Genomic DNA, 53,262 nt, shown 5'->3' with positions numbered 1-53,262 from the left:
GAGACTTCCACAGCCCGATTGCCGCCGATGGAGGCCACCTCATGACGATCAATGCGCTTGGTGCGGTCGTTCAGCACCCGTGTTGTCTGATCCTTCTGGGCATGGAAGAACTGGTTTTCCTTGCCCGCCTCGTCTTCGAAGCTGATCTCGTTGAAACCCTGGCCCTTGTGGGTGTTGGAGCGCAGAACCATGCGCGTCTTGTTGGCCGGCAAATCATACGGCACGGCGTTTGCGGGGTTCGGCACGACACCGATGACGAGGGGACGGTCTGGATCGCCATCGACGAATGCAACCATCACCTCCATGCCGATGCGCGGGATGATCTGTGCGCCCCAAGTGCCGCCGCCCCAGCTTTGCGCCACCCGCACCCAGCAGGTGTCGGAGCCGTCCTTCTTGGCCTTGCGGTCCCATGGAAACCAAAGCTTGATGCGGCCGTATTGATCCGGGTGGATCTCTTCGCCCTCAGGGCCTGCAACAATCGCCACCTGCGTGCCTTCAATGCGTGGCCGTCTGGTCTCGCGATGCGGGGTGAGTGGAACGCGGGAAGGCAGGGCCTCAAACGTGTTCTGGTATTCTGGGGTATCGGTCGACGTTTCATAGGAGCGATCCACCACCTCATGACGGATGGAGACGATCACATGCTCTTCGTATTGATGATCGGGATGCGCGACCTCGTAAGGCGTAAACCTGCGGCCCGCTTCCAGAATGCGAGAGGTGGAGCCGCCATGGACCCGCTCATGGTCTGCTTCGGTTGCCTGCACCCGAAGTTTTTCGGCGCGTTCTGCTTCTGCAACGGAGGAGATGCGGGCGGGATATTCGTAGAGCTCGCGCTTGATGGCGTCCGGCATCTGGATGAGCGACGGTGTCTCGGCCCGCGGCACCATGGAGGGGGTCTCGAAGTTCCAGTCCCCGCCGGTGCGCTTGCCGGGCACGTAAGCGAAGTGCCGCTGCCATTCGTTGATATGGTTGCGGTCTGACGATCCCTGCGCCAGCCGCACCTTGCCTTCGCCTTGCGCAGACGGGGAGGGGCCCAGCCAGCCGGACGCGCTATCGGCCACATGCAGCTTGTGGCGACCGTCCTCGTGGGAGAACCAGTAGAAGATACCGTCCTCTTCCAACCGCCGTGTCAGATAGGAAAGATCCGTTTCGTTGAACTGCACACTATAGTGCTGTGGTGGCACGGGTGAAATCACGCCGGATGTATCAGGGGCTGGAATGCCATGCTCGGAAAAAAGAGTTTCAAGTACTTCCAGCGAGGTCTTGTCCATCCAGATGCGGCAATCGGATCGGCGTGACAACAGCCACATCTGCGGACGCAGCACCATGGAATAGGCGCGCAGACCACGCGTGATGGGCGGGCCTTCGTTCAGCTCTGTCACCAGCCCATTGAACGGGCGGCGCACGGCAGAGCCTTCTTCGCCATCGCCCTGGGAGATCTCCAGTGACACATCGACCAGCTTGCCAATCAGTTCGTCCGGCTTCACCTGTGGTTTCTTCGAACGAGCGGCCAGCTTGATCTCGAACAGACGGTTGACACCTTCTTCGATCACCACCCGCTCGGGCAGAAGCTGATCCTCACCGAGCGGCGAGACGATCTTCAACACACGGCTTGCCTGGATGAAATCGGCAGATGAAGGCTGGTCGTTCATGGTCAGATCCTGTCTCTCGCCTCAGTTCTGCTGCGACTTGTTTTTCGACTGCGTGATAAGACGCTCCAGATAGGTGTTCAGGAGCTTGGCATTCGCCGCGTTGGACACATCGCGATAGGTCGAAATCAGAGTATCGCGCTTGGCCTGGCCTTCTTCGCTTGCGTAGAATCTTGTCAGGACGGCCAGCTCGTCAGAGGTTAGTGCCTCGAGCGCCAAAGCGAGGCGTTCTCTTTCCTGTGCTTTGGCGGCATGCTTTGGCGTTGGGTTCTCGTTGGTGGTGCGTGCCCGCAAGTTCTGGATTGTTGCGCCGGTTTGCGCTTGCAGATTTTCGATGGGAGCTATTGCAAGCTGCTCTGCAGAGGCGTTGGTCACAACCTCCAATGCGGCATACATAATCTGTTCCGTCACCGCCGTTTCGACAGCAAGCTCAGGGGATGCCATTGTGTTGAGGAGTTCGGAAATCTGGCTCCTGCGCTCAGCGTCTACTGGTTCGAGGGAGGTTTCACCGCCACCGTTCTTAGACGCTTTACGAGCCTCGCTGAGTGCATGGGCAGCCTTTGCAAGCTCGCTTGCATTGACGTTGACCTGGCCAGTTTTGGCCAGATTGGAAGCGATGCGCGATTCCATCTCAGCGCTATTGAATGAGAGCGAAGCGGCCTGTTCCAGAACTGGCTGCAAATCGGAAACACCGCTCACTCCATTCTGATTGGCTGCACGCGCGACAGATGCCGCCAGTTCTGGCGTCAAATCCAAGCGGGGCTTAACCGCCTCCATTTGTAACAACGACCTATCCACCGAGCCCTGGTTGTCAGCAAGGCCGGATGAAAACAGAAAGGCACCCAAAAGAGCCGCCATAACAAGCACAAAGAGCCGGTGGCTAGGCAGATGCGCCAGGGGCTTCTGAAAAAAGGCCGCCATCGTCATCATTCGCTCACATCATCCGCACTTCGGTCAACGCGCGCGGACGCGCATCGGCGGACAGGCGATTGATAACCTGCTCCGCTTTCATGATCTGCGCATGTTGCGTCGGATCAACAAGGAACTTTTCCAGCATATTCTGGTCCGGATAGAACTTGCCGTTGCCGGTCTGCAAGCTCAGGAGATCGATTCGATCCCGAATTCCGCCGCCGATATTCTTGTAACGGATGCGCTGGCCGGGCTGGTAATGCGGGGTCGGACGGCCAACCAAGCGCGGCAACGTTTCTTTCGGGTAATCGCTGGCCGAAGGCATCTGGTTGATTGAACTGGAGCTGTATTCGACCGTTCGTCCGATGGTTTGATCGCTGCCGTTCATTGCCGGCGCATACTGTACCAGCTCATCGGAATCGAGCACCGAAGCCATGTAAAACAATAGCTCCATTTTCTGCGACAAGCGTTGCTCATCCACCTTGCGACCGGAAGGCGGATTGCAGAATGGAATCCTTCTTGTCAGTTCCGCTATTCTGTTCTTGCCAGACTCGTTGATCAGCCTGTCATCGCGAACACCCTGGACAAGATCGTGGACGCAGATGTGGTTCGCATTGATGAAGTCTTCAATGCGGGTCTTGTAGTTGATCGCGGTTGCTGCAGATGCCATCGGAGCGCTGCTGGTGAAGGTCTCGGCGGCCTTCTTGACATGGTTGCCAGCCAGCTTCTTGGCCTCATCCATAACGCTGCCCAAGGCGAACATAAGCGTCTTGTTCGTTGAGGCTGCGTGCAGCATGTCGAAAGTGCGGTTCAAATTGTTATTGCAGACGACGTTCAGCATCGTTCGCCCGGCCAGCACTCTGACCGATGTGGTGGCAAAGGCTGCCATCATCACACTGCCAGTCAGGATGGATGCTCCGAGCACAAAAAGCTCTGCTTTTGTACGATCACGCTCAGCCTGAGCCTTGGCTTCCCGCGTGAAATTCTGCACAGCAAGATCGTAGGCTCGAACGTAAGGGTTGGCCACATAGGATTCCCACTGCGATTTGTATTTCGGCAATTCGAGCAGAACTTCGTTCAATCGATCATTTGCTGAAGACATTTGCCCTCTCCACTCATCAAGGCAGATGGAACCTGGGCCTGCGGCCGAGGCAGGCATGGGGGAATGATGCCGGCGCAAACCGGCATCAAAACATATGGCTCCAGATCAGGCAGCTTTGGTCGTTGCCAGATCGTAGGAGGCAATCATCGGCGATTGCGGCGACTGGTTCTCGTCGAACGGCGTGTACTTCACTTCCATCTTGGTGAAGTTCAGCTTGATGGTTTCGATCGGACGATCGCCATTGGAATCGATGGAGTAGCTTGCCAGCAGCGTGTTGGTCAGCGTGTACTCGATGTAGGTTTCACCCGGATTGCCGGTGGTCACCATGTGAATGGTTGCGCGCTTGCCGGTGCGGCCCGAGCAAGCCTCCTGGAACAGCTTCGTTGAAGACGAATCGCTGACCTTGGTGAGGATCACTTCGGACACTGTCGGCTCGGAAGCTTCACGATTGGCAGCAGAACCTGCAGCTGTGTTCATGTTGCGGGAGACGTTCCAGTGAATGGCTTCGATGTCCATCCACTTGCGATGCTGTTCATGGGTTGCATCACCCTGGATACCGTCGATTTGCAGATAAATCGGCATGCGTCAGCTCTCCTGTTTGAGAATGGTTTGCTGGTTACGGCACGTCGGCACGGCGCCGTGCTCTTCCCCGCACGCGTTTGCGAGCCGGGGCTACTTCATCCGAAGCGCCAGCTTTCCCGGCACCAACGGATTCCTGTTCGGCATTCTGGGCCTGCACGCTGATCGCGAAGCTTTGGCCATCATGCCGGATTTGAATGTTCTGGATTTTAGCGGCGCGGGTCAGCGTTTCGAGCAGCGAAGAGGAGAGCGCGGGCATCAGATCCCGCATGATCATCACCTCGATTGCACGAGCACCCATTTCGCTCCGCTGCGCTCTGGCACACAATGCATCGCGCGCCGTCTTGTCCACCGCCAACTCGGCTGCGTAGGTGTCCTTGATGCGTTTCGCGATGCGCGCAAGATGCATGTCCACGATGCCAAGCAGGCTTTCCTGGCCCAGCGGCATGAAGGGGAGGATGGTCGTTCGACCGAGAAATGCCGGTTTGAAATGTTTTTGAAGCTCAGGAACCAGCAAGGTCTCGAGTGCTTCGCCCTCTGGCATCGTATCCGGATCGGAAGCAAGCGACGCCAGTAGCTCGGAACCCGTATTTGCTGTCATGAAAATCGTTGTGTTGCGAAAATCGATGTCCCGTCCTTCGCCATCACGAAGCGTGCCCTTGTCGAAAACCTGATAAAAGATTTCCTGAAGGCCGGGATGTGCCTTGTCGATTTCATCCAGGAGTAAAACGCCATAGGGTCGACGTCGAACGGCTTCCGTCAGAACACCACCTTCACCGTAACCCACATAGCCGGGCGGTGAGCCGAGGAGCATGGATATCTTATGCTCTTCCTTGAACTCGGACATGTTTATCGTGGTCAGATGCTGGCTTCCTCCGTAGAGAATATCTGCCACGGATAGCGCCGTCTCGGTTTTGCCGGTGCCAGACATGCCAACGAGCAGGAAGACGCCCGGCGGGCGGCTGGGATCGGCGAGACCTGCCTTGGCCGCCCTCATTGCATTGGCGATACGTCCAATCACGTGGTCCTGTCCCAGAACCCTCTGCTTCAAGTTCTGGTCCAGCGTTTGTACGGCAGTAATCTGGTCGGAAAGCAGTTTGCCGACGGGAATGCCTGTCCAGCGGGAGACAATGGCCGCCACAACATCTCGATCGACCACACGCGGCACAAGGCGATTTTCTCCCGAAAGATCGCTGATGGCCTGTTCCAGCTGCTTCAATGCCTGCGATGGGGTTTCGCAATTCCGTGCATGTGAAGGAAGCGGCGTTACGTTGGAGGATACGCCAATCTGTTCGCAGACGAGTGGGATCGGCACAACATCTTCGTCCGCTGCCACCAATTGCTCCAGCCGATCCGCCTCTGAGGAAAGCCGAAGTTCGGCATCAAGCCGGTTCTCAAGCTCCAGGATTTCGTTCTGGATTGCCGCAATTTCAGCGTCAATTTCAGCGAGCCTAGCTGTGGTTTCGTTCGTCTGAGGTTCACGGGCAAGCCATGATCGCTCTTGCTCCAGCAGCATGCTTTCCTGGCGTAGATCAGACAGAGCGCCGGGTGTCGTCTGGCGGGCAAGTGCAACTGCTGCTGCCGCCGTATCAAGCACACTGATCGCCTTATCCGGCAATTGGCGTGCTGGCAGATAGCGCTCAGTCAGCTCAACCGCAGCGCGGATCGCCTCATCGCGAATACGCACGCCGTGATGCTTCTTCAGTCCGGCGGCTATGCCGCGCACCATCTGGATTGCCGTTGCCTGATCGGGTTCGCGGACATGTACCAACTGAAAGCGGCGGGTCAGTGCCGCATCCCTCTCGATATGCCGCTTGTACTCGCTCCAGGTGGTGGCTGCGATGGTGCGCAGCTCGCCACGGGCAAGTGCAGGTTTAAGAATGTTCGCCGCATCACCCTGGCCTGGCTGCCCACCAGCGCCAATGAGACCATGGGCCTCATCGATGAAAAGTATAATCGGCTCGGGAGAGTTCTTGACCGCGTCGACAACGCCATGCAAGCGGCGCTCAAACTCACCCTTTACGCCGGCGCCTGCCTGTAACAGCGTCAGATCAAGGAGCAGTAGGCGGATGCTACGGAGCTTCTCCGGAACGTCTTCATGAACGATCCCGAGCGCCAGAGCCTCAACAATTGCAGTCTTGCCTACACCAGGTTCGCCAACGAGGATTGGATTGTTCTGACGCCTGCGCATCAGGATATCGATGACCTGACGCAGCTCCTGCTGGCGACCGATCACGGCATCAAGCTTTCCGCCTCGCGCTTCTGCGGTCATGTCGCGGGTGTAAAGGCGCAGGAACTCGTTGCCATCGCTCGATGCTGTGGCGGAGGCTGCTTCCTGAACATCTGCTGGGCCTGGCTGCGGCGCGCGAGCCCGCATGGCATCAACGGCGTTCCGATCGAGGCGCAACAGCACAGGCGCCGCACCGCGCAGATAGGCGCGCAAGCTACTGTCATCGACAAGAGCGGCAAGAATATCGCCCAGTGTGATCGAGTTTCGTCCCTGTTCCAGCGAAGAAAGCAGCCATGCCTCCCGGCAGGTCGCGAGAATGTTTTGCGAAAGCACCAGGGATGCTCCATCGCCGCGTCCCAAATCGGCGATTGCGCCATCAAGCTGCTGGCGCAGTGCTTCACAATCGACACCAGCGGCAGACAGGGACGCTGCAATATCTGGCACATCCAGCAATCCGCGCAGCCAATGCGCCAGTTCGACGCTTGAGTGCTGCATGCGCGCGGCGACCGATGCCCCTGTCTCAAGACCGACACGAAGCGGCGCGTCCAGCCTCCTGATAAGACGATCCAAATCGATCTGCGGCATATAGACAAGCTCCGTAAATGCGACGCCTCGGCCCACGCATTGGTTGCGTGAAGATAGCTATGGCGGGTTGTTCCAGATGTCCAGAGGAAAAAGTGATTCATGCTAACTTTTTAGAGCAAAACGAAGCTTGTCATCATTTCGACATCATTTATAGGGGGTTGATTACAAGTCGTTTTTGCACAATATGAGCTATCTCAAACGGCTCAAATCTCCGAAGGCTGGGGATCGGATGTAATGAATTTCGACGAATTGAAGATTTACATTAGTGAAGACCGACCTTGCGGGGAAAACATTCGCATTAATACTGAAGCGCGAGATGTATACTTTAAAATTAAGGATGCCCGCGGCCTTGCCAGGGCATCGGAACGCATGGTTAATCCGGGTGAAAATGTAAGTCTATCTCCGCTTTGGCAAGAGGTTCGCACTCTAGGGTTGCGAATTTTGACTTCCTATAGCAAAGACATCGAGGTTCTTGCCTGGCTCACAGAGGCGGAAGTTCGGCTCAATGGTTATGCCGGATTGCGTGATGTCTATGGTCTGACGGTGTCGCTTTTAGAACAGTATTTCGATGCGCTCCATTCGATCGGCGATGAGGATGATGAGGAACGTTTTGCGCCATTTGCAGGTCTGAACGGGATTGGCAGCGAGGGCACTCTGATCCAGGCTATCCGTTTGACACCGCTCATTCCGGGCGCGAAATTCGGGCAATTCACCCTATGGGATTTTCAGGTCTCACAGCGTCCGGGTCAGGAACGGGTCCGAGAGGATCTTGAGAATGCATTCGCTAATCTGAATGTCGCTCAGATATCAGGGCAGTTCGCGGCGATCAGCGACTGCATCGCCTTGTTCGATCGCATCACGGAAATACTTGAACAGAAGTGCGGAGCGCTTGCTCCAGCGAGTTCTAATACACGTAATGTGTTAGCTGAGGCCGCCGCCGCCTTGAGATTCCTGGGACATATCTCGGAGGAAGGCGAGGAGGGTGCTGCGGGTTCGCTTGTGTCCGAAACAGAACAGCCTCTGTCTGTGGATGGCGCCGCCGCTCAGCATCTTGTGCGTAAGCCCTCGGCAGACGCCATTTCGTCGCGCGAGGAAGCCTTCGAAATCCTGCTTGCCGTGGCGCGTTACTTCAAGAAAACCGAACCGCATTCTCCCATTTCGCTGTCTCTCGAAACATTGGTGCGGCGTGGGCGCATGGGGTTTTCAGACCTTCTGGCGGAATTGCTGCCGGATGCCCATCAGCGGCAGGCGGTGCTGACGGCCGCAGGAATCAAGAGCACAGATTCAAGTTGAGCCAGAACAACCTCTGGCCGCGCCGCAGGCGTCGCCTACATCCATTGATCAAAGCTGCCTCGTGGCAGGAAGGAGAGATTTAAAATGGCAAGTGTTCATGAAAAGCTGGAAAGGGTTCGCAAGCCACGCGTTCACATCAAATATGAGGTGGAAACGGAAGGCGCGATGGTTGCAAAGGAATTGCCCTTCGTTGTGGGGGTCCTGGGTGACTTTTCAGGCAATCCCACCCAGCCACTCAAGCCCTTTGGCGAGCGCAAGTTCGTCCAGATCGACCGGGACAATTTCGATGATGTGATGCGCCGTATGACCCCTGGTCTCCAGCTGACGGTTGATAACACGCTGCAGAACGATGGCAGCCAGCTGGAGGTCTCGCTGAAGTTCGAAAAAATGGAGGATTTCGAGCCGGGTGCGATTGTGGAGCAGGTTCCTGCTTTGAAGGCTTTGCTGGATGCGCGCAACGAACTGCGCGACCTGATGAGCAAGGCAGATCGTTCCGAGGAGCTGGAGCGTATGCTGGAGGACATTCTGCAGAACAAAGGCGATCTGACGAAGCTGGTGGCGCAGCTGGCGGAAAAATCGCGGCCGTCCTGAGACCTGAGCGCATGAAGCGGCCGGGCGCAATCGCCCAAAGTTCAGGCCCCAATCACCGAGAGCGCGAGGCAGAAGCCTTGCAGCCACTGGAAGGATGACGAGATGAGTGCTGAAACACAAGTACAAACACGCGAGCAGGCAGCCCTGGCTTCAGATGAGGATCTGCTGAGCAAAGTTGTTGCCGCCACGCGGCAGACCGAACCGGATCGTGCGCAAAATCTGTTGCGCACCCTCACCGATCAGGCCCTCAAGGGTACGGTGAGCTACGATCGCAATCTCACCATCACGCTGAATAATGCGATTGCTGAGATTGATAAGGCAATCTCCGCGCAGCTGGCGGCGATCATGCACACGCCGGAATTCGTGAAGCTGGAAGGCAGCTGGCGCGGCCTGAACTATCTGGTGAAGAACACGGAGACCAGCGTCAACCTGAAGATCAGGGTGCTGAACGCATCGAAGCGGGAGATATCCAAGGATCTGGCCAAAGCGGTTGAGTTCGACCAGTCCCGTCTTTTCAAGTCGATCTACGAAGATGAGTTCGGAACTCCCGGCGGAGAGCCCATGGGTGCTCTGGTTGGCGACTTTGAATTCGACAATTCCTTCGAAGATGTCCAGCTGCTTCAGGGCATCTCCATGATTGCCGCTGCATCCTTCGCCCCCTTCATTTCCGGGGCAAGCCCTCACATGTTCGGCTTTGAGAATTTTACCGAACTGGCAAAGCCGCGTGATCTGGAAAAGATCTTCGAAACCGTCGAATACGCAAAATGGCGCAGCTTCCGCGAAAGTGACGATTCGCGCTTTGTCGCGCTGGCAATGCCGCGCGTCCTGTCGCGTATGCCCTATGGCCCGAAGACAGCACCTATCGATGCCTTCAATTATGATGAGACAGGTGGTTCCACGACCGGTGAACTGCCGCACGATTCCTATTGCTGGATGAACGCAGCCTACGTGCTTGGAACGCGCCTGACGGATGCCTTTGCCCGAAGCGGGTGGTGCACGGCAATTCGTGGCGCAGAGAATGGCGGCAAGGTTGAGAACCTTCCCATGCACATTTTCTCCAGCGATGACGGCGATCTCGATCTCAAGTGCCCAACCGAAGTGGGCATCACCGATCGGCGCGATGCGGAGCTTGGCAAGCTGGGCTTTCTTCCCCTGTGCCACTACAAGAACACCGACTACGCGGTCTTCTTCGGAGCGCAGACGGCACATAAAGCCAAGGTCTACGACCGCCCTGAAGCCACTGCAAATGCGGCTGTGTCCGCCCGGCTTCCCTATATGATGGCGACCTCGCGCTTTGCGCATTACCTGAAGGTCATGGGGCGGGACAAGATCGGCTCCTTCATGGAAGCCAAGGACTGCGAAGCCTGGCTTAATCGCTGGATCTCCAACTACGTCAACGCCAATGACGATGCAGGCGAGGAGTCACGGGCAAAATACCCGCTTCGCGATGCGAAGGTGACGGTACAGGAAATTCCGGGCCGTCCCGGATCCTACAATGCCGTAGCCTGGATGCGTCCCTGGCTTCAGATGGAAGAACTGACCACTTCGCTGAGAATGGTTGCCCGCATTCCATCCAAGAACTGAAGTCTTAGGGCGAATGGATGCCCGTAAAGCGTCCATTCGCTCCGTGAGGATTTGATATGCTCGATGTTGGCAGCGATGCACGACGGCTTGCAGATCAGTTGATCTGCCTGATCGATGAAGCGCTGAATGCTCAGCTGAACGCGATCATGCACCACTGCGCCTTTCAGGCCATGGAGGCCCGCTGGCGCGGGCTTGCCATGCTGGTGCGGCAGGCATCGCGGGGCAACGACGTCAAGATCAAACTGCTCAGCGTCGAATGGAACGAACTTGCACGCTCGCTCGAGCGTGCCGCGGATTTCGATCAGAGTCATCTTTTCGAGCTGGTTTATAGCCGGGAATTCGGCATGGCAGGCGGCGAACCCTTCGGCCTGCTGATCGCAGATTACTACTTCTCACCCTCAGAACCTGAAGGTTCCGATTCCGTCGGTGCGCTTGCACATCTTGGAATGTTGGCGGCAGCGGCTTTCTGCCCGCTCGTGGCGGGAGCAACGCCAAGGTCGGTAGGACTTGAAGATTTTTCCGAACTCAGCCGCATCCAGGATTTCAGCTGGCTTTCGACCGACCCGCGCCGGCTTCGCTGGAACAGCCTGCGGGCCAGCGATGACGCGCGTTTCCTTGGTCTCGTCGCGCCCCGCATTCTCATGCGTCAACCTTTGCGCCCGCATGACAGGCATCGGGCAGATCCCTTCCCCTTCCGGGAGCAGATTTCCGATAACGCAGATACGCTTCTCTGGGCAAATGGCGCTTTTGCCTTCGGCGCGGTGATCATCCGCAATTTCATCGAGTCTGGCTGGTTTGCAGATATTCGCGGTGTGACGCAGGACAGAGTCGATGGAGGGCTTCTATCCTCCCAACAGATTGCTCCACTCGATCCAGCCATTGAAAGCGAGGGCCTGGGTGCGCAGCCGCCGCTAGAAGTCAGACTATCCAGCCATCAGGAGCAGCAGCTGGGAGAACTTGGCATCATCGCCATCGGTTCGACCTACCTGACCGCAAATGCGATCTTCAATTCCAATCCCTCGCTGCACGCGCCGCCGCACTATTCCAGCGATCAGGCCCGGCAGAATGCGCGGCTTGCAGCCATGCTGCAATATGTGTTGTGCGCGTCGCGCTTCAGCCATTACCTGAAGGTCATCATGCGCGATGAAATCGGCAAGTTGACCGAAGCGCGCACCCTGGAGCGGCGTCTGGACGATTGGCTGACGGGTTATACCCTCGGTAACGACGATGCCGATGTTTCCCTGCGCATTCGCTACCCGCTGCGCTCCGCCGGCATTTCCGTTTCGGAAATCCCGGGCAAGCCGGGAAGCTTTGCCTGCACCGTGCGGCTGCAACCCCATTTCCAGCTGGACGATATCTCCACCAGCTTTCACCTCATTGCCGAAGCCAATCCGGATCGGATTGCTCCGGTTGCCGCGAACCGCCGCGAAAGGATTTCCGCATGACCCTGTTTCAGCAGATTTCAGCCCTGTTGTCCGAAGGAGATCTCGATGCTGCGCTTGATGCCGCCAAATCGGCCGTCAAGACAGGACCATCCGATGCGCAGGCGCGCAATCTGTATATCGATCTGCTGATTGTCGCAGGTGATTATGAGCGTGCCGACAATCAATGCGGCCTAGCGGCCACCTTCCAGCCCGATGCAGTCATGGGATTTGCTCTTCTTCGAAACCAGCTCCGCGGAATGGCCGCTCGCGACGCCTGGTTCAATACTGGGGCAGTGCCCGACTTTCCCGATGGGCCGACCGAGCTTGACCGGTTGGCGATGCGGCTTGCCGTGGTGGATCGTGAGGGCGATGCGCAAACGGCAGGGGATCTCCTGCGTGAACTGGATGCCCTGCGCGGTGAAAAGCCCATGCTTTGCAACGGCAAGCCAGTGTCGGATTTCCGTGACCTCGATGATCGCATTCCCCATGCGCTGGAAGTGATCATGAGTGGCGGCGCTTATCTGTGGATTGATTATGCTCGCATTGCCCAGCTGCGGATCGAGCCAGTGCGCCGCCCACGGGACTTTGCCTTCCGTCCGGCAGAATTGACGCTGATGGATGGCGCGGTCGCGCCGGTGCTTCTTCCTGTCATCTATCATTCCAGCAACAGTATGGATGCTGATGCCCGGCTTGGGCGCGTTACCGACTGGAAAGCGCTGCCCACCGGGCTGACGACAGGGCATGGCCAGCGGTGCTTTCTGGTCGCAGACCAAATGATGTCGTTGTCGGAAATCAGCGAACTGGCCAGCCCCATCGGCACGACAGCACAAAGGATCGCCCATGGCTGATCCTCTCGACGTCTTTCGCCCGAAGGAACGGCAGGTCTCGCGTTCGGTGCTGGACAGGTTACTGGACGATGCGCCCTATAGCCCTGTTGATCCGCCGTTGAGCTATGCGGTGCAAATCCGGGAAATGCGGGAGGCTATCCGGCGCGATCTGGAAATGCTGCTCAATACCCGACGCTGCATCCAGACGCCTGCGCCCGGTCTGGCTGAGCTGCAAAATTCGCTGCGTAACTATGGCGTGGATGGCGCGGTTGCGGCCAATCTGATGACGGATGAAGCAAAGCTATCACTTGCGCGCTCCATTGAGCGAAGCATCAGCCGCTTTGAGACGCGACTGTCCAATGTAAGGGTAACCATTCTCAAGACTCGCAGCGTCACCGCTCGCGCCCTGCGCATGCGAATTGAGGCGACCTTCCGGCTTCATGAAGGCATGCCGCCCATCAGCTTTGAGTCCGTCATCGATCCGTCATCGCAGCGCATCCAGGTGGAGGGAAGCGATGGCTGACGGGTTTCTTGCACGCTATAATGAGGAGTTGGCGGCGCTGCGACAGCGCGCCAGCCGCTTTGCGCAGAGCTTCCCGAAAATTGCAGGACGCCTGCGCATGACGGGCGAGGTGATTGACGATCCGCATGTGGAGCGTCTGGTGCAGAGTTTCGCCTATTCGGCGGCGCGCGTGCGACAGAAGCTCGACGATGAATTTCCTGAACTGACCAGCAGCCTTCTCGAGACACTCTATCCGCACTATCTGGCGCCGCTGCCGTCCATGTCCATCATTCAGTTCGAGCCGGCTAAAACGCTGGCGAGCGAGCAGATTGTTCCGAGGCATACCGAGATTCTGGCAGAACCGATTGCCGGCGAGACCTGCCGTTTCAGAACGACGCAGGATGTGGCGGTCGCCCCCATCGATCTCGCTGCCGCGCGTTTGATGAGCCAGCCGCTCGATGCGCCACAGGTCGCGTTCAGTGGGGTCACTGCTTGCCTCAGGTTGTCGCTACGCCCACGCGATATACGTCAGCCCATCGGCAGCATCGGGCTGTCAAAGCTCCGTCTCCATCTGGCGGCTCCCTGGCAGCAGGCCATCCAGATCCATGAGGTGCTGTGCAACCATACTGTCGGGATTGCGCTCGCACGCCATTCGGGTGATTTGCAGCCAATCTCCCTGGGCAGTCGGAACTTGCGTCCACTCGGGTTTGGCGCCGACGAGGCATTGCTGCCTTATCCGGCACCGAGCTTCGAAGGCTATCGTTTGCTGACGGAATTCTTCGCGCTGCCACAAAGATCGCTCTTTATCGAGCTTTCGGGCCTCGAGCTTTGGCGTCAAGACACGCTTGAAATCTTCATATACCTCAACGCGGCCAACCCCAGGCTGGAGAGAACGCTCTCCGCGAGGGATTTTGCATTGCATGCAACGCCAGTCGTGAACCTGTTCAAGCAGGCATGTGAGCCGATTTCCGTCGATGGCACCCGAACCGAATACCGGCTTCTTCCTGACGCCAGACGTCAGAGGACGCGTGAGATCTATTCGGTGGAAAAGGTGACGCTGAGCGATCCAGCCGGTAACCGGCAGACGAGTCAGCCCTTCTTCGGTCGCTCCCATGGCACAGAGCGTGCAAGCACCTACTGGCAGATCACCAGGCGTTTTGACGAGGATGATGGAACGAGCGATACCGACATTGCCTTTGTCGATCGCGACCGGCGCTATGCGAGCCCGGTGGATGCGGTCGCCAGTGTGGATGCGCTTTGCCTGAACCGGAACCTGCCGGAACAGCTTCCATTCGGTGGCGGGCATCCGCATTTGCAGCTTGCATCGGGGCATGAAGCGGTGGCTGGCCTGCAGGCGCTTCTTCCACCCACGCCATCGGTGCGGATGAACGATCAGGAAGGCCGCAATTGGCGCCTGATTTCTCATCTTCTCCTCAATCACCTGTCGCTCACAGATGGCAATGGCGGTGCATTAAAGGACATTCTGTCACTCTACAGCGTCCGCGATAGCCCGGAAACGAGACAGTTCGCGGAGGCTATCGTGGGCCTGGAGACGCATTCATCTCTTGCGCGGATGCCGCATGGGGGCATGGTGCCCGGCACGGATATTGCATTGACCTTCGATCCCAACGCTATCGATCAGGCCTCAGCCTATCTTTTCGGCAGTATTCTGGATCGTTTTTTCGGGCTTTATACCTCTATCAACAGCTACACGCGCCTTGCTGTTTTCATGAAGGGCATCAGCGAACCTGTTGCCCGCTGGCCGGCCCGTGCAGCCGAACGTCCACTCTTGTGAGGATGATATGGACGTAGGCTTGCCCCATCATCAGGATGCACTTGCGGAGCGCTTGTTGCGCGATCCCGGTCGTTTTGAGCCGGTTACAGCACTGCGTGTGGCGCAGCGCGCCAGCCCTGAAGGGCTGGATATTGTCGCGCCGGTTGGGGTCGAACCCTCGCCTCTTGCGGTCTCGGGTTTTACTCGCACCGATAAGCGCAACCGTATTAAGACCCTGTTCGCAAGCCTTAGCGGCCCTGTTGGCTCGCTCCCTGCCTCCTATAACCAACTGGTCATGCGGGAGGAGCGCCAGCGCTCGAAGGCTCTTTCCGCATTTCTCGATGTGTTTAACGGTCGCATCAGCGAGTTGTTCGCGGATGCGACCGAGAAGTATCGCATAGCGCGCTGGCTGCGTTGGCAAGGAGGCCGGGACGGAAGCGGCTTCCTGCGTGCCTTGCTCTCCCTGGGCGGTTTTGGAACGCGCCGAACAATCAGCCGTGCCGAGGTCGCGGAGGATGTCGTTCTGCGTTTTTCGGGTTTCTTTGCCAATAGAACGCGTTCTGCCTCTGCTCTCAGCGCCATGCTGTGTGAATTGACCGGAGCCTCCGTGCGTATCGAGCAGTTCCGTCCACGCTGGATCAAGATTCCGCAAGGCGAGAGAAGCCGCTTGGGGCAACCTCAGGGTCTCATTCTCGGTGGAAATGCGAGCGCGGGGCAAAGTCTCCGCGATCTCACCGGAGCCTTTCGTCTGGTCATTGGACCGCTTGCCTATGCCGACTACATGCGTCTTTCCCCTGATAGCAGATTGCTGCGCGAGATCGTGGCGCTGACACGTCTCTATGTCGGCCCCACTCTGGATTTTGATGTGCAGGTCGTGCTTCGCCGGGAGGATGTGCCGTTCTGCCAGCTCGGACGCGCCGGTGATCCGCCACGGCTGGGCTGGAATACCTGGGCGAGAACGGAACCTGCCGTGAAGGATAACGGAGACGCGATCATCCAGGCTGCTGCAGTGGAAAAATTGAGCCGGGAGTTGCCACATGCATCTTGAGCTTGTGCTTGAAGCCCCCGTTTCCGGAATACCCGATCATGCGCGTGCCGCATGGGTTATGGAGCGAGGCAGAAGGTCGCTGGGCCGCGCCAGCGACTGTGATTTGTCGATGCCGTTTGCAGGCGATTCCGTTTCCCCGATACATTGCGTTATCGAACGACAGGACAATCGATTTGTTCTGCAGAACAGAAGCCCTCAAGGCGCTTCTGTGGACGGACAGTGGCTGCATGAAGGTGAGACAGCCATCATCCGTGACCAAAGTCTGATTGATCTTGGTAATCTCACCTATCGTGCATTCATTCGTAGAGACCAGGCGGGCTACCAGAGCGATCCCCGCTCAAATCTCTCCCTCAGTTCCGAACAGCTGACGATCTCCGCGATCCTATCGGACGTGGTGCCCGCCGGACAAATGGCTTCTGGTCCCCTTGGTCCGCGTGAGGTGGAAGATCCGCTCGCTTTCATCAAAAAGCCTAAGCCCGGGACACCCACGTCCCGCAATGTCGAGATCGGTTGGAGCGGCCCGCCTGATCCCCAAAGCGATGCGAAATTGCTGCCTGATAACTGGTGGGAAGAGGAGGGCGCAGATACGCAGCTCGGCCACAGCCTTGAGCATGGACTCGCAACGCGCGTGTCCGTCGGTATCGGACGCGCCGGATCACAGGGCGAAAGAGCGGAGCGCGCGAAGGCTGTTCGCTTTGATGTGCCGGAGGGCGATGCGCAGCCTGTCGATGGGGTGGCAATGATTGCGCAGCTCGATGGTCTTGTGCGTCAGTTGCAGCAAGCCGTGGAACAGAGCTACGCAGCCATGAAGCTGCCAGAACCAAAGGTTTCCGCTGAACCTTTCGATGGGATTGCAGATGACGGCGTGATCGGCCGTCTGGAAAGCATTCTTGCCAGGCAGTTACGCTTGAACGAAGCCATTGAGGGCCTCTTCAGTGAGAGCGCCCGTTTCTTTGATCCCCGCCTCGTTGAGGTTCGAGCGGAAGCCAGCCTGAAACCCCGCTTCGGCTGGCTCAGGCAGGCGACCTATTGGCGTTATTACAGCAGCCAGTTTGACAGGGGCGGGCAGAAGCTTTCGACCGCAGATGTGCTTCGCCGCGCCTATTTGGAACCGGAATTGGAAGACAGGGCAGGCGCTTCGAACGCCCCCAAGGAAGGAAAGATACCGGATGAGGTATGAAAACCGTGTGGCCTGGAGTGAGGGCATGTTTCTCCGGGTCCAGCATTTTCAACAGTCGGATCGCTGGACTGAGCGACTTGTCAGCACGGCCATGCGGACTCTGTCGCCCTATCCATGGGGGGTGGCGTCCATTGAGATCGACCGCAGTGCGCTCGCCATCGGACGGTTCTCCGTTAGCAATCTTCGCGGTATTTTGCCTGACGGCACAGCCTTCGAGGCGCCGGTCGATTGTGATTTGCCGCCGGCGCTTGAACTGGATGAGACAGTAAAGAACGCCGTCATTTATCTGGCGCTCCCCACCCGCCAGCCGGGAAGAGCCGACATCGCTCTGAATGGCGGTGCAGCGCTGCATCAGGTTCGTCACGTGGCTTCGCCCTACGAAGCACCAGATGCCAATGTCGAAACGGATTTCATGGCTCCCATCGAGGTGGGCCGCTTGAATCTGCGCTACTTGAAGACGGGCGATGAACTGGCTGGCTTCGATCTCATCGGTGTTGCTCGGGTCATTGAAGTTCGCTCCGATCGCGCGGTCATTCTCGATCCGGACTTCCTTGCTCCCTGCCTGAATTGTGCGGCAGAGCCACGCCTTTCGGAACTGATGAAGGAACTGCTGGGTATTGTACGTCATCGCGCAGAAGCAATCGCGGACCGGATCGGTGACCCGACCATTCGCGGAACGGCCGAAGTGGGAGACTATTTTCTCCTGCAAATCCTCAATCGGGCCGATCCGATGCTTCATCACATGGCTGCGAATGCAACGCGCATCCACCCCATGTGCTTTTACGAAACCTGCATTCAGCTGGCTGGAGAACTTGCAACTTTTACCACGGATCGCAAGCGCGCAACGGAGTTCCCGCCCTATCGGCACGATGATCTGAAGGCAAGCTTTGCTGCCGTTTTCGATGATCTGCGCACCTCACTTTCGGCCGTGCTTGAGCAGTCCGCCGTTGCAATCGATTTGGCAGAACGCAGGCATGGCGTGCGCGTCGGCACGATCCATGATCGCACCCTCCTCAGGGATGGGGGCTTCGTGCTTGCCGTGCGCGCCGAGATGCCAGCGGAGGAGATCCGGCGCAAGCTTCCGGCGCAGATCAAGGTGGGCCCCGTGGAGCGTATCGCAGAACTGGTCAATGTGGCGCTTCCCGGCATTCCCGTCAGGCCGCTTCCGGTTCTGCCGCGCCAGCTGCCTTACCGCTCCGGAACGATCTATTTCGAACTCGATACGCAAAATCCGTTGTGGAAACAGCTTGAAACCTCTGGTGCCATTGCTCTGCATCTGTCGGGCGAGTTTCAGGGGCTTGAGATGGAACTGTGGGCCTTGAGAGAATGAGCAAAGAAAACAGCTCCTGGCAGGACCTGCCCACGATTGTCGATCTGGATGAGGATGGCGTAAACAGGCGTCAGCCTTCCGGCAAGATGTCGGATTTTTTGGATGACATCATCAGCCAGCCGCCGCTTGCGGGAGCGGACGCCCGCCGAAACCCGCCCCAGGGGGGATGGTCGGCGGAACGTCTGGTCAAGGATTTCACGCTGGGTGGCGAAGAGGTGCCAACGCTTGTACGTTCGGCAGCCCCTCTTCTCAATCTGGCTCACGCTATCCGGCATCGGCCTGAACCGCCTGATATTGACGAACTGCGGCGTGTCGCGATCGCAGCCATTAATGCCTATGAGCGAGATCTGGCCGCAGCACGCATTGCGCCGGAGCGAGCGCGTGCCGCCCACTATGTCGTCTGCGCAACCGTCGATGATGTTGTGTTGAGCAAACCGTGGGGAGTATCGGCGGGCTGGGCACGGTCCGGTCTCGTTTCGACATTCCATATGGATGTCACCGGCGGGGAGAAGGTCTTCGATCTCCTGGACCATTTCCACCAGTCACCGGGCGCCTCGAAGGATATTCTCTTACTGATCTATTTGTGCCTGTCCCTGGCCTTCGAGGGACGAATGCGGGTGTCACCGCGCGGTCATCTGGAGCTTGGCCGTGTCCGGGACAGTCTCTACAAGACGCTTCTCGGCCAGTACGGAATTTTCGAGCGCGATCTATCGCCGCATTGGAAGGGTGTGTCCGCCCGACACAAGCCGCTGAAGACGACAACGGCGCTTTGGACGCTTCTTTCCATTCTCGCGCTTCTTTTCGGGCTCGGCTACATCTTCTTTACCTTTTCACTGAATTCCGTCTCGGATGGCACTCTTAGCCGCATGGCCGGTCTCGGGCCGAAGGATGCGCCAAGCGTTGCACTGACGGCGCCGCCACCTCCGCCGCAGGACGTGGCAGTCGTGGAAAAGAAGGAGGAGCCTGCCCCGCCGCCTCCACTGTCAAATGCACCGCCCAAGCCAAGCCCGCTTCAGAACTTCATGACCTTCCTCCAGCCGGAGGTTGAGAAGAACCTGGTTTCGCTATCGGATGCCAATGGAAGATTGCGTATTCGCATCAACAATTCCGGGCTTTTCGACGTGGGCAGCGCCGAGGTGAGCGATAATTTCAGGGGGCTGCTTGAGCGGATCGGCGGCGCTCTCTCTGCAGAGCAATTCCGTGCTCTTGTTGTCGGTTACACGGATAACACGCCCATTCGTACCGTCCAGTTTCCATCCAACTGGCACCTCTCGGAGGCAAGGGCGAAGGCGGTAGGCGAGATTCTCTCGGCCTATACCGGGCCGGAGGCCATTCTGACGGAAGGCAGGGCCGACAGCGATCCGATTGCTCCCAATACAACGCCTGAGGGGCGCGAGATGAACCGGAGAACGGAAATTCTGGTGCTGACGGATCCCCGCCAGCGGCTTACCCAGGCAGGAATGACGGCACCTGCTGTGCGTACCGAACAGCAACCCGAAGCAGCCCAACCACCGGGTAGTTCGCAATGAACCCACTAAGCTATTTCTATACGATCCGATCCTATGTCGAGGCCTATGTCGGCTTGCTCGGCAGGCGTTTCATATCCATCATCTGGCTGATCGCGCTGTGCGTGATTGTCTGGTTCTATGGCTACCTTCTGGCTTTCGGTCAGTGGAAGCCTCTGGTCAGCGTCAACGCCCGCATCATTCTGATTGCCGCGCTTGTTCTTGCCTGGATCGGCTATCTGATCGTCTCAATCCTTCGCAGCCGCAAGCGCGATGCGGCTCTGGTCGAAGGCATAGAGAGAAGTGCTGAACAGGAGGTTGAAGCAAGCCAGCGCGCTGAAGTCGTTGAGATTCACCAACGTCTCAAGGATGCGCTGCAATTGCTGCGCCGGGTGACGCGCAAGCGCTTCGGCTACATCTATGAATTGCCCTGGTATGTTATATTTGGTGCTCCCGGTTCCGGTAAAACCACGGCCTTGACCCAATCCGGCCTGAATTTCCCACTGGGCGATGCACTGGGAGGAAATTCCGTTCAAGGCGTTGGTGGCACGAGAAACTGCAACTGGTGGTTTGCCGACGAAGCCATCCTGATTGACACCGCTGGCCGATACACGACCCAGGACGACCTCAACGGCACTGCCAAGGCAGGCTGGGAGGGGTTTCTGGACCTCTTGCGCAAGTACCGGCGGTCGCAGCCGGTGAATGGTGCGCTGATTACCCTGTCCATCGGTGACCTGCTGGAGCGCGACCCGCAAGCGCAGAAAGACGAAATCCGTATCATCCGTCAGCGCCTTGCCGAACTGGACCAGCAGCTACAGGTGCGTGTGCCCGTTTATCTGGTATTGACCAAGGCGGATCTTTTGACAGGCTTTGTCGACTTCTTCGATGGGTTTGGAAAGTCCGATCGAGAGCAAGTGTGGGGGATGACTTTCGCTCTGGAACAGAGCGAAAAGGCGACCGAGCTTCCAGATGCCTTTGCCGCAGAATTCGCGCTGCTTCAGGAAAGGGTAAATTCCCTGCTTCTTGAACGTTTGCAACAGGAGCCGAACTCCGACATCCGAGGCCGGATATTCCGCTTTCCATCCCAGCTTGCCCTGTTGCGGGAGCGTTTGATGGAGGTCATACCCGAGCTTTGCTCCGGCTCGAAATTGATGGAGCCACCGCTTCTGCGCGGCATCTATCTTGCGTCAGGCACACAAACACAGCAAGACGTTGCCGCCACGCTCCAGTCTCGCCCGCGGCGCAGCTATTTTCTGAAGCGTCTGTTTCACGATGTCATCTTTGAGGAGGCCTCGCTTGTTGCGCGTGACAAGCGTCTTGGCAGGCGACAAGTGTTCATTCGTCGCGCAACCTATGCCGTGGCAGGCGTTTTGGTCGCTGTGGTGCTGGCGAGCTGGATTGCAACTTATGTTCAGAACAGCACTGCGCTTGCCAGTGCGGACAGGCGCCTTGAGGCCTATGAACAGCTTTCCAGGGGCATCCCCATCCAGAACGTGAAGGACACGGATTTTCTGCGGATTTTGCCTGCGCTCGATAATCTTGCAGCCATTCCAAATGACTTCGAGCAGGCAAGGGCATGGCCTGTGAGTTTCGGCCTCGACCAGCAGCAGAAGGTAGAGGGGCGCCAGCGCGATGCATATCAGCGGGCACTCAACGCTTTATTGCTCCCGCGTTTGATGGTGCAGTTGCAGCGGGAAATGCAAAATGACAAGGAGCCGCAAAAGGCGTTCAACGCGCTGAAGCTCTACGGGATGCTGGGTGGCCTTGGCACCGTTGACCGTGATTTTGCCGTACAGCAGGCGGACGATCTCTTTACCGCGCTTTATCCCGGCGACGGGCGGGCTGCCACGCGTAAAGCATTGCTGCACCACGCCACCGCACTTGTTCAAGGCGTCATTCCGCCTATCGAGCTGGACAATCGCCTGATCGCAGAAACACGCCAAAAGGTGGGTGACATCACGATTGCCTCACGTGCCTTCGAGATTCTTAAAGGGTACCCGCAGGCCCGCAGACTGAGCGGCTGGACGCCTTCCGGCGCACTTGGCCCCTTGGGTGAACAGGCATTCGAACGTGCGTCAGGCACAAGTCTTCGTCTTGGCCTGTCGGGTCTCTTCACCGCAAAGGGCTTTCAGACTGTCGTTCGTTCACGTCTTGACGATGCGGCGCGAGATGCCATTGCGGAAGAATGGGTTCGCGGAACACCCAATCCGCCGGAGGTTTCTGTCAGTCAGATTTCAGAGGCGGCGCTTCAGCTCTATCTTTCCGCGTTCGAAAGCCAGTGGCGCGCAATTCTGAGCGACCTGCGTGTCAAGACGCCTCAGACGATAGCGGACGCTGCGGAAAATCTACGATTATTGACCGTTGAGCCAAGCCCCATCGAGGCGCTTGTGCGCTCTGTATCTGTATCGACCGACTTGCGCTCGCCGGACGCTCTTGTCACCGGGGCGGTCACCTCAGACAATAGCCAGGCCAGCACCAATGCCATCGGCATGTCTGTGCTGCCAGATCCCTATGCAAGGCTTCGTGAACTCCTGCCCGCGCAAGGTGCCGAGGTGGTCGTGACTGCAGCAAGCGGTTCATCCGAACAGCAGTTACCCCCCTTGCGGCAGATGATTGCAACCCTGCAAAAGCTTCGTGACCAGCTTTCACGCGCTTCGACATCCACGGCCGCAATCGCCAAGGTGTTTGATGTGGACGGGCAATTGACCACGGCAAATCAGGACCTTCTGCAACAGGCGCGTCAGATGCCTGCACCGCTGGATACCTGGATGGCCGGTGTCGCAGCCGATATTGGCTCCCTCGCGGTACGCTCGGCTCGTGCACGCATTGCCAATGTGTGGGCCGCAGAAGCTGCATCCTATTGCAGCAGCGTTGTATCCGGGCGCTATCCGTTTGATCGGGAATCGCCGAGTGATGTTGCTCTGAGCGATTTTATCCGGCTGTTCAGTCCCGATGGTCTTCTCCAGAGTTTCTTCAAGGAAAATCTGGAGCCTTTCGTGGACACCAGCTCCTCCCCCTGGGGGTGGAAAGGGACTTTCGGGGCTGCCAGCATTCCCAGCGAAGCCATTGCGCAGTTCGACAAGGCGGACCAGATAACCCGCGCATTCTTCCCGAACGGCAGCAAGCAGCCGTCCGTATCCATCAACGTCACACCTGTTTCCCTGAGCGAGGCAGCCAATGCGGTCATGCTCGAACTCGAGGGGGAAAAGGTCGTCTACTTCCACGGACCCGTCCTGTCGAAGTCGATCATCTGGCCTTCTTCTCAGGCGAGCAACAGCTCAAGGCTGGCTTTTCAGCCGGGTGGTTGGCAAGAGGCGTTGACGACGACGGGAGATTGGTCCGCGTTCAGGCTGTTCGACAATGCAAAGCTTAGCCAGTCAGCCCAGCCAAATCTGTTCAGGGCCGAGTTTACGCGAGGAGAGCAGACCGCTCAGTTTGATGTTCAGTTCGGTTCCATCTTGAACCCGTTCGGGCTTCCGGCACTCAACGGGTTCTCTTGCCCGAGGCAGTTTTGATCGTGACGCTGGACCGGGCTGCAATCCATCATCTTAAGGAGCAGGATCGGATCGGCTTCTTCGGCAAACTGCCGGCTCACGGCGATTTTGTCGGCTGGGGCCTTTCCGCCGATCTGCAACGTTTGCTGCAGGACTGGCTTCAAGCGGGGCTGCAGGCAGCGAGGGAGAGGCATGGTGAAGCCTGGCAGCGCACTTTCAAATCCATGCCGCCATGGCGGTTTCTCATTGAGGAGGGCCTGTGGTCCAATCACGCCATAGCCGGTGTTTTGATCCCGAGTGAGGACCGGGTCGGACGCGGATTTCCCCTCGTTCTTCTGAGCCAGATACAGCAGTCGGGAGAGCATCCATTTCGTTTCTACAAGGATGAGACCTGGTTCACCGCCCTGGAGGCCATTGCCGAGACGGGTCTGCGTCGCGATTTTCAACTCGAGAGCTTTACGGCAGCCTTGCAACGCTTGCGCCGTATAAGGCCAGTAGACGATTCTGAGATGGAGACAGCCAAGGGACACCGCTCCCGGCGCGAAAGCCTGTGGTGGACGGTGGCTCCGGGTACGCGCGATGTACAAGGCTTTCGTAATGAGGGTCCACCCAGGAAGGATGATTTTGTCCGTCTGTTTCCGCCTGCTCCGGCGGAGGCAGAAGCGGTTTGTGCAAAACATTCGCCACTTGCACCTTCAGAACCGCAGCCGCACCTTCAAAGGGTAGGTTTGCCTGTCATGCTCGAAGCAACCAGGCCCCGCCTGTCGGCGTGGAGCCACGCATTCGAGACACATGCCGGAACGCGCGGTCGGGTCAATGCCGATGCCTTGCTGGCCTCCGGTGCCGCGGGTCTTTTTGCTGTTGCGGACGGTGCCGCAGACTCCTCAAGCTCCGCGGAAGCAGCCAAACTGGCGGTCCATCTGGCCGGGCAGGCAGTTATGGAAGGCTCGTTTGAGCAGCGACTGCGGGAAGTGAGAGGGAAGCTGGGGCGGGCCAACACGCTTCTGCGCTCGCGGATGGATCATCCAGCTGCCCCAAGTGCAGATGTTGCAAGCGTGGCGGTTCTCATGCTTCAGGCATCAGCCTTCGCCGCTCTTTGGGCAGGGGATGCCCGATGCTACCTGCTTCGTGATGGCATGTTACGCTGCCTGACGCGTGATCATGTTCAGATTGGAATGCGGCGTTCACTTTCACGCGCTGTCGGATTGGAGACGACGTTCCAGCCAGACACGATTGTGGACCAGCTACAGCTTCACGACACTTTCCTGCTGTGTACTGCACCGGTCATGCGCGCGCTCTCAGAAAGAGTTGTGGCGGAAATCATGCTATCGGAAAAGGCATCCGATGTGCCTCGCACACTGGTCGAGAATGCATTGATTGCCGGTTGCGCTGACAATATGACAATCCTCGCCGTTCACGTGCATGAAATCTAGTGCACGTCCGGCAATATTGCCTGATCCGGTTTCACTAAGCCAACCTGCGGCGTGAACAGCGAAACCGGATCGTTTGTGTGCATGTCAGCGCGTTCCTGTTGAAGATGTGCATTAATTTCCGGGGGCGACCGGCGGAGCGGCCGCAGGCAGATTAGGGCTCTTTTGATACACGTTGAAGAGCTTCGCAAAGTCAACCAGGCCGGAGTTGCCAGCATAGAGAATGTCGCCATTCGCCATCTGGAACTGCTGCATCAGTGCGAGGTTGGAAATGTCCTTCATATCCGCACGATAGATGACCGGCTTGTTGGAGACCATGGTGGTTGAGGTGAGCGCCTTGCCCGCACCGCTGTGGACTGTGGTGTAAGTGGTCTGATTACGCAGCAGGTAAATCTGGCTCGCATCGGCGCGATCGTCCAGCAGCCCACCGGCGCGACCAATCGCCTGGGCAAGTGTCAGCTGTCCAGGCTCGAACTTGAATTCGCCTGTGCTCTTGAAGGCGCCCATGACCGTGAAGCTTGGTGCGGCATCCTGAATGAAGAGCTGGTCGTCAGGCAGAAGGTAGACGTTCTGCCGTTCCTCATTCAACACGCGGGAAAGGGGAGCTGTTGCTTTTCTGGAACCGCGCATCAACGTTACCGTCGCGCTGGCAGGCGCCGACAGGGCGCCACCGGCCATCGCAATCGCATCCGACACCTTTTCCTTCCGTGCAGACAGAGGAAAACGTCCCGGTGAGCGTACACTTCCACCGACGGTCACTGCATTGCCGGGCCGGTCAACAACGGTTACGACCGCCTGCGGATTTACTGCGGACCCCTTGAGGCCACCAACGATACGCGACTGTAAAGCTTCAGGCGAGGAATCCAGAACGCGCTGCTTGCCAACAAATGGCAGGTTCACATTGCCGCTGGCATCCACGGTAAACCTGCCAAGAGGTAGTGTCTTGCTATTTGCGGAAGAGAAAAGCCCCTCTTCTCCGGTGTCGAAGATGGTCACTTCGATGACATCGCCGCGGCGAAGCCGCACATCACCGGAGCCTCCGGAGCGGAAAATAGAGAGGCCAGGATCTGCAGGGTTATAGGCGAGCGGAGCATTGCTTCCGACCGGGAGGCTCGCCTGTGTGAGACGCACAACCGGGATGTTCTTGCCGGTTGCCGGATCTTTCGCATTATAGAAGCTGGATGGGGAGGGGCCGTCCGATGGCCTTGCACAGGCAGCCAATACCAAGCAAACCAAGATCGCACCGATCTTCCGCATCCGATTCCTCGCAAATCACTAGAATTTGCCGAAAACTAGCACCGGACTCTGATGATACAATATCAGTTTCGCCACAATGTTGAATTCCGCCTACTAATGCTTGAACTTGTGGCCGATCTGCAACGAGCAAAGCATCCTGATGTGCTGCCCACAACATTAGACTTGTCGAAGCAGCAATCAATTGGGGAATTTCATAAAAAGACGGTTGGAAGATTCATTTTGCAGCTCGAACAGAAATACCGAAGGTTTGGAAACTGGCCGCGGGGCCAGCGGCAAGCGCCATCCGCGCGGAGCATAGCCTTTCTGCGCCCATTTCAGTCACGTTCCCGCCCTAGCCATAGGGAGTATTGATCTCTGCCAGCGTCTGGCATCTCCTAAACCGAATAAGAAGCTTCGGGAGATGATAGATGACCAAGGTATTGCGACGCCTTTTGCCGGTTTTGCTTGCCGCTGCATCGTTGGGTGGTGCATCGGGCGGCGCTGCACATGCAGCTCAGTTGTTTATCTACAACTTCTCGGACTATTTCGCGAAGGACACGATCTCGAACTTCCAGGCGCAGTCCGGCATCGATACCCGCGTCGATTTCTATGACTCGCTCGAGGTGCTGGAAACGCGATTGCTGGCGGGTGGTAGTGGCTTCGATGTGGTTTTCCCCAGCGCAACTGTCGGCGACAGACTCATTGCTTCCGGTGCACTTCAGCCGATCGATAAGAGCAAGTTGAGCAACTATAGCAAGCTCAATCCGGAGCTTCTCAAATTGCTAAACGATCATGATCCCGACAATGCCCATCTGGTTCCTTACATGTGGCTTACTACCGGCATTGCCTACAACAAGGCGATGATCAGTCAACGGATGCCCGATGCACCGTTGAACAGTCTCGATATTGTCTTCAAGCCAGAGATCGCGGCCAAATTTGCCGACTGCGGCATCGGCATTGTCGATGCCCCTAATGAGATTATTCCCATCGCTCTGAATTATCTTGGCCTGGATCCTTATTCGGCCAACGAGGAAGATCTGGCAAAGGCCGAAAAGCTGCTGATGGGCCTGCGTCCCTATATTCGGCATATGCAGAGCGGCAAGCTGATTGCCGACATGGCCTCGGGCCAGCTATGCCTTGCCATCATGTGGAGCGGGGACACGGGAATTGCGGCGGCGCGTGCCCAGGAAGCGGGCACAGGGCAAGAGATAAGCTATTCCTTGCCAAAGGAAGGCACCATCATTTCCTTCGATACAATGGCCATACCTGCGGGCGCTGCCAATGTTGAGCAGGCGCATCAATTCATCAATTACATTCTCGAGCCCAAGGTCGTTGCGGATATCAGCAATGCCGTGTTCCTGGCCAATGCAAACGCAGAGGCGACAGAACTGATGGACAAGCAGATTACCAGCGATCCCAATCTCTATCCGCCGGAAGAGGTGCGCAAACGGCTGTTCACCGACAAAACGCTTCCGCCAAGGCAGAACAGAGAGCGCACGCGAATCTGGACGACATTCCGCGCTGGGAACTGAGCCACGCGACAGAGGAACGGTAGACAGTGCAGAACCAATATTTGACGCTTGATGGCATCAGCAAGGCTTACGGCATTTTTACTGCTGTCGATAATATCTCGCTGGATATCGGCAAAGGGGAGTTCTTCTCTCTGCTCGGGCCTTCAGGGTGTGGAAAATCGACACTGCTGCGAATGATTGCGGGCTTTGAAACGCCGACGGCCGGAACTGTTGTTCTGGAAGGTGCCGATGTAACGGAGCTGCCTGCCAATCGTCGCCCGACCAATATGATGTTTCAATCCTACGCCTTGTTTCCGCACCTGAACGTGGCGCGCAACATTGCATTTGGTCTGAAGCAGGACAGGCTTGCGAGAGCGGAAATAGAAAGCCGTGTGTCCGAGGTTGCGCGAAAGCTTCAGTTGCAGCAACTGCTGGAGCGTAAGCCCTCACAGCTTTCTGGCGGGCAGAGGCAGCGTGTTGCTTTGGCGCGGGCGCTGGTCAAGCGACCCAAGGTTTTGTTGCTCGACGAACCGCTGGGCGCCCTGGACAAGAACCTGCGGATTGAAACGCAGCACGAATTGATGCGCTTGCAGAAGGAATTGGGGCTGACCTTTATCATCGTCACCCATGATCAGCATGAGGCTATGACTGTTTCATCGCGCATTGCCATCATGCAGTCAGGCCGGGTTCTCCAGGTCGGCACACCAGACGCCGTGTATGAAGCCCCGGTATCGCGTTATGTCGCGAAGTTCCTCGGCGAAGCAAACATGTTCGATGTGGACACGGCGCAGCGCGAAGGCGACCGTGTTCGCTTGACCTTGACGGGGCTGGAAGGACAGTTCGCGGCGAAGCTGCCGACAGGCGTTTCCCCGGAAGGAAAGCTATGGCTTTCGGTGCGGCCCGAGCGCATGGAACTGGCCACCAGCGGCGCGGGCATTCCGGGCGTGATTGACGATATCAGTTATACAGGCGCTCAACGCCACTATCGCGTTCGTATCAGCAACGGTGCCATTGTTGATGCGCTGAAGGTCAACACTGGAGACAGTCAAGGGTTTGAGCGCGGCGATGCTGTCGTCGTGCGGTGGTTGGAAGATGCCGCCTACCTGCTAGGGGAGTGAAAGCCATGGCCTCTGTAGGAAGTTCTCGCTGGCGTCAACGAATGCTCATCGCGCCACCATTCCTGTGGCTGGTTGTGATGTCATTGCTGCCTTTCATTCTGGTGCTGGCAATTGCGCTGTCATCCGTGCGCGTCGGAATGCCACCCTATAAACCGCTCTTCACATGGAACGGCGCGCTTTTAAACATCAGCCTGAATTTCGAGAATTTTCAGTTTGTGCTGAGCAATAGTATTTATGCCCGCGCCTATCTCAACAGTGTCAAGATTGCCCTGATTTCGACCGCCCTCACGCTGTTACTGGCCTATCCGCTTGCCTATGGCATCTCCCGATGCAGAGACAATTGGCGCTCCCTGCTGGTCTTTCTTGTGATTGTACCGTTCTGGAGTTCGTTGCTGATCCGTGTCTACTCGTGGATGGTCATTCTCAGCAATGATGGTCTTCTGAATTCGCTGCTTCTCAAGATCGGACTTATCGATCAGCCGTTGCATATCATGAACACCCAGACAGCCATCTATATCGGCATTGTCTATACCTATCTGCCATTCATGGTTTTGCCGATCTATTCGAACCTGGCTGCAGCAGATCGCACCCTCATCGAGGCAGCGCGCGATCTCGGCTGTTCATCCTTCCAGGCCTTTTGGCGCGTGACATTTCCCTTGAGCCTGCCTGGGGTTGCTGCCGGCTGTGCCTTGGTCTTCATTCCCGTTATCGGCGAATTTGTCGTTCCGGATTTGTTGGGCGGCGCGGATACCCAGATGATTGGACGAACCATCTGGATGGAATTCTTCAATAATCGTGACTGGCCTGTGGCTTCGGCGGTAACCGTCCTGCTCCTCGCGCTTCTGGTCATTCCGATTGTGCTGCTGCAATCGCGGCTTTCAAAGGCGAGGGTCTGAAAATGTCATCATCCCACGGTCCCTCCTGGTTTAATCGGCTGTCGATCCTGGTCGTGATGGCCTTTCTCTACTTGCCAATCATCATTCTGGTGATTTTCAGCTTCAATAGGTCTCGGCTTGTCACTGTTTGGGGAGGGTTCTCGACCGAGTGGTATGCATCTGCTCTCTCCAATGTGTCCTTGCTGGATGGCGCGCGGGTGAGCTTCATGGTGGCAGGTATTTCGGCCACGCTGGCCACCTTTCTGGGCTTGCTGGCTGCGCTTGTCATGGTGCGGATCCGGCGCTTTCGCGGTAGAAGGCTGTTTTCCGGTCTACTCACTACGCCTATGGTCATGCCGGAGGTGGTCCTTGGTGTCGCCCTGCTTCTGATGTTCGTCACACTGGGCATCGATCGCGGCCCGGTGACAATCACGCTGGCCCACGCCACCTTTACGATGTGCTTTGCCGCAGTTGTCATCCAGTCGCGCTTGACGGAGCTCGATCCCTCTCTTGAAGAGGCCGCAATGGATCTGGGTTGCAGTCCGGCAACGGCCTTTCTTCAGGTGGGCTTGCCGAACATCATGCCTGCAATGGTTTCCGCCTGGCTTTTGTCCTTCACGCTTTCGCTCGATGATCTGGTCATCTCCAGTTTCACAACCGGCCCTGGCGCATCGACGCTGCCAATGAAGATCTATTCTCAAATCAAATTTGGTGTGACGCCGGAAATAAATGCCGTATCCACCATCATTCTGGGCATAGTGGCGTTAAGCTTGCTGATCGTAGCTGTGGTCACGCGGCGGTCCGGGAAGGATATGGCGGCGATGCACTGAGGCTCGAACGGCGGGCGACGTAGCTGACCAGCGGGTCCTCATCGTGGTTTGTTGTTGAGGAAACGGCATCGATGAAGAGCGAGAACAGCTCCGTCTGGGAGCTGACATCAAGCTTGGCATAGACATTGCGACGATGCAGCTTGATTGTTGCCGGGGAAATGCCCAGCAATCTGGCAGCACCCTTGAGCGAGTAGCCCCGCAGAACGAGTTGCGCCACCTCGCACTCACGCTCGGTCAAAATGCTTCTTCCGAAACTGCCAATGGCCTGCGCGAGCGCGCTTTTGACTGTGCCGGCCTCTTCCCCGGAAAGCTGTGGCTGCAAGTCACGCCAATGGCGGATGACGGCGGCCTCGATGATGGAGGAGACACTTTGCAGAAGGTTCGTTTCTTCGCCCGTGAAGGGGCAACTCAACTCTGAGCGATGCAGTGAGATCATCAAACGGGTATCGCTGTCTATCACGAAAACATAGTTGAATTCGTCCGTCAGGGTCGCCCGAGGCTGACTGGTCCAGTCGTTATGGAGAACTGTCGGCGTGGCCTTGTGTCTGCAATGCAGAACGAGGCCGGCATCGAACCCAATAAGCCGTCTCAGCGACTGCACCAGAGCGTCATGAAAACCTGATCTGCCAACGGCGCCGATAAGCGAAATCGAGAAATCTATAGTCGAAAATGATTGAGTCATAATGCGTCTCCCCCTCAACTTAGAGCACGGCCGGCACAAGTGCCTCAGCGGCTTTGCGTGCGGACTGCGTATAAACAAATAGATGGAGCATTCCAGGCGATCCCGTTTTGCCGGAAATGCTCTTAGATACCTCCACTCGAGTATGCCGGGGTCTTCCAAGGTGCAGGCTGTGCGAAGACGCTCGCTGATGATGGGAAACCAGACACATCCGGTTGAACACAGCAGAACGGGTGTGTCTGACCCATCTATCGGTCACATCAACGAATGCCGCGCAGGAAGGCTTTGGTGCGCTCCTGCTTTGGATCGCTGAAGAACTGTTCGGATGGCCCTGCCTCCACAATCTCGCCGGACACCATCATGACGGTTCGATGCGAAACATCCCTGGCAAAACCCATTTCGTGTGTCACCACGATCATTGTCATGCCCTGCCGTGCCACCTCCTTCATCACCTCAAGCACTTCTCCCACCGTTTCCGGATCCAGCGCACTCGTCGGCTCGTCAAACAGAAGCACGTCGGGTTTCATGGCGAGTGCGCGGGCAATGGCAACGCGCTGCTGCTGCCCGCCGGAAAGCTGCGAAGGGTAACGCCCCGCCTTGTCACCCAGCCCTACGCGTTCCAGCAGGGCTTGAGCCTCCTTTTTTACAGTCTCGCGATCGCGCTTCTGGACGCGGCACGGGGCAATAGAGATATTTTCCAGCGCTGTGAGGTGAGGGAAAAGATTGAAGCGCTGGAATACCATGCCTGTGCGTTGGCGCTGCAACGCGATTTTGCGGCTCGATTCTTCAACGAGCCTGCCGTTCACCCGTCGATAGCCGATACGCTCATCGCCGACGAAAATGTCGCCATCATCAATCTTTTCCAAGTGATTGATGCAGCGAACGAGGGTCGTCTTGCCGGAGCCCGAAGGGCCGATGATGCACATTACCTCACCGGCTGCGACGTCGAGGTCCACACCCTTGAGGATTTCCAGATGGCCATAGCTTTTACGGACACCTCTGAGGCGGACCAGTGGTGAGTGAGCGACGTCGATCATGACCGCCTCATTTGTAGGAGTTTGCGCTTTGGCATTGCGGGTTCGTCGTCAAGAACCTGATTATCGTAACGCGCCAGACGCATCTCGATAACGCGCTGTACGCTCGATACGAGGGTCGTAAGGACGAGATACCAGACAGCTGCCACAGCAAAGAGCTCGAAGGTCTTGAAGGTGGCTGCATTGATGGATTGCAGCGTGCCGAAGAATTCACGAATTCCGATAACGGCCAGAAGCGAGGTGCTCTTGATCATCAAAGTGATCTCGCTGCCGAGCGGGGGCACTATGATCCGCAGCGCCTGCGGCAGGATGATCCATCGCATCGCCTGCCAGGGGCGCATGCCAACTGCGCGTGCGGCATCGAACTGGCCCTTTTCAATGGCACCAATGGCTGCCCGCACGATTTCAGCCATGTAGGCTGCTTCGTTCAGTGCAAGGGTTATGATTGCCGCCTGTAAGGCACCCGAAATGGTCAGGCCGAAAATGTGGATGTCGGGCCACATATAGATGCCGGCGGTAGCCACGCCGGTGTAAGCCAGAACGAGCTGCACCAGAAGCGGCGTTCCGCGCCACACCCAGACATAAAGCCTTGCCCAGTTGCTGAGGAACGGATTCTTCGAGAGCCGTGCCAGTCCGATCAGAAAGCCAAGCGCCATGCCAATCAGCATGGCAATCGTCGCAACCAGTATCGTTACGCCAAGCCCCACCCAGACAATGCTGGGCGGAGAAAAGAGATATTGCAGGAAGAAATCGAAGTCCAAACGCAGGTTGCCCATCGGCTATGCCCCTTCAGTCAAGGACCGGCCAGACTGCCGCTTGGCAATCCGGCCGGTCGGGAGGAATCAAGGGAATGCGAGGGCCTGGAACGACCATTTTTCAAGGATTGCCTGATAGGTGCCGTCCTTGCGCATGTTCTCAAGCGCCTTCTCTATCGCAGCAAGCATTTCAGGGTCGTTCTTGCGGACTGCGATTCCGGTTGCGAGCTTATTGATCGTATCACCCGCCAGCTTCACGGAATTGGGCATCTTCGAGTTATAGTAAGCGGCTTGGTCAGGCGTAGAAATGTAAGCCTCAACCAGACCTGACATGAGTTGCTGGAACGCCTCGGTGCTTGTTTGGAGAATGATCACATTCACCGGCGGCTTGCCCTGCTTTTTCAATTCCTCATTGGCTTCGGCAAGCATTCCTTCACCGGTTGTGCCGATGCCAACCGCGACCTTTCGCCCGCTCAAATCGGCGAGAGATGCGGCCTTGATGTCGCTTTCGCTCCGCAAAACGATGGCAGTGCCGGTTTTTGCGTAGTTCACGAAGTCAACCACTTGTCGTCGTTCAGGCTTGTCGTAAAGCCCGGAAATGATGGCATCACACTGGCTGGCTTGAAGAGCCGGAATAAGTCCATCAAAGCTGATATTCTTGTGCTCGTTGACCACGCCGAGCTGCTTGGCAATCGCTGCGGAAATATCGATGTCAAAACCAACGGGCTTCTGAGATACCGGATCAATCGATTCCCATGGCGGGAATGCCATTTCCGTACAAAATTGCAGCTTCTTGGCTGCGGCTACTCTTTCCGGAACCTTTATGCTCTCAGAAAGCGCCGGTACGGAGCTCAATGCAAGGGCACAGATAGTGTGCGCTAGGATCATACTAGTCTTCATTGTTCCCTCTTTTTGTTAGCGCCCTTTGAAGCGCATTATTATAATTATGTAATGCAACACGGTCGGCGCGGCCTCAACATCATCTTATTCAGAAGGACATTTCGTGATTTGCCGAAGTAAGACGAAGACGGTCGAGATCGACCGAAGGAGATTGTCCCTAAAGTTCGATAATGGCCGGGTCCAAGGCTGGAAAGTTTGTCTTTCTTCGAAGTGAACTGCGTCATTTTATAATGTGCAGAAACAATAGGGCATGAGAGAACGCCAAGGCTTGGTTTGGGTGGGGTATTCCGTCCGGCAGCATCAGTTGCGATGCTTTGCGCGGGCTTGGCGGTACAAGAGGTATTGATCGATGATGTTCGAGGGTGACGGTATGGAGGCACTGCTTGGCACTCTTCACGCGCCTGATCTGCCCTTGGAGTTGCTCGAAGCGCATGTTGGCGCTTCCTATGGCCTTTCAGGAAAATGGCGGCGACTGGGTGGCGAAAGGGAGCAGAATTTCCGTCTGGTCACCCATGATGGTACGCAGTTTGTCGTGAAGGTCGCTTCGCGTGACGAGCCGCTCGAGAGCCTCCTTTTCCAGACTGCCGCACTTGAGCATATTGAGCGTGTCGATCCCGCCCTGTCTGTGCCCCGCTTGCGACGCACTCTGGCAGGCGAAGCAATGTCGACTGTGATAGATGCAGAAGGCCTTGCATATCCGCTTCGCGTGGTCAGCTTTATCTCCGGCAACATACTTTTCGATGAAATTCGTGCCGCTGGACGGACGCTTGACGCAGAGCAACTGATGCAGCTTGGCGCTACCAATGGTCGCTTGGCGCGTGCTCTACAGGGTTTTCGCGGTGAGGGTGCACCTCGCAACATGCCTTGGGATTTGGCCAACGGCCTGCTGTTTGCCGATAACCTTCAGCCGCATATGCCGGATGTGCTGGCTTCAACCTTGCAAAATCTGATGCCGGGCCTTCGAGAGGTGATTGCGGAGAAGCTGCCGAGATTGCGTGGACAGGTCATCTATCACGACTTCCACGAATCCAATGTGCTCGTGCGATTTGATCCGGCGTTCGCAATCGACGGCGTTATCGACTTCGGCGATATGATCTTTGGTCCGGTTGTTCAGGATCTGGCGGTGTGTGTGGCGTCCCTGATCCACTGGACGCCTGATCCGGTATTTGCAGCAACCTGTCTTGTCCGTGGCTATCAGCGGTACATGCCCTTGGAAAAGGCAGATCTTGAGGTGCTGAGGCAGCTCGTTCTTGCGCGGCTTCTGCTGCAAGTGGGGCTGGTTTCCTACCGTGCATCCGTCGAGGAGGAGCCGGATACCGATCTTGCAGATCTTCAAGCGCTCTACATCAAGGCAATCCAGCGTCTCGCACTGGTTTCTGATGCGGACTTCGTTGCTGCCATGGTGCCTTCCGTCGTTCCGGTGTCTGCTGCAGAGGTTGCAGGGGCTCCGGCCCCAACGCCCGCTCTTTTGCAGCGGCGGGAAGCTGTTCTCGGCAAGACCTACACCTTCTATAACGAGCCCCTGGAGCTTGTGCGTGGCAAGGGTTCGAAGGTCTATGACGCTGCGGGACAGGAATATCTGGATTGCTATAATAACGTCGCAAACCTTGGGCATTGCCACCCATATGTGGTGGATGCGCTTGCAAGACAGGCAAGCACGCTCAATACCAACTCTCGTTACATTCATCCGGAAATCGTGCGTCTTGGCGAGCGGCTGAGTGCAACATTGCCATCCTATCTGGATACATGGTTTTTCGTATGTACAGGCTCGGAAGCCAATGACCTTGCTGTGCGGTTGGCGCGTGCCGCCAGCGGCAAGGAAGGTATTGTGATCACGGAAAACAGCTATCACGGCAATACAACGGTCGTGACGCCGCTTTCGCTGATAGACTACGACATCAAGGACAAGCCTGATTGGGCCGAAACCGTGCCGCCGCCGAACCTTTACAGGGGCGTCTATCGGGAAGGCGCCAATGATGCGGGCGAAAAATATGCCGGACACATTTCCGATGCAGCCGGCATCTTAAACGAGCGTGGCCATGGCATGGCGGGCCTGATGATCGATTCGATCTTTGATGCCAATGGCGCGCTCGTTCCGCCGCCAGACTATTTGCCGCTTGCCTATGCTGCGGCAAAGCGTGAAGGCGCCTTGACCATCGCCGACGAAGTGCAGATGGGTTTTGCCCGTTCCGGAACGCATATGTGGGGATTTGAGGCCTTCGGGGTTCAGCCGGATATCGTCACCATGGGCAAGCCAATGGGCAATGGCCATCCGATTGCCGCACTGGTTACCCGCCGGGAGATTGCGGAACGGCTTCAAAAACATACGGGATATTTCAACACCTTTGGCGGCAATACTGTGTCTGCCGTGGTGGGTAATGCGTGCCTTGATGTGTTGCAGGGAGAGGACTTGCAGGGCAATGCTCTGCGCAGCAGCGCATTCTTGATGCCAGGCCTGCATGACTTGATGAAACGGCATGAGCTTGTTGGCCACATTCAGGGACGCGGACTGTTTCTGGGCGTTGAACTGGTCACGAACCGCGACAGCAAGGTGCCTGCGAAACTGGCGGCACGTTGGGTGCGCGAGCGAATGAAGTCCCTCGGCGTGCTGGTGTCGTCAACTGGCCCGCATGGGAACATCATCAAGATTAGGCCGCCGCTTGTCTTTAGCCTGTCCGATGCCTCCAGATGTCTGGCAGCGCTGGAACAGGCCTTGACAGAAGTGCCAGCCGAACTGCGTTTTGCAACGAGTTGAACCATTTAGAGAACGTCCAGCAAAAGTGCGTTAGCGGCTTTGCGTCCGGACTGCGTAAAAACAAAGATATAGAGGATTTCGGGTGACCTGTTCTCACCGGAAACGCTCTAGTATCTTAATCTTGCCGGGGGGATTGAATGCCGTTTCCAGATCTTACACAGCCTGAACTCGGCGTTTACATCAGCAATGTCGAGATGCCGGAAGATTTCGACGCCTTCTGGCAGACCACGATCGCGCAGGCGCGTGAACTGTGGGGAGACGTTCGCATTGTGCCGGAGCCGACAACGCTGAAGGTCATCGAGGTTTTCGATGTTACCTTCCCTGGTTTTGGCGGCCATCCCATTAAAGGATGGCTTATCCTGCCGAAGGAGCGCAAAGGTCGTTTACCGCTGGTCATGCAGTCTATCGGCTATGGCGGCGGCCGAAGCCTGCCGCATGAACAATTGCACTGGGCAGCATCGGGTTTCGCCTATTTCCGGATGGATACGCGCGGTCAGGGCAGTGTGTGGAGCGTTGGTGCGACGGCAGATCCCGAGGGGTCTTTCTCCTCCAGCCCGGGCTTTCTGACCCGTGGCGTTCTGAATAAGAACGACTATAATTATCGACGCGTCTTTACAGATGGCGTGCGCGCCATCGATGCGCTTGTCGCACTGGACTTCATCGATCCTGAGCGGATTGCTCTTTGTGGCGATAGTCAGGGGGGCGCCATTTCGATCGCGGCCGGGGCGCTCGACCCAAGGGTCAAGGCCATCATGCCTGACGTGCCGTTCCTGTGCGATTTTCGTCGCTCCGTGGCGGTCGCCTCCCGTGGCCCCTATCTGGAAATCGTGCGCTTTCTCTCCCAGCACAGAGACAAGAGCCAACCGCTATTCGAGACGCTGCGCTATTTCGATTGTGTCAATTTCGCGCGGCAGTCGCGGGCAAATGCATTGTTCTCAGTCGCACTGATGGATGAGATTTGTCCGCCCTCCGGTGTTTATGGTGCCTACAATGCCTATGCAGGGCCGAAATCGATAGTTGAATACGAGTTCAACAATCATGAAGGCGGACAGAGCTTCCAAGAGCGCCGCCAGATGGCTTGGCTCAGCGATCTCTTTGCCGTGACTTCTTGATGCCCGACCCGCCTCCCTGAAGGCGGGCGTTCAGAACGGCAATCTTGCATTGTCCTTGACGTTCTTCATCACGAAGAACGTCCGTGTTTGTCGCACACCTGGCAGCGCGATGAGCTTGTTGCCGTGCAGCTTGTTGAAATCGGCCATATCGCGCACGCGGATCTTGAGCAGGTAATCGAAGTCGCCTGCAACAAGATTGCAGTCGAGCACCTCCTTCAGTTCAAGGACGGCTCCTTCGAATGCCGCGAAACTTTCCGGTGTCGAACGGTCCAGCACCACGCCCACCATGACAAGAGCGCCAAGCCCGACGGGCATGGGTGCAATTTCGGCCCGGACTCCGGTGATGAAGCCCTCATCAAACAGGCGTTGCGTTCGCCGGTGGCAAGTTGCCGGGCTGACATTCACGCGGGATGCGAGTTCGGCATTCGTCAGGCGCCCATCGGTCTGAAGCGTGCGCAGAATGCGAAGATCAATACGATCGAGAGATGGTTTGGAAGATTCTTCCATTTGGGCGGCCTATGATGAATCGATGACAACATTTTCTCATTATGTTTGAAGTCAGGTGCCATTTCATCTCCCGATTTTGAGAGCACCTTTCAAGACTATTCGGCTAGCTTTTGCGAGTGAATTCATCACGCACAACCTCGGAGGCCGTCATGTCCCTTCTCGCGAAATTCGAACGCTATCCGCTGACCTTTGGCCCAACTCCCATCGAACATCTGCCTCGGCTCAGCCAGGCTCTGGGCGATAAGGTGCAGATCTTCGCAAAACGGGATGATTGCAATTCCGGCCTTGCCATGGGTGGAAACAAGCTGCGCAAGCTTGAATACATTGTGCCTGATGCACTGGCCTCGGGGGCGGACACACTTGTTTCCATTGGGGGCGTTCAATCGAACCACACCCGCATGGTGGCTGCGACAGCGGCAAAGATCGGTATGAAATGCGTTGTTATTCAGGAAAAATGGGTACCACATTACGATGCTGTTTATGACCGCGTCGGCAATATTCTGATGACCCGGCTGATGGGGGCGGATTCGCGTCTTGTGGATGACGGGTTCGACATCGGTATTCGCAAAAGCTGGGAAGATGCCATCCAATCGGTCAAAGATGCTGGTGGCAAACCCTATCCCATCCCCGCTGGCGCATCCGTGCATAAATACGGGGCGCTCGGCTATATCGGCTTCGCCGAGGAGGTCGCGGAGCAGGAGAAGGCGCTCGGCTATACGTTTGACTACATTATCGTTTGCGTTGTCACTGGCTCTACCCAGGCAGGCATGATCGTTGGCTTTGCGGCGCAGAACCGGGCCGATCGTGTCATCGGTATCGATGCATCCGGAACGCCAGAGCAGACGAGGGCGCAGGTTCGTTCAATTGTCGATAAGACCTCCAAACTGGTAGAGCTTGGCCGCAAGGTGCGTGAGGATGAAATCGTCATCAACCCCGATTACGCCTATCCGGCCTATGGTGTTCCGTCGGACGAGACGAATGAGGCTATTCGTCTTGCGGCTCGCACCGAGGCAATGATCACCGACCCCGTCTATGAGGGGAAATCCATGCAGGGCATGATCGACCTGGTTCGCAGAGGCTTTTTCCCCGCCGGATCAAAGGTGCTCTATGCCCACCTTGGTGGTGCGCCAGCCATCAATGGCTACAGCTATTATTATCGGGAAGGTTGAGGCTGTGCGGCACACCCACCGTTGTACGTAAGGCAGAACCGTTGATCGAGCGATCTTGTGGCAATGGCACGCCGAGATGCGAGGAGAGATCGAAGGATCTGTCTCTAGCCTTGGCGAAGAAGTTGCCACAACCCGGTCCACGTAAAGGCAAGGCAGGCGGTTCAAATCTCGCCAGTTGCTCAACCCGCCTTTTTCGGGTTTGTTTCAGATCCTGCGCGCAGAACCATGCGTAAGAGAGGGCACTTTCCTTTGTGCGCTTGCTGGGTCAGGATGCGTACGCGAATACTGGTGAAGATTGTCTCGGCATCGTCAGTTGGAGCACCGCGCTACCCACCCCCTCACTCGAGATCCATTCGAGCTGTGAGTCGAAAAGAATGCACGGTCCTGATCTTCCACCGGAGAAAGTCGATGGCATCCGCCATCTCCTGGCGGCTCAACGCTATTCTTATGGGGGCTTCCGGCGGCTTTGGCGGGAGGCGGCCTTTCGCCATGAGCTTTTGGCATTTGCAGGCGCTCTCGCGCTGTTTCTTGCCATTGGCGCGGGGGCTCTGAAGATCGTGATCCTGACTTGCCTTTTCCTCTTCGTTCTGGCGCTGGAAGCCTTGAACACGGCGGTGGAGGAGCTGGTGGACCGGGTCTCGCCCGAATATTCCCTGACCGGGCGTCACGCGAAGGATTTGGGCTCTTTTGCCGTGTTCTGCGGTTTGCTGATCTGCGGGATATTCGTTCTCTACACGCTGGCCGAGCGCCTTGGCTGGGTAACATAGGCCGATGGGAGAACGGCCCTCTTTCCATGCACTGCGCGCTTTTGTTGTGACTCCACCAAAAGCCGAATTGCCTTTGCCTGTCTTTCCCGCTTAGCTTGGGGGCGATGGTTCCGCCGGGTATTCCCGTCGGATGAAAAGGGAATGTGGTGAGACTGATATACGGTCGATTCCACAACTGCCCCCGCAACTGTAAGCGGAAGTTCGGTTCTTAATGCCACTGGCCAAATTCTTCTTTGAGGCTGGGAAGGCGAGCTGAGCGCTGCCGCAAGTCAGGAGACCTGCCATCGTTCACGGGCTTCGGCTCACTTTCATCATCCAGCCGCGCGGTGGGCGCGGGGAGGTCAACATGCATATCGAACCCGGCGTCGTCGATGGCGCCAAAATCCTATTGAGCTATGCCACAGCCGCGGCTGCTTTCGGCCTTGCGGCAAAACTGGTCCATGTGAGCCTGCGGGAAGAAGGGGGCGTGCTGCCTTTTATCTGCCGGAGCGTGCTGACAACCGGCCTTGTGTTCAGTTTCTTCGAGATCCTTCCCCATCATCCGGTCGGCGTTTCCGAGGTGCATCTCATTCTTGGATCGACACTGTTTCTGATGTTTGGCGCAGGGGCGGCCTCTATCGGCCTTGCTGCAGGATTGCTGATTCAGGGCCTTTTCTTCGCACCTTTCGATTTGCCGCAATACGGCATGAATGTAACAACGCTTCTGGTCCCGCTGTGGGGCATCGCGCTTCTTGCGCGGCGGATCATTCCGGCCAAAACTGCCTATGTGGATGTGAAATACGCCCAGGCTTTTCTTCTCTCGGCCAGCTATCAGGGCGGCATCGTAGTCTGGGTCGCCTTCTGGGCACTTTATGGCCACGGCTTCACCGTGGAGAACTTCGCCGAGATCTCAAGCTTCGGCATAGCCTACATGAGCGTCGTGCTGATCGAACCTGTCATTGATCTGGCGGTATTGGCTGCGGCCAAGGCCTTCTCTCAGTGGACCCGCGGCGCGCTGTTTACACGCAGACTGCATCAGGCGGCCTGATCCGGTCAGGATGAGTTCTGCTCTGATGCATCGATAATGGCCCATTGCGCCATTTCACCGAGTGGGTGAGGTGCTGGGCTTGATGCCGCTTTTGCTTCTCCCTGCTTCGAATGGGAAGTGGGGGGAGGGCAGAATAGCTTCAGCAATGTCTGAAGCACGGCGTCTACCCGTTCATCCGCAATGGAGTAGAAAATCTGGCGCGACTCACGGCGGGTTCGCACAACGCCAGCCTGCCGCAATTCCGCTAACTGCTGGGAGAGGGCTGGCTGCTTGAATGCCAGTTCCTCCTGTATCTCGCCCACAGATCGCTCTTTCTGCGAAATGAAGCACAGCAGCATCAACCGGCTTTGTGTTGAAAAAAGTCGGAGAAACTCGGCAGCTTCGGCCGATTTCTCCAACATTTGCTCAAGTGGCAGAGATGGAGGCGTCATTTTTGTCGCTCCCGATAGTACCAGGTTTCGCCTGTCTTCAACGGGCCAGCCTGGTCAAAGCGTGTTGCAGCGGGCTCCATCAGCGCTTCGCCCGGCTTCCAGCCTTCCGGCGTTAAAGCCTGCTCTCGCTCAGCGGTCTGGAGCGCCTCGACAAGGCGCAGCAGCTCCGCGACGGATCGGCCCACATTCATGGGATACCAGACGATCGCGCGGATAACCCCGACCGGATCGATAACGAAACTGCCGCGCACCGTTCCGCTGCCTCCGGCATTGGCATCCAGCATGCCGTAGGCGCGTGCAATGACCATCGAGGAATCTTCGATCAGGGGGAATCCAATCTTGATGCCAAACTTTTCTTCAATGTCTTTCAGCCATGCGAGATGCGCATAAAGACTATCGACAGAGAGGCCAAGCAAGGCGCAATCCAACCGCGCGAATTCCTGCTCTGCCCTTGCAAATGCGAGGAATTCGCTGGTGCAAACGGACGTGAAGTCCGCCGGATGCGAAAACAGCAAAACCCATTTTCCGCGATAGGACGAGAGCGAAATCGGCCCTTGCGTGGAGCGGGCGGTGAAGGCTGGCGCTGGATCATGCAAGCAAAGCGCGGGCGCTGGTATTCCGTCAGCCACGGTATTCTCTCCCTTGAAGGTCGGCGTCTAAGGCATAGCCCGATTCCGTCGGGCGCACCACTATTGCATATTTACAGTAAGTATGTATATGTTGTTATGAACGGAGGGTGTCGATATGTCAGACCCAGCAGTTTCACATGCAGCAGAAATCATCGAGAGCGCCCTTGCTGGCGCGCAGCCCCGACCAATCGTGAAGTCATTCTTCGATCCGGCGACGTTTACGATCAGTCACGTCGTTCGCGATCCGGATTCGCAAGCCTGCGCCATTATTGACAGTGTCCTTGATTATGATCCGGCAGCAGGCAGAACGACGAATGAATCAGCGCGGGCGCTGATTGATTACGTGAAAAGCGAAAACCTGGAAGTGCAATGGCTGCTGGAGACCCATGCCCATGCCGACCATCTTTCGGCAGCGCCCCTTCTGCAGATGGAGCTCGGCGGGCAGTTGGCCATCGGCAGGGATATCATTCGGGTCCAGCAGGTATTTGGCAAGATTTTCAACGCCGGAACCGAGTTTGAGCGGGATGGCAGCCAGTTTGATCATCTTTTTCAAGACGGCGATCGTTTTGCCATCGGCTCGCTGCAGGCCACAGTCTTGCATGTACCCGGGCACACGCCAGCATGCCTGGCTTATGTAATCGGCGATGCGGTTTTCCCAGGCGATACATTGTTCATGCCGGATTACGGCACGGCGCGGTGCGATTTTCCGGGTGGCGATGCCCGTATGTTGTTTCGCTCCATCCAGCGTCTGATGCAGCTGCCGGGTGAGGCCAGGCTATTCCTTTGCCACGATTACAAGGCGCCGGGTCGTGACGACTATGCATGGGAGACCACAATCGCAGCACAGCGAGCCGGAAACATTCATGTTCATGACGGTGTGTCCGAAGATGAGTTCGTTGCCATGCGCAACGCGCGGGACGCCAAGCTCGATATGCCCAAGCTGATCCTGCCATCCGTCCAGGTCAACATGCGCGGCGGCAAGTTGCCTCCTGCTGAAGATAACGGTGTGCAATACCTGAAAATACCGATCAACGTGATCTGACGAGAACAGCTTATGTCAATGTCATCTTTCCTTTTGCCTTTTGCGGGTGGTCTGCTTATTGGCACATCGGCTGGACTTTATCTGCTGCTGAATGGGCGCATTGCCGGCATTTCTGGCCTTGTTGCCTCCGCGTCCTATCTGGGAAATGCCTCCAGCCGCAGTCTGGCCTGGAGCTTTCTGGGAGGAATCCTGGCTGGCGCCTTTGTCCTTTCGCTTCTTCTCGGCTGGCCTGAGGTGGTGGTTACATCCTCGCTTCCCATACTGATCGTCAGTGGGCTTATCGTCGGTTTCGGCACGCGCCTCGGATCGGGATGCACAAGTGGTCACGGCGTCTGCGGCCTCGCACGCCTGTCTCCCCGTTCTTTGGTTGCCACGGCGATCTTCATGCTGACGGCAATGCTGACGGTCTTCGTGGTTCAACATCTTCTTGGAGGCGTGGTATGAACACTCGACTCATGGCCGCGCTCCTGGCAGGCGCACTTTTCGGGGCAGGCCTTGTCCTGTCGGGGATGAGCAATCCGGCGGTCGTTCTTGCCTTTCTGGATATCACCGGCAACTGGAACCCAGCCTTGGCCTTCGTCATGGGGGGCGCTCTTATTCCCTCAGCAATTGCTTATCGCATCACGGCAAAGCGGCAGGCGCCGCTCTTTGACAAGCAGTTCCATGTTCCGGCAAGTCGCGTCATCGATGCCAAGCTGGCGGGCGGATCGGCCTTGTTTGGCTTGGGTTGGGGGCTTGTGGGGCTTTGTCCCGGTCCCGCCATTGCTGGCTTGATCTTTGGCCGCTGGGAAATCGCCATTTTCGTCGCTGCCATGCTTGCCGGGATGTTCGTCCATCATGTTCTGTTCGAACGTCGTGGATCTGCCGCTCAGGCCCGCGTCAGGGCGTCATCATGATGCATCTGGAGCCGTTGCAATATCTGCTGGGAGCCTTTTCGGGTGGACTTGTCGGCTTCACGCTGGGCATGTTCGGCGGCGGTGGCTCCATATTGGCCGTGCCGTTGATGGTGTATTTCGTCGGCGTACCGAACGCGCACATTGCCATCGGCACGAGCGCCTTCGCTGTCTCTGCAAGTGCGCTGACCAATCTTGTGGGTCATGCGCGCGCGGGGCACGTTAAATGGCGCTGCGCTGGCATATACAGCGTTGCCGGCATCATCGGGGCCTATTTCGGATCGTCTTTCGGCAAGATGGTGGATGGGCAGAAGCTCTTGATGCTGTTTGCTTTGCTCATGCTGCTCGTCGCCAGCCTCATGTTTCGCAAGCGCGGAATGGAAGGTAATCCCGGTGCGCAATGCTCGCGTGAGAATGTCAGCAAGGTCGTGGGGTTCGGTGGCGTGACCGGCCTGTTTTCCGGCTTTTTCGGTATTGGTGGCGGCTTCCTTATCGTGCCCGGTCTGGTCGCTTCCACGGGAATGCCGATCCTGTTCGCCATCGGCTCCTCACTCGTCGCCGTCACGGCCTTCGGCCTTACGACCACTGTGAACTATGCATTTTCGGGGTTCGTGGATTGGCCTCTGGGCCTTCTCTTCGTTGCGGGTGGTGCGTTCGGCGGCTTCGTCGGGTCTTTGAGTGCAAAGCATCTCTCCGCACGTAAGGGCGTACTAAATACGCTTTTCGCCGCCCTCGTTTTTGTCGTGGCAATTTACATGCTCTACCGTGGTTCTCTAAACCTGTTCACATAACAGAGAGGGATTTAAACCATCGCGATTAAATCATGGTGCGTCTCGCCTTTGAGGTGAGGCTGCTCTGGGAATTTCTTGAATTGCTTATGCTGCACTGCATCGACGGCTTGAAATGAGGTGAAAAGTGTCACTATCATTCGTCTGCGGGCTGTGCTCGCACAAAAAATCCCCAGAGAAGGAACGACGAAATGACTTATCGTAACCGCCTGCGCGCCTCTGCAATGGCGTTCGGCTTGGTCTTGGCAGGTGCGTTGAACACATCGGCGCAGGCAAAGACGCTCACCATTTCCTGGTGGGGTTACAATGGTGACAAGCTGAATGCCAATGTCATCGAGCCATTCAAAAAGATCTGCGGTTGCGAAATTGTGTTCGAGACCGGCAATAATGCCGATCGCCTGAACAAGCTCAAGCTTCGTGATGGCAAGGGCGTTGATGTCATCTACCTGACGGACAGTTTCTCGCAGCTCGGAATTGCGCAGGGGCTGTTCCAGAAAGTGGATGCTTCCAAGCTTCCCAATCTGGCCGCGCTTTACGATATCGCCAAAGATCCCCAGGGTGGTTACGGACCTGCCTATACGATTGGTCGGGTGGGCATCGTTTATGACAGTGCGAAGGTGAAGCCGGACATCACGTCGTGGAATGATTTGTGGCGCGAGGATCTGAAAAGCGCCATCACGCTTCCTGGAATCACCACCACGGCTGGTCCGATGGTTGTGATGCAGGCTGGTAAGCATGCCGGTGCGGATGCCTTTGAAGATGCAGACAAGACGTTTGAAGCCGTGGAAGCGCTGAAGCCAAACGTGGCGAAAAACTACAATACCGGCTCTGAAATGGTGAACCTCATTTCCACCGGCGAGGCAAAGGTTGCCATTGCGCAGGATTTCACGCTGGCTTCGCTCAAGAGCGCCGTTCCGACAATGACCTGGGCCAGCCTCTCCGATGGAGACATCGCCACGCTCAACACGGTCAACATTCCAAAGGGCTCGGAAAATGTTGAACTGGCCCACCAGTTCATCAACTTCGTCCTCTCCAAGGACGTTCAGCAGATCCAAGCAGAGCAGGGCGTCGACGCCCCGGTGAACAGCAAGGTTCAGTTGACGCCGGAGCAAGCGAAAATGTGGACCTATGGCGCTGATATGATCGCCAAGCTGAACCGTCTGGATTACGAGAAGCTCAACGAAGCGAAGACCGACTGGATCGATCGCTGGAATGAGATTTTCAGCCAGTAAGTTGTGAGAAAGGCCATCGCTCCGCTATTTGCCGGGCGATGGCCTTGAACAATGCCTCTTTATCCGGCATTGTTCATTTGCTAAGCAGAGCGCTCATATCCGTACAACCTTCTTCCTGCGCCCCATCCGCGTGTCCATTGTCCCCGGAAAGAAAAGCCTCAGATCGGCATGATTAAACGTTTAAGCCCTTGGTTACTGGTGGCGCCTGCCACGCTTCTGGTCCTGCTTTTCCTGATTTTTCCCGTTGGCACCACGCTGCTTGCCACTTTCACGGATTCGAAGGGCTGGCTTGCGCCCTACCTTTCCTTCTTCAACAGCGGCTTCCGGCGTAATGTCCTTTACCGTACGATTGAAGTATCGCTGATCACCACAGTCATTTCCGTCATACTGGGCTTCATCGCGGCCTATGTGGTGGCGCATATGCCGGGGCGCCTTAAAAGCATCATGATCATTGCCGCCGTCTTCCCTTTATTGACGGGGGTCGTCGTGCGATCTTTTGCCTGGCTCATTCTGCTCGGGAAGAATGGGATCCTCAATACCGTTCTCCTGAAGCTTGGGCTCATTACTGAACCGCTTTCCATGCTGTACACGCAAGGCGCGGTGATAGCTGCCATGGTCTATCTCTTTGTGCCGCTGATGATCCTGACTTTGGCGGGCGTTTTGGAAGGCATTCCCAAGGATGTTCTGGAGGCGGCGTCTTCTCTGGGTGCCACACCATTGGCTGTGTTCGGGCAGGTAATTCTGCCTCTGGCCATGCCCGGCATCATCATTGGCGCCGTGCTGGTGTTTACCGGCAGTTTCACATCCTATGCCACGCCTCAGCTTCTGGGCGGCGAGCGGCAAATGATGATGGGCACCTTCCTTTACCAGCGCGCCATGGTCACCTTTGACTGGACCGGCGCATCGACAATCGCGGCGATCATGGTGGTGGTTACCATTGCAATCGTGGTGCTGATGACGCGGATTGCGCGCCGCATGAACCCAATGGCGGCCTGAGCAAGATGCAGACGAAACTTCACCCCGCACTGATTGCCGTTGCCAGCATCATTTTTGTCATCCTCATCGCGCCGCTTTTCATCATTCTCGGCGCGGCCGTCAGCGATACGAGCTATCTGACGTTTCCGCCTCAAGGCTTTACCTTCCGCTGGTTCACCAACATCTTTGACGTCACGGCTTTTCGCACCACTGCTTTGACAAGCCTGCAGATCGCGTTTGGAGGCACTCTTCTTGCGCTCCTGATTGGCATTCCTGCGGCCTATGCCTTGAACCGGTTCCGCATTCGGCTTCCTTCATGGCTTTCCAACGTCTTTGTTCTGCCTATTCTGGTGCCGGAAATCGTTCTTGGCTTTTCGCTGATGAAGTCCGTGACCATCGGTTTGGACTTGCCAATCTTTACCACGCTTCTTCTGGGGCATACTCTGCTGGTGCTGCCCTACGCCGTGCGTGTCGTGGGGGCGAGCCTTGCCTCCTTTGATTTTTCCATCGAGGAAGCAGCCATCAGCCTCGGCTGCCCGCCCTGGAAGACCTTCCTGACGGTTGTTCTGCCCAATATTGGTGCTGGCGTGGTCGCCGCCTTCATTCTCGCTTTCATCACGTCGATCAATGATGTTTCCATCTCGCTGTTCCTCACCGGTCCGGGCGTTTCGACACTGCCGATCCAGATCCTCGCACATATGGAACAGTTCTTCGACCCGACAATCGCCTCCGTCTCCGTCCTCCTCATGATCCTGACCGTTGGTGTGATGGCTATCGTTGAAGCCACGCTCGGCCTTACATTCCTGACAAAGTGAACCGCTCGTGACCGTATCTCTGACACTCGAAAACGTATCCGCCCACTATGGCTCCACCCAGGTGTTGAAAGATTTGTCGCTTTCGGTTCAGGCTGGCGAACTCGTTTCGCTGCTTGGCTCAAGCGGTTGCGGCAAGACCACGACGCTGCGGTTGGTGGCTGGCTTCCTCCAACCAAGCGGCGGATCAATCCGTCTGGGAGAGCGGGATCTGACACGGCTTCCGGCTCACCAGCGCGATATCGGGCTCGTGTTCCAGAACTATGCCTTGTTTCCACACCTCAGCGTGCGAGATAATGTTGCCTTTGGCCTCAAGCAGCGCGGCATCTCCATCGCGGATCGTCAACGCCGCGCGGATGCCATGCTGGACCTGGTCGGCCTCTCCTCGTTTGCCGATCGCATGCCTGCAGCGCTATCCGGCGGGCAGAAGCAACGCGTTGCCCTGGCGCGTGCTCTTGTGATCGAGCCGCCGCTTCTGATGTTTGATGAACCTCTGTCCAACCTCGATGCCAAGCTGCGTGTGGATATGCGGGTGGAAATCCGCCGTCTCCAGCGAGCGAATGGCACCACATCCCTCTACGTGACACACGATCAGGAAGAAGCGTTCTCTATTTCCGATCGCGTGGCCATCATGAATGCCGGGCGGATCATGCAGCTGGACACGCCGGAAGTCCTGTATCAGCGGCCTGCAAACAGCTTTGTCGCGCGCTTCGTCGGGTTTGAAAACCTCATCGCCATGAGGACCGTTTCCCGTGAGGGCGAGAATGTCATTGCTGAAACGGTGGATGGCGCACAGCTTCGGCTTTCACAGGAAAGGCTGGGAGAAATCCCTGATCGTTTCATTCTGGCCGCGCGGCCAGATGGACTGGCGGTCGCAAGGGAAGGTGAGGGCATGCCGTTGACGCTTGGCATCCGCACGTATCTGGGGCGCGCTTACCAGTATCAATGCACCACAGCCTCCGGCACCTATCTGGCCAATGGATCGCTGGCTGAGCCACTGGAGCCGGGCGCACAAGCCGTGCTCACGCCTGTTGCTGAGCAGTGCTGCATTCTTCCGGCAGAAGCAGCCTGATCAGAACACGACTGGCTGAACTTCGCCGGTCTGCACGTTGACCAGGCCTTGCGGTGCATACTCGCTGGGTGCCACAAGCACCCAGCGCCAGGGCGCGCAAGTGAGTGTCGCAAAGGCGAGGCGTTCCGGAAAGCCGGGGAACCAGCGCGGGCTGAACGTCGGCTCGTACATCCAGTCGATCTTTTCCCCTTCGGCGTAGAGCGCCTGCATTTCCTCATGCAGCAATTCCGGCGGCCGGCATGTCATCAGGCCTGCAACCTCGTAGCGAACCGTTGCAACCACATCGCCTTCGCGTACAAGCGCCCAACCACCATCATTCCGGGCTATCGCATTGACAGCTTTCGCCATCGCCGCATCGGAAGAACCCACACACCAGATATTGTGTTTGTCATGTGCCATGGAGCAGGCGAGCGCGGTATCCGGGGTTCTGGGTCCGCAGCCCACCCAGAACATTCTTGACACTGCCCCTTTGCCAGAGAAGCGATCGATGACAGAAAATTTGGTGATGTTACGGCTCTCATCGCGCTGAACCTTGCCGTCTTCGACCGGCAGTTCGTAGGTCAGGAAATGGTCATCCCAGTGAAAGGGTCGTAGCACCGCAGCCTGCATGGTGCTTCGACCGGCCTCGGCATGAATGGCGAAGTCTTCGGCTGTCAAAGCGCGGCCAATATTAATGGTCTTTGTAGCCCATTCCGGCCAATCGATCTTCGGGACATCCAGTAGGTAACGCTTTCCCTCCGAAACCTGCTGGCCATCCGCCCAGACCTTGGCGATGTCGAAGCGCTGAACATCCGACAAGAGAACGATATCGGCGTAGCGACCGGGCGCGATGGATCCAACCCATGGCGTAAGGCGCATGTGCCGCGCAGGATTGATCGTCGCGCATTGAATGGCGATTTCCGGTGCAAGTCCGGACTCAATGGCAAGCCGCACATTATAATCGGTCGCCCCCATTTTCAGCGTATCGGATGCGCTGCGATCATCTGTGGTGAAGGCAATCTGGGACCAATCCTGCAGCCCCCTGTCAAGCAGGCCGCGAATGACGTCCGGCAGACTGTGCGGGCGAAGCTCCATGAACAGACCGTGGGTCAGCTTGTCCCAGAGCTCCTCGAAGGTCCAGGCTTCGTGGTCCGATGCAAGGCCCGCGGCGGCAAAAGCATTGATCGTGGGGAGGTCGCGAATACCCGCTGCATGCCCTTCAACCACGCCGCGCTGTTCGAAAGTGGCGCGGATCATGCCCCAAAGGCGCTCATAGGAAGGGTTTTCCCGGTTCCAGACGGCGGGCCAATCCATGACTTCATCGAGACCTGCCACCATCAGGCTCTGTCTCATGAAGGCTTTCTGCTCGTCATAGCCAAGATAGCCGCCGCCATGTTCATAGCCCGTTGGCGGAACGGCAGAGCCGGGCAGGGGGAAGATCTTCAGTGGCGATCCTGCTTCACGGGCTTTCAGCCAGAATTCGAGCGTCCTTGCGCCGTTGACGTTTGAGAATTCGTGGCTCGCCTCGCATGTCCAGGTATTGCCGCGCGGGAGAACCAGAGCGGCTTCATATTCCGGTGTGAGATGCGAGCTTTCGATGTGCTTGTGCACTTCGCCGAGGCCTGGAATGGCCGAAAGGTCCGGCTCGTGGATCCGCCGCGCAACCTCGCCTGAATAGCTTCCCGCTGGACCCACATAGGCAATGCGGCGACCTTTGATGATGATTTCCTGATCCAGCGCCCATGTTCGCGTTGCGACATCCAGCAGTCTGCCAACCCTCAGCGCCACATCCGCAGAACGTTTGCCGAGTGCCACAAGCGTCAGCTCCTGACGGATTGCCACTTCCGTTGCTGCATCGGGATTGATATCGGGTGAGGTCATGGCAGCCGCTCCTTACGAAGGTGCGCAAAAACTGAAAATGCAGATATATCAGTGCACATAGCGGCAAACAGGTGGCGCTGCAATGTCAGTTTCAGCTTTTGACCCAAGCACTTGCCGACGTTCAGATCTGGTGGATCCGAACGCCCGGAACGGTGGCCCTGGCAATGTCGCAGAGATGGCGATGATGGGTGAGATAGATCACTTGTCCCAGGCGGGAAATATTGCCGAGAAGCCGGAAAACTTCCTCTGAACGCGGCTCGTCGAAGCTTTCCATAATGTCATCCGCGACGAAGGGAACTGACGGGCGTACTGCTGCAAACTCCTCATAGCCGGCGAGCCTGAGGGCCAGATAGAGCTGGTAGCGGGTTCCGGTCGACATGACGTCGGACAGCTTTGAACCACCTTCCTTCGTCACGCCAATCAGGATTTCCTTGTCGCGATCGGGAAGTGTGCTCAGGCCGCTATATTCGCCACGCGTCATCTGACTGAATGCGGCCGAAGCGCGTGTCATCATCGAACTGCGATGCTTGTCGCGATAGATGGAAAGCGCATTTTCTGCGGCCAGCGTCCCGGCGCGAAGCTTGAGGTAGTGAAGAGCAAGCTCCTCAAGTTCAACGATAATCGTGGAACGCTTGGCTTCCAGACGCGCCACGGCATCGTCGCCGCCAACCGCATCGATCTGGTCTTGTGCTTTTGTTAAGTCCGCGAAGAGGACCCGGCTTCGTTGAGCGAGGTTCTCAATCCGCTCAGCAAGCTGTTCGCTCTCGGTTCTTGCGGCATCAACATCCAGGGCGGCCAGAAGCGACGTGGCGCTGGCAAGATCGCTAGCGGAAAGTTCGGAGATGAGCTGCGCTTCGAATTCTGCCTTCCGTTTCTCCAGCCGATCCCGCTCCGCAACATCTTCCAGTTTTTTGCTGATATCGTCGAGCGTGGCAACGCCAAAGAACTCGGCAAACTTCTGCTGCTGCGCTGCGTGGCCAGCCATTCGAAGTTCGAGTGCCTGCCATTCTCCCTTCAGGCTCGCGACTTCCTCCAGCTTGGCGTTTCTCATCTCTTCGGCTTTTTCCATGTCGAGCTTCGCCCGTATCAGCCGTTCTGCCAAGGCAGGCGCTGAGAGGCCCGTTTCATCCCAGCCCAGATCCGAGGCTGTTTTCTCGACAGTCTGCCGGAAGGATGTGATGTTTTGCTCCATCAATGTCACGCGATGGCTCAGCTGATCCTTCTGCGCAAGAATGGCGGGCAGTTCACTCAGCGTATCGAGTATGGCGCGTACGGAGGCTGCATCGGTCTCCTCGGCAAACCAGGTCTGGGACAGCGCTGCCTGCCATTGCGCCTGCCAGCCGGCCTGCGCCTGTGTTGCTGCATCAGCATCCCGCTCGCGCTCACGCAGATCCCGCCCGAGTTCCTCCAGCCGCCTTTGAAGATGGTCACGCTCGGCAAGCTTGCGCTTGGCATGGTCCAGCCATTCCAGAACCGCAACGAGCTTTTCAGCCTGCTGCATATCGCCGTCCAGGTCGATGGCAAAACGGCGAACCAGATGATCCAGCTCGTCCGTTTCCTTCTGCAGCTCCGTCTGCAGGGCTGCTAGGTGTTCTTCAGCCTCTCTAAGCTGCTTGAGCGCTTGTAGATGACGCTCACGCCCCTGCTGCCATCTCTCGCAAAGACTTAGCAGCGAGAAGGCGTCCGCTAGGTGGTCCGCTTCGAAAGGAAGTGCCGCGCGGATGGCGTCCAGTAGCTCGCCACGCTTTTCGGTCAGCTCGTGAACGGCTGCGTCTGCCTGTTCCAGTTTGGCTCCTGCGGCTGAGCTTTCCTGTCGAAGTCTTCGCAGTTCCGCCACTTCTCCGGAGCGGGAAAGGCGGATTTCCGACACCTGATCGTCAGCGCGCATGGCCTCTTCAAAGGAAAGGGCCGTTTTGCGATCCAGCATCTCCAGATGTTGCTTCCATGCTTCATCCCGCTGGCGGCGAAGGGTTGCGGCTGTTTCATCATCGAAGCTGTCGGACAGGCCTTGTTGAGCGGTGAGCCGCGCCTGAGTTTGCGCCAGGGAAGCCTTTGCCTCCTGCACGGCTTCCCGCGCGCGCAGCAACTGACGATCAAGCTCCGTTGCCTGCATTCGCCAGTTATCGATACGTCGCCCATCCGGTACGACGAGAGCTTGCAATTCCTCTTCGCCGCCTTCCCAGGGCAGAAGAGCCAGGCCGCTCTGCTCGACATCCTTGC

45 protein-coding genes and 1 riboswitch (1 of these 46 only partly in view) are annotated in these 53,262 nt (G+C 57.2%); of the genes, 30 read left to right on the top strand and 15 right to left on the bottom strand.

Annotation, left to right across the window (positions count from 1 at the left end):
• The 5 genes from tssI to tssH all read right to left on the bottom strand — a co-directional run.
• A partial coding sequence (gene tssI / locus ACFSE1_RS06025) for a type VI secretion system tip protein TssI/VgrG (RefSeq protein WP_377397866.1) occupies positions 1 to 1,649 on the bottom strand: 1,649 nt, incomplete at its 3' end.
• 21 nt (positions 1,650 to 1,670) lie between these two features.
• A complete protein-coding gene (locus tag ACFSE1_RS06020) occupies positions 1,671 to 2,567 on the bottom strand; it encodes a hypothetical protein (protein ID WP_377397863.1) in 897 nt (298 codons plus the stop codon).
• A gap of 13 nt (positions 2,568 to 2,580) precedes the next feature.
• Positions 2,581 to 3,657 (bottom strand): hypothetical protein, encoded by a 1,077-nt coding sequence (locus tag ACFSE1_RS06015; RefSeq protein WP_377397860.1) that lies wholly within the window; start codon positions 3,655 to 3,657, stop codon positions 2,581 to 2,583.
• A 105-nt stretch (positions 3,658 to 3,762) separates the two neighbouring features.
• Positions 3,763 to 4,239: an Hcp family type VI secretion system effector gene (locus ACFSE1_RS06010; protein ID WP_377397857.1), complete on the bottom strand. Its 477-nt coding sequence runs from the start codon at positions 4,237 to 4,239 to the stop codon at positions 3,763 to 3,765.
• Positions 4,240 to 4,273: 34 nt separating this feature from the next.
• A complete protein-coding gene (gene tssH, locus ACFSE1_RS06005; protein ID WP_377397854.1) occupies positions 4,274 to 7,051 on the bottom strand; it encodes a type VI secretion system ATPase TssH in 2,778 nt (925 codons plus the stop codon).
• A 234-nt stretch (positions 7,052 to 7,285) separates the two neighbouring features.
• Between tssH and tssA the strand changes: the two genes are divergently transcribed.
• From tssA to tagF, 13 genes are all read left to right on the top strand, one after another.
• Positions 7,286 to 8,344: a type VI secretion system protein TssA gene (gene tssA, locus ACFSE1_RS06000; protein WP_377397851.1), complete on the top strand. Its 1,059-nt coding sequence runs from the start codon at positions 7,286 to 7,288 to the stop codon at positions 8,342 to 8,344.
• A gap of 84 nt (positions 8,345 to 8,428) precedes the next feature.
• On the top strand, positions 8,429 to 8,935 hold the full coding sequence (tssB, locus tag ACFSE1_RS05995) for a type VI secretion system contractile sheath small subunit (protein ID WP_377397848.1): 507 nt from the start codon (positions 8,429 to 8,431) through the stop codon (positions 8,933 to 8,935).
• 102 nt (positions 8,936 to 9,037) lie between these two features.
• Entirely contained in the window at positions 9,038 to 10,519 is a 1,482-nt protein-coding gene (tssC, locus tag ACFSE1_RS05990; RefSeq protein ID WP_377397844.1) for a type VI secretion system contractile sheath large subunit, read from the top strand.
• Positions 10,520 to 10,575: 56 nt separating this feature from the next.
• Positions 10,576 to 11,964 (top strand): type VI secretion system contractile sheath large subunit, encoded by a 1,389-nt coding sequence (gene tssC / locus ACFSE1_RS05985; protein WP_377397841.1) that lies wholly within the window; start codon positions 10,576 to 10,578, stop codon positions 11,962 to 11,964.
• Positions 11,961 to 12,791 carry a type VI secretion system accessory protein TagJ gene (locus tag ACFSE1_RS05980; RefSeq protein WP_377397838.1) on the top strand — a complete coding sequence of 277 codons (831 nt, stop codon included), beginning with the start codon at positions 11,961 to 11,963 and terminating at the stop codon, positions 12,789 to 12,791. The genes tssC (ACFSE1_RS05985) and ACFSE1_RS05980 overlap by 4 nt, the downstream gene beginning before the upstream one ends.
• Positions 12,784 to 13,293 carry a type VI secretion system baseplate subunit TssE gene (gene tssE / locus ACFSE1_RS05975; protein ID WP_377397835.1) on the top strand — a complete coding sequence of 170 codons (510 nt, stop codon included), beginning with the start codon at positions 12,784 to 12,786 and terminating at the stop codon, positions 13,291 to 13,293. Before ACFSE1_RS05980 ends, tssE begins: the two co-directional genes overlap by 8 nt.
• Positions 13,286 to 15,067, top strand: coding sequence for a type VI secretion system baseplate subunit TssF (gene tssF, locus ACFSE1_RS05970; RefSeq protein WP_377397832.1), 1,782 nt, complete (start codon positions 13,286 to 13,288; stop codon positions 15,065 to 15,067). The genes tssE and tssF overlap by 8 nt, the downstream gene beginning before the upstream one ends.
• Positions 15,068 to 15,074: 7 nt before the next feature.
• The gene (gene tssG, locus ACFSE1_RS05965) at positions 15,075 to 16,094 is read left to right on the top strand and encodes a type VI secretion system baseplate subunit TssG (protein WP_377397829.1); all 1,020 of its coding nucleotides are present in this window, start codon (positions 15,075 to 15,077) and stop codon (positions 16,092 to 16,094) included.
• Positions 16,084 to 17,274: an FHA domain-containing protein gene (locus ACFSE1_RS05960; protein WP_377397826.1), complete on the top strand. Its 1,191-nt coding sequence runs from the start codon at positions 16,084 to 16,086 to the stop codon at positions 17,272 to 17,274. Before tssG ends, ACFSE1_RS05960 begins: the two co-directional genes overlap by 11 nt.
• A complete protein-coding gene (tssK, locus tag ACFSE1_RS05955) occupies positions 17,264 to 18,604 on the top strand; it encodes a type VI secretion system baseplate subunit TssK (protein WP_377397823.1) in 1,341 nt (446 codons plus the stop codon). Before ACFSE1_RS05960 ends, tssK begins: the two co-directional genes overlap by 11 nt.
• Positions 18,601 to 20,133, top strand: a complete 1,533-nt coding sequence (tssL, locus tag ACFSE1_RS05950) for a type VI secretion system protein TssL, long form (RefSeq protein WP_377397820.1) — start codon at positions 18,601 to 18,603, stop codon at positions 20,131 to 20,133. The genes tssK and tssL overlap by 4 nt, the downstream gene beginning before the upstream one ends.
• Entirely contained in the window at positions 20,130 to 23,624 is a 3,495-nt protein-coding gene (gene tssM, locus ACFSE1_RS05945; protein ID WP_377397817.1) for a type VI secretion system membrane subunit TssM, read from the top strand. The genes tssL and tssM overlap by 4 nt, the downstream gene beginning before the upstream one ends.
• Entirely contained in the window at positions 23,606 to 25,036 is a 1,431-nt protein-coding gene (gene tagF, locus ACFSE1_RS05940; RefSeq protein WP_377397814.1) for a type VI secretion system-associated protein TagF, read from the top strand. The genes tssM and tagF overlap by 19 nt, the downstream gene beginning before the upstream one ends.
• Before the next feature lie 111 nt (positions 25,037 to 25,147).
• Here tagF and ACFSE1_RS05935 read toward each other — a convergent pair whose 3' ends face one another.
• Entirely contained in the window at positions 25,148 to 26,290 is a 1,143-nt protein-coding gene (locus tag ACFSE1_RS05935; protein WP_377397811.1) for a polysaccharide biosynthesis/export family protein, read from the bottom strand.
• Positions 26,291 to 26,697: 407 nt separating this feature from the next.
• Here ACFSE1_RS05935 and ACFSE1_RS05930 point away from each other — a divergent pair, with 407 nt between their 5' ends.
• The 4 genes from ACFSE1_RS05930 to ACFSE1_RS05915 are packed head-to-tail and all read left to right on the top strand — an operon-like array spanning position 26,698 to position 30,603.
• Positions 26,698 to 27,801: a polyamine ABC transporter substrate-binding protein gene (locus ACFSE1_RS05930; RefSeq protein ID WP_377397808.1), complete on the top strand. Its 1,104-nt coding sequence runs from the start codon at positions 26,698 to 26,700 to the stop codon at positions 27,799 to 27,801.
• Between the two features lie 26 nt (positions 27,802 to 27,827).
• Positions 27,828 to 28,898, top strand: coding sequence for an ABC transporter ATP-binding protein (locus ACFSE1_RS05925; RefSeq protein ID WP_377397805.1), 1,071 nt, complete (start codon positions 27,828 to 27,830; stop codon positions 28,896 to 28,898).
• Between the two features lie 5 nt (positions 28,899 to 28,903).
• Entirely contained in the window at positions 28,904 to 29,794 is an 891-nt protein-coding gene (locus ACFSE1_RS05920) for an ABC transporter permease (protein WP_377397802.1), read from the top strand.
• A gap of 2 nt (positions 29,795 to 29,796) precedes the next feature.
• The gene (locus tag ACFSE1_RS05915) at positions 29,797 to 30,603 is read left to right on the top strand and encodes an ABC transporter permease (protein WP_377397799.1); all 807 of its coding nucleotides are present in this window, start codon (positions 29,797 to 29,799) and stop codon (positions 30,601 to 30,603) included.
• Here ACFSE1_RS05915 and ACFSE1_RS05910 read toward each other — a convergent pair.
• From ACFSE1_RS05910 to ACFSE1_RS05895, 4 genes are all read right to left on the bottom strand, one after another.
• Positions 30,563 to 31,285, bottom strand: coding sequence for a response regulator transcription factor (locus ACFSE1_RS05910; protein ID WP_377397796.1), 723 nt, complete (start codon positions 31,283 to 31,285; stop codon positions 30,563 to 30,565). The genes ACFSE1_RS05915 and ACFSE1_RS05910 overlap by 41 nt on opposite strands.
• Before the next feature lie 257 nt (positions 31,286 to 31,542).
• Positions 31,543 to 32,319 carry an amino acid ABC transporter ATP-binding protein gene (locus ACFSE1_RS05905; RefSeq protein ID WP_377397793.1) on the bottom strand — a complete coding sequence of 259 codons (777 nt, stop codon included), beginning with the start codon at positions 32,317 to 32,319 and terminating at the stop codon, positions 31,543 to 31,545.
• A complete protein-coding gene (locus ACFSE1_RS05900) occupies positions 32,316 to 33,092 on the bottom strand; it encodes an amino acid ABC transporter permease (protein WP_377397790.1) in 777 nt (258 codons plus the stop codon). The genes ACFSE1_RS05905 and ACFSE1_RS05900 overlap by 4 nt, the downstream gene beginning before the upstream one ends.
• A gap of 66 nt (positions 33,093 to 33,158) precedes the next feature.
• Positions 33,159 to 33,971: an ABC transporter substrate-binding protein gene (locus ACFSE1_RS05895; RefSeq protein ID WP_377397787.1), complete on the bottom strand. Its 813-nt coding sequence runs from the start codon at positions 33,969 to 33,971 to the stop codon at positions 33,159 to 33,161.
• A 349-nt stretch (positions 33,972 to 34,320) separates the two neighbouring features.
• Between ACFSE1_RS05895 and ACFSE1_RS05890 the strand changes: the two genes are divergently transcribed.
• Positions 34,321 to 36,726 (top strand): aminotransferase class III-fold pyridoxal phosphate-dependent enzyme, encoded by a 2,406-nt coding sequence (locus ACFSE1_RS05890; RefSeq protein WP_377397784.1) that lies wholly within the window; start codon positions 34,321 to 34,323, stop codon positions 36,724 to 36,726.
• A 137-nt stretch (positions 36,727 to 36,863) separates the two neighbouring features.
• Entirely contained in the window at positions 36,864 to 37,838 is a 975-nt protein-coding gene (locus ACFSE1_RS05885; protein WP_377397781.1) for an acetylxylan esterase, read from the top strand.
• A 30-nt stretch (positions 37,839 to 37,868) separates the two neighbouring features.
• On the opposite strand, the gene ACFSE1_RS05880 is transcribed toward ACFSE1_RS05885, so the two are convergent.
• The gene (locus ACFSE1_RS05880) at positions 37,869 to 38,345 is read right to left on the bottom strand and encodes an Lrp/AsnC family transcriptional regulator (protein ID WP_377397778.1); all 477 of its coding nucleotides are present in this window, start codon (positions 38,343 to 38,345) and stop codon (positions 37,869 to 37,871) included.
• 149 nt (positions 38,346 to 38,494) lie between these two features.
• Here ACFSE1_RS05880 and ACFSE1_RS05875 point away from each other — a divergent pair, with 149 nt between their 5' ends.
• The 3 genes from ACFSE1_RS05875 to ACFSE1_RS05865 all read left to right on the top strand — a co-directional run bounded on the left by ACFSE1_RS05875 (position 38,495) and on the right by ACFSE1_RS05865 (position 41,308).
• Positions 38,495 to 39,514: a 1-aminocyclopropane-1-carboxylate deaminase gene (locus ACFSE1_RS05875; RefSeq protein ID WP_377397775.1), complete on the top strand. Its 1,020-nt coding sequence runs from the start codon at positions 38,495 to 38,497 to the stop codon at positions 39,512 to 39,514.
• Between the two features lie 374 nt (positions 39,515 to 39,888).
• Positions 39,889 to 40,281 carry a diacylglycerol kinase gene (locus ACFSE1_RS05870; RefSeq protein WP_377397772.1) on the top strand — a complete coding sequence of 131 codons (393 nt, stop codon included), beginning with the start codon at positions 39,889 to 39,891 and terminating at the stop codon, positions 40,279 to 40,281.
• Between the two features lie 88 nt (positions 40,282 to 40,369).
• Positions 40,370 to 40,581, top strand: a riboswitch (cobalamin riboswitch).
• A gap of 46 nt (positions 40,582 to 40,627) precedes the next feature.
• Complete coding sequence (locus tag ACFSE1_RS05865; protein ID WP_377397769.1) at positions 40,628 to 41,308, top strand: energy-coupling factor ABC transporter permease; 681 nt, start codon at positions 40,628 to 40,630, stop codon at positions 41,306 to 41,308.
• Between the two features lie 5 nt (positions 41,309 to 41,313).
• On the opposite strand, the gene ACFSE1_RS05860 is transcribed toward ACFSE1_RS05865, so the two are convergent.
• The gene (locus tag ACFSE1_RS05860) at positions 41,314 to 41,739 is read right to left on the bottom strand and encodes an ArsR/SmtB family transcription factor (protein ID WP_377397766.1); all 426 of its coding nucleotides are present in this window, start codon (positions 41,737 to 41,739) and stop codon (positions 41,314 to 41,316) included.
• Positions 41,736 to 42,368 carry a peroxiredoxin gene (locus ACFSE1_RS05855; protein WP_377397763.1) on the bottom strand — a complete coding sequence of 211 codons (633 nt, stop codon included), beginning with the start codon at positions 42,366 to 42,368 and terminating at the stop codon, positions 41,736 to 41,738. Before ACFSE1_RS05855 ends, ACFSE1_RS05860 begins: the two co-directional genes overlap by 4 nt.
• A 115-nt stretch (positions 42,369 to 42,483) precedes the next feature.
• Between ACFSE1_RS05855 and ACFSE1_RS05850 the strand changes: the two genes are divergently transcribed.
• From ACFSE1_RS05850 to ACFSE1_RS05815, 8 genes are all read left to right on the top strand, one after another.
• The gene (locus ACFSE1_RS05850; protein WP_377397760.1) at positions 42,484 to 43,410 is read left to right on the top strand and encodes an MBL fold metallo-hydrolase; all 927 of its coding nucleotides are present in this window, start codon (positions 42,484 to 42,486) and stop codon (positions 43,408 to 43,410) included.
• Between the two features lie 12 nt (positions 43,411 to 43,422).
• Complete coding sequence (locus ACFSE1_RS05845; protein ID WP_377397757.1) at positions 43,423 to 43,854, top strand: YeeE/YedE family protein; 432 nt, start codon at positions 43,423 to 43,425, stop codon at positions 43,852 to 43,854.
• Positions 43,851 to 44,306, top strand: coding sequence for a DUF6691 family protein (locus ACFSE1_RS05840; protein ID WP_377397754.1), 456 nt, complete (start codon positions 43,851 to 43,853; stop codon positions 44,304 to 44,306). The genes ACFSE1_RS05845 and ACFSE1_RS05840 overlap by 4 nt, the downstream gene beginning before the upstream one ends.
• Positions 44,306 to 45,094, top strand: coding sequence for a sulfite exporter TauE/SafE family protein (locus ACFSE1_RS05835; protein WP_377397884.1), 789 nt, complete (start codon positions 44,306 to 44,308; stop codon positions 45,092 to 45,094). The genes ACFSE1_RS05840 and ACFSE1_RS05835 overlap by 1 nt, the downstream gene beginning before the upstream one ends.
• A 221-nt stretch (positions 45,095 to 45,315) precedes the next feature.
• Positions 45,316 to 46,323, top strand: coding sequence for an ABC transporter substrate-binding protein (locus tag ACFSE1_RS05830; protein ID WP_377397881.1), 1,008 nt, complete (start codon positions 45,316 to 45,318; stop codon positions 46,321 to 46,323).
• Positions 46,324 to 46,491: 168 nt separating this feature from the next.
• A complete protein-coding gene (locus ACFSE1_RS05825; protein ID WP_377397751.1) occupies positions 46,492 to 47,319 on the top strand; it encodes an ABC transporter permease in 828 nt (275 codons plus the stop codon).
• 5 nt (positions 47,320 to 47,324) lie between these two features.
• Complete coding sequence (locus ACFSE1_RS05820; protein ID WP_377397748.1) at positions 47,325 to 48,113, top strand: ABC transporter permease; 789 nt, start codon at positions 47,325 to 47,327, stop codon at positions 48,111 to 48,113.
• A gap of 7 nt (positions 48,114 to 48,120) precedes the next feature.
• The gene (locus tag ACFSE1_RS05815; RefSeq protein WP_377397745.1) at positions 48,121 to 49,182 is read left to right on the top strand and encodes an ABC transporter ATP-binding protein; all 1,062 of its coding nucleotides are present in this window, start codon (positions 48,121 to 48,123) and stop codon (positions 49,180 to 49,182) included.
• Here the strand turns inward: ACFSE1_RS05815 and ACFSE1_RS05810 are convergent, their stop codons facing one another.
• Positions 49,183 to 51,042, bottom strand: a complete 1,860-nt coding sequence (locus ACFSE1_RS05810) for an adenine deaminase (protein WP_377397742.1) — start codon at positions 51,040 to 51,042, stop codon at positions 49,183 to 49,185.
• A gap of 121 nt (positions 51,043 to 51,163) precedes the next feature.
• Positions 51,164 to 53,262, bottom strand: the 3' portion of a protein-coding gene (locus ACFSE1_RS05805; RefSeq protein WP_377397739.1) for an ATP-binding protein. It continues 1,369 nt past the right edge of the window; only the last 2,099 of its 3,468 coding nucleotides appear in the window; its start codon lies off the right edge, out of view — the gene reads right to left on this strand; the stop codon is at positions 51,164 to 51,166.

It is taken from the genome of Affinirhizobium helianthi (assembly GCF_042680945.1).
Lineage (GTDB): Bacteria > Pseudomonadota > Alphaproteobacteria > Rhizobiales > Rhizobiaceae > Neorhizobium > Neorhizobium helianthi.
Note: the sequence above shows the minus strand (reverse complement) of the source record. Positions and strands in the feature narration are given on the sequence as shown.

Excerpts from the sequence above, each read along its gene's own strand:
- ACFSE1_RS05850 (WP_377397760.1), top strand. The coding sequence starts at position 42,484 with ATGTCAGACCCAGCAGTTTCACATGCAGCAGAAATCATCGAGAGCGCC.
- ACFSE1_RS05835 (WP_377397884.1), top strand. The coding sequence starts at position 44,306 with ATGCATCTGGAGCCGTTGCAATATCTGCTGGGAGCCTTTTCGGGTGGA.
- ACFSE1_RS05840 (WP_377397754.1), top strand. The coding sequence starts at position 43,851 with ATGAACACTCGACTCATGGCCGCGCTCCTGGCAGGCGCACTTTTCGGG.
- ACFSE1_RS05895 (WP_377397787.1), bottom strand. The coding sequence starts at position 33,971 with ATGAAGACTAGTATGATCCTAGCGCACACTATCTGTGCCCTTGCATTG.
- ACFSE1_RS05880 (WP_377397778.1), bottom strand. The coding sequence starts at position 38,345 with ATGGAAGAATCTTCCAAACCATCTCTCGATCGTATTGATCTTCGCATT.
- ACFSE1_RS05890 (WP_377397784.1), top strand. The coding sequence starts at position 34,321 with ATGATGTTCGAGGGTGACGGTATGGAGGCACTGCTTGGCACTCTTCAC.
- ACFSE1_RS05900 (WP_377397790.1), bottom strand. The coding sequence starts at position 33,092 with ATGGGCAACCTGCGTTTGGACTTCGATTTCTTCCTGCAATATCTCTTT.
- ACFSE1_RS05860 (WP_377397766.1), bottom strand. The coding sequence starts at position 41,739 with ATGACGCCTCCATCTCTGCCACTTGAGCAAATGTTGGAGAAATCGGCC.
- ACFSE1_RS05875 (WP_377397775.1), top strand. The coding sequence starts at position 38,495 with ATGTCCCTTCTCGCGAAATTCGAACGCTATCCGCTGACCTTTGGCCCA.
- tssF (WP_377397832.1), top strand. The coding sequence starts at position 13,286 with ATGGCTGACGGGTTTCTTGCACGCTATAATGAGGAGTTGGCGGCGCTG.
- ACFSE1_RS05930 (WP_377397808.1), top strand. The coding sequence starts at position 26,698 with ATGACCAAGGTATTGCGACGCCTTTTGCCGGTTTTGCTTGCCGCTGCA.
- ACFSE1_RS05910 (WP_377397796.1), bottom strand. The coding sequence starts at position 31,285 with ATGACTCAATCATTTTCGACTATAGATTTCTCGATTTCGCTTATCGGC.
- ACFSE1_RS05980 (WP_377397838.1), top strand. The coding sequence starts at position 11,961 with ATGACCCTGTTTCAGCAGATTTCAGCCCTGTTGTCCGAAGGAGATCTC.
- ACFSE1_RS05870 (WP_377397772.1), top strand. The coding sequence starts at position 39,889 with ATGCACGGTCCTGATCTTCCACCGGAGAAAGTCGATGGCATCCGCCAT.
- tssC (WP_377397844.1), top strand. The coding sequence starts at position 9,038 with ATGAGTGCTGAAACACAAGTACAAACACGCGAGCAGGCAGCCCTGGCT.
- ACFSE1_RS05825 (WP_377397751.1), top strand. The coding sequence starts at position 46,492 with ATGATTAAACGTTTAAGCCCTTGGTTACTGGTGGCGCCTGCCACGCTT.
- tssB (WP_377397848.1), top strand. The coding sequence starts at position 8,429 with ATGGCAAGTGTTCATGAAAAGCTGGAAAGGGTTCGCAAGCCACGCGTT.
- tssC (WP_377397841.1), top strand. The coding sequence starts at position 10,576 with ATGCTCGATGTTGGCAGCGATGCACGACGGCTTGCAGATCAGTTGATC.
- ACFSE1_RS05810 (WP_377397742.1), bottom strand. The coding sequence starts at position 51,042 with ATGACCTCACCCGATATCAATCCCGATGCAGCAACGGAAGTGGCAATC.
- ACFSE1_RS05885 (WP_377397781.1), top strand. The coding sequence starts at position 36,864 with ATGCCGTTTCCAGATCTTACACAGCCTGAACTCGGCGTTTACATCAGC.
- ACFSE1_RS05920 (WP_377397802.1), top strand. The coding sequence starts at position 28,904 with ATGGCCTCTGTAGGAAGTTCTCGCTGGCGTCAACGAATGCTCATCGCG.
- ACFSE1_RS06015 (WP_377397860.1), bottom strand. The coding sequence starts at position 3,657 with ATGTCTTCAGCAAATGATCGATTGAACGAAGTTCTGCTCGAATTGCCG.
- ACFSE1_RS05845 (WP_377397757.1), top strand. The coding sequence starts at position 43,423 with ATGTCAATGTCATCTTTCCTTTTGCCTTTTGCGGGTGGTCTGCTTATT.
- ACFSE1_RS05935 (WP_377397811.1), bottom strand. The coding sequence starts at position 26,290 with ATGCGGAAGATCGGTGCGATCTTGGTTTGCTTGGTATTGGCTGCCTGT.
- tssH (WP_377397854.1), bottom strand. The coding sequence starts at position 7,051 with ATGCCGCAGATCGATTTGGATCGTCTTATCAGGAGGCTGGACGCGCCG.
- tssL (WP_377397820.1), top strand. The coding sequence starts at position 18,601 with ATGAGCAAAGAAAACAGCTCCTGGCAGGACCTGCCCACGATTGTCGAT.
- ACFSE1_RS05865 (WP_377397769.1), top strand. The coding sequence starts at position 40,628 with ATGCATATCGAACCCGGCGTCGTCGATGGCGCCAAAATCCTATTGAGC.
- tssM (WP_377397817.1), top strand. The coding sequence starts at position 20,130 with ATGAACCCACTAAGCTATTTCTATACGATCCGATCCTATGTCGAGGCC.
- tssA (WP_377397851.1), top strand. The coding sequence starts at position 7,286 with ATGAATTTCGACGAATTGAAGATTTACATTAGTGAAGACCGACCTTGC.
- ACFSE1_RS05905 (WP_377397793.1), bottom strand. The coding sequence starts at position 32,319 with ATGATCGACGTCGCTCACTCACCACTGGTCCGCCTCAGAGGTGTCCGT.
- ACFSE1_RS06020 (WP_377397863.1), bottom strand. The coding sequence starts at position 2,567 with ATGGCGGCCTTTTTTCAGAAGCCCCTGGCGCATCTGCCTAGCCACCGG.
- tssK (WP_377397823.1), top strand. The coding sequence starts at position 17,264 with ATGAGGTATGAAAACCGTGTGGCCTGGAGTGAGGGCATGTTTCTCCGG.
- ACFSE1_RS05960 (WP_377397826.1), top strand. The coding sequence starts at position 16,084 with ATGCATCTTGAGCTTGTGCTTGAAGCCCCCGTTTCCGGAATACCCGAT.
- ACFSE1_RS05830 (WP_377397881.1), top strand. The coding sequence starts at position 45,316 with ATGGCGTTCGGCTTGGTCTTGGCAGGTGCGTTGAACACATCGGCGCAG.
- ACFSE1_RS06010 (WP_377397857.1), bottom strand. The coding sequence starts at position 4,239 with ATGCCGATTTATCTGCAAATCGACGGTATCCAGGGTGATGCAACCCAT.
- ACFSE1_RS05820 (WP_377397748.1), top strand. The coding sequence starts at position 47,325 with ATGCAGACGAAACTTCACCCCGCACTGATTGCCGTTGCCAGCATCATT.
- tssG (WP_377397829.1), top strand. The coding sequence starts at position 15,075 with ATGGACGTAGGCTTGCCCCATCATCAGGATGCACTTGCGGAGCGCTTG.
- ACFSE1_RS05915 (WP_377397799.1), top strand. The coding sequence starts at position 29,797 with ATGTCATCATCCCACGGTCCCTCCTGGTTTAATCGGCTGTCGATCCTG.
- tssE (WP_377397835.1), top strand. The coding sequence starts at position 12,784 with ATGGCTGATCCTCTCGACGTCTTTCGCCCGAAGGAACGGCAGGTCTCG.